Here is a 51615-nt window from a genome sequence, read left to right as displayed (position 1 = left end):
CCCCCGCCGCACGCCCGACCGGCTCCGGGCCCCGTTCCGGGGCGTTCGGGGGTTTCGTGCCTCTTCTGGACCGGACACGGTGGGGCATTGCGGGTGCCCTGGCGGGGTGGGAGCGATCGAGAGTGGTGGTATCGCCACCCAAGTGCACATTGGGTGGCGATACCACCACTCTCGATGCGGCCGGGGCCCCGGGCCCGCTCCCCGGCGCCTGCTCCGCGGGGCCTTGGCATGTGCGCCGGGCAAGCGCCGCGCTTCGTCGTCGCCGCCCTCCCCCTGGTGCTCCGCCGACCCGGCGCCCGGCCAGCAGCCATGAGCGGGGCACCCGCTGCTGCGTTGTTGCCGCCTTGTCCTGGACCGCGAGGAACCAGTCAGCCGGCCGGCGACGCCGGGCAACCGCCCTGCTTCCTCGTCGCCGCTCTTCCCCCGGCGCCCCGCCGGCCCGGCGCCCGGCCGACAGCCCGGAGTGGGGCACCCGCTGCTCCGTCGCCGCCCCTCCGGTGACCATGTACACGCCCGGTAGCCGACAGCGTTGCCGTGGGGGTCGCCTGCCCGTTCTCGTCGCCGCCTCCCGTCCGGTGCTCCGCCGACCCGGCGCCCGGCGAGCAGGCATGAGCGGGGTACCGGCTGTGCCGTCGCCGCTGAAACGCCTGTACCGCAGGGGACCCGCCGCCCGGCCGACAGCCATGAGCGGGGTAACCGCTGTCCCGTCGTTGCCGCCTACTCCTGGACCGCGAGGAACCAGTCGGCCGACCGGCGACGCCGGGCAACCGCCCCGGCCCCTCCTCGCCGCCCCCACCGGTGGGGGCGCCCTCAGAAGAGTTCGGCCTCTTCCCACAGGTGCTCGGTGCGGCGGACGGCCTGGAGCGCCCGGTCGCCGCCGATGCGGGTCAGTTCGGCGAGCACCCCGTGCACGACGGCCATCGCCGCCGTCAGGGACGGGAACATGCCCACGCCCTCGCTCGGGACCACGATCACGTGCTCGGCACCCTCGACCAGCGGCGAGTCGCGCCGGTCGGTGATCACCGCGGTGGGCACGGAGCGCTCCGCCGCGATGCGGGCCGCGGCGCGGATCGCGCGGGGCACCCGCCACAGGTCGCACACCACCACCAGGTCGCCCGCGTCCATCCTGGCCAGGGCGCTGACCAGCGCGGTCCCGCCGACGTCGCGCATCTCCACGTCGTAGCCCATGATCCCGGCGGCGTGCGAGAGCTGCAGGCCCGGCGCCGCGAACGTGCCCGAGCCCAGCACCAGCGTGCGCCGCGCGCCGTGCACCGCGCCCGCCAGCGCGCGGACCCGCTCCGGCTCCAGTGTGCGGTCCAGGGTGCGCAGCGCCTCCCGGTCCGAGCGCACGGCCTCGCGCACCGGGTCGGCGGTGCCCGCGTGCTCGGCCAGCACCTCGCCCGCGCTGAGCGAGGCCAGGTAGCGCGAGCGCAGCTCCACCCGGAGCGCGGGCCACCCGGAGAACCCCAGCTGCTGGGCGGCGCGCACCACGGTCGCCACGTTCACCTCGGCGCGCCCGGCCAGCTCGGCGGTGCTCGCGTAGGAGGCGAACCTCGGGTCGTCGCGCAGCACCCGGACCACCCGCTCGGCGGCGCGTCCCAGGCGGCCGCCGGCCAGCGCCTCCTCGATCCAGTCCGGCATCTCGCTCCTCGCCTCCGCTCTCGCGCGCCCCTCGCCCCGAACGGGCCGACCCCCATTCTCCGGCCCCCGCGCGCGGCCCCGGGACCCGCGAGCGGGGACCGGCATCCGGCGGAGGTAGCCGGGGCCCGCCGAGGGCACCCCGCTCTTCCCCGCACCCTCGTTGCAACATATATTGCGGATGAGGCGCGCGTCACCCCGCGCGCCGCAGGCACCGCAAGCACCGCAGGCATCCGCGACCGGAGGAATCCATGGCCGACCGCCCCCGCACCACCCTGTTCACCGGCGCCGCCCTCCTCGACCCCGAGGCCGGGACCCGCACCCCCGGCTCCTGGCTGCGCGTCGAGGACGGCCGCATCGCCGCGACCGGACAGGGCCCGGCCCCCGACCCCGGCGCGGAGGCGCGCACGGTCGACCTGGCGGGGGCCACGCTCATGCCGGGCCTGATCGACGCCCACGTGCACCCCACCGCCTTCAGCGCCGACCTGGGCGCGGCCATGGACCACTCCCCCTCCTACGCCACCGCCTTCGCCGCCCGCTCCCTCAACGACATGCTGCACCGCGGCTTCACCACCGTGCGCGACGTCGCCGGCGGCGACTGGGGCCTGGCCCAGGCCGTGGCCGAGGGCCTGATCGACGGCCCGCGCCTGATGTTCGGCGGCAAGGCGCTCTCCCAGACCGGCGGGCACGGCGACTTCCGGGGACCGGGGCGCCAGGACACCGGCGACCACGGCTGCTGCCCCAGCACCGGCCTGGTGTGCGACGGGGCCACCGCGTTCCGCCGCGCCGCCCGCGAACAGCTGCGCACCGGCGCCCACCACATCAAGATCATGCTCTCCGGCGGGGTCGCCTCGCCCACCGACCGCATCGACTCCACCCAGTCCGCCGAGGAGGAGATCCGCGCGGTGGTGGAGGAGGCCGAGGCCGCCAACCGGTACGTCACCGGACACGCCTACACCGCCCGCGCGGTCAACCGCGGCCTGCGGCTGGGCGTGCGCTGCATCGAGCACGGCAACCTCATCGACGAGACCAGCCTGGAGCTCTTCCTGGAGCGCGGCGCCTACCTCGTGCCGACCCTGGTGACCTACCGGGAACTGGCCCGCCAGGGCGCCCGCAACGGCCTGCCCCCGGAGAGCCAGGCCAAGGTGTCCACCGTGCTCGACCGCGGGCTGGAGGCGCTGCGCATGGCGCACGAGGCGGGGGTGAACCTGGTCTTCGGCACCGACCTGCTCGGGGGCATGCAAGCCCACCAGAGCGAGGAGTTCGCGATCCGCGCCCGGGTGCAGCCCGCCGCCGACGTCCTGCGCGCGGCCACCACGACCGCCGCCCGGCTGCTGGAGCTGGAGGGCCGCGTGGGGACGGTGCGCCCGGGCGCCGACGCCGACCTGATCGTGGTCGAGGGCGACCCGCTGGAGGACGTCGCGATCCTCGCCGAACCGGAGAAGCACGTGCGCGCGGTGGTGCGCGGCGGCGACGTCCGCGTCGACCGCGGACTCGGGTCCCCGGCGCGCGGCTGAAGCGCCCTCTCTCCCCCTCCCGCCCCCTCCCTCCCAGGTCAGGGGCGGCCCCTGAGGGCCGCCCCTGTGCCCGGACAAAGCACGCTGCTACTCTGAAACCGGTCGACGAACCCGAACGGGAGAGCGTCCGCGCAGCCGGCGCGGACCGCCGAAGGAGCAAACCCTCCCCAGAGAACCTCTCAGGCGCGACGGACCGTCCGGGCGAGACCACTCTGGAAAGCAGGGGCAGCGGCGCCCCTCGCCGAAGGTGCAAGCCGCGCCGAGTGCGCGGTGAAGCTCTCAGGCACCGATGACAGAGGGGGAGGATGGCTACGCCTTTGGATCCACAACGACGACCATCCTCTCGGGAGCGACGATGACATCCGCCGGCGGCGATTCCGCGAACCTCCGCGAAACCGCACTCCGCTCTGCGCACGAGGCGCTGGGCGCCACCCTGGTCGACTTCGCGGGCTGGCTGATGCCCCTGCGGTACTCCGGAGAGAAGGCCGAGCACACGGCCGTCCGGGAGAAGGCGGGCCTGTTCGACCTCTCCCACATGGGCGAGGTCCGCATCACCGGCCCCCAGGCCGCCGACCTCCTCGACTACTCCATGGTCGGGCACCTGTCCAAGGTCAGCGTCGGCCGCGCGCGCTACACGATGATCACCGACGCCGACGGCGGCGTCCTCGACGACCTCATCGTGTACCGCCTGGCCGAGGACGACTACCTGGTCGTCCCCAACGCCGCCAACGTCGGCACCGTCCTGGCGGCGCTCCAGGAGCGCGCCGGGGGCTTCGACGCCGTGGTGGACGACCGCTCCGGCGACACCGCGCTGATCGCGCTCCAGGGTCCCGCCGCGGTAGAGATCCTGGCGCCGCTCACCGACGCCGACCTGTCGGAGATCAAGTACTACGCCGGCTACCGCCACACCGTGGCCGGGCAGCCGGTGCTGCTCGCCCGCACCGGCTACACCGGCGAGGACGGCTTCGAGATCTTCATCGAGCCCGCCGCCGGCGCCCCCGCCGTGTGGGACGCCCTGCTCAAGGCCGGCGAGCCGCACGGCCTGGTGCCGGCCGGGCTCTCGGCCCGCGACACCCTGCGCCTGGAGGCCGGGATGCCGCTGTACGGCCAGGAGCTCTCCCGGGACCTCACCCCCTTCGACGCCGGCCTGGGCCGCGTCGTCAAGTTCGAGAAGGAGGGGGACTTCGTCGGCCGCGCGGCGCTGGAGCGGGCCGCCGAGCGCAGCGCCGACCGCAGCGGCGGGCGCCGCCTCATCGGCCTGGCCGCACGCGGCCGCCGCCCGATCCGCACCGGCATGCCGCTGCTGCGCGACGGCGAGCAGGTGGGCACCCTCAGCAGCGGCGCCCCCTCCCCCACCCTGGGCCGCCCCATCGCCATGGCCTACGTCGACGCCGGCCTGGACGCCTCAACCGGCGAGTTCGCCGTGGACGTGCGCGGCCGCACCGAGCCGGTGGACGTCGTCGAGCTCCCCTTCTACAAGCGGGAACGCTGAGTTCCGGCGGCGCCCACGCGCCGCCGGAAGGTCGCGAGCCGCGTGTGCGGGCAGTCGGCCCACCAGGCAGAATTACCGGCGGGTGGGTGCGATCCGCACGAAGCGCCCGCGGTCCCTCGGCCGCTCGCGGCGGCCGGACCCGGTAACCGGACACCACTGACGAATCCTCCTGGAGAGAAATTGAGCGTTCCCGCGGAGCTGAGCTACACCGAAGAGCACGAGTGGGTCTCCATCAGCGACGGCGTCGCCACGGTCGGCATCACCACCTACGCCGCGGAGGCGCTCGGTGAGATCGTGTTCGTCGAGCCGCCGGAGGCGGGCGCCACCGTGGCCGCGGGGGACACCTGCGGCGAGATCGAGTCGACCAAGTCCGTGAGCGACGTCTACGCCCCTGTCAGCGGCGAGGTGGTCGACGTCAACAGCGCCGCCGTCGAGGACCCTGAGATCATCGGAACCGACCCCTACGGGCAGGGCTGGCTGTTCAAGGTCGAGCTGTCCGAGGAGCCGAAGGACCTTCTCTCCCCGGAGAAGTACACCCAGCTGACCGAAGGCGAAGGCTGATTCCATGACCGATCGCACCCTTCTCGACCAGACCCTCCAGGAGTTCGATCCCGAGGTCGCCGCGGCCGTCGGCCAGGAGCTGTCCCGGCAGCGGGACACCCTGGAGATGATCGCCTCGGAGAACTTCGCTCCGCGCGCCGTCCTGGAGGCCCAGGGCACGGTGCTGACCAACAAGTACGCCGAGGGCTACCCCGGCCGGCGCTACTACGGCGGCTGCGAGCACGTCGACGTCGTCGAGCGGCTCGCGATCGACCGCGCCAAGGCCCTGTTCGGCGCCGAGCACGCCAACGTGCAGCCGCACTCGGGCGCCCAGGCCAACACCGCGGTCTACTTCGCCCTGCTCAAGCCGGGCGACACCATCCTCGGGCTGGACCTGGCGCACGGCGGCCACCTCACCCACGGGATGAAGCTCAACTACTCGGGCAAGATCCTCAACCCCGTGCCCTACCACGTGCGCGACGACGACGGCCTGGTCGACTACGACGAGGTCGAGCGCCTGGCCAAGGAGCACCGCCCGGCGATGATCGTCGCCGGCTGGTCGGCCTACCCGCGCCACCTCGACTTCGCCCGGTTCCGCCGGATCGCCGACGAGGTCGGTGCCTACTTCATGGTGGACATGGCCCACTTCGCGGGCCTGGTCGCCGCCGGCCTGCACCCCAACCCGGTGCCGCACGCCGACGTGGTCACCACCACCACGCACAAGACCCTGGGCGGCCCCCGCGCCGGGCTCATCCTGTGCAAGGAGGAGCTGGCCAAGAAGATCAACTCCGCGGTCTTCCCCGGCATGCAGGGCGGTCCGCTGGAGCACGTCATCGCCGGCAAGGCGGTCGCCCTCAAGGCGGCGGCCTCCGACGACTTCCGCGACCGCCAGGAGCGCACCGTGGCCGGGGCGCGCATCCTCGCCGAGCGGCTGACCCGCCCCGACGCGGCCGAGGCCGGGGTGAAGGTGCTCAGCGGCGGCACGGACGTGCACCTGGTGCTGGTGGACCTGGTCGACTCCGCCCTCAACGGGCAGGAGGCCGAGGACCGCCTGGACGAGATCGGCATCACCGTCAACCGCAACGCGGTCCCCAACGACCCGCGTCCGCCGATGGTGACCTCGGGGCTGCGCGTCGGCACCCCGGCACTGGCCACCCGCGGGTTCGGCGAGGAGGACTTCACCGAGGTCGCCGACGTCATCGCCGAGGCGCTCAAGCCCGGCTACGACGCCGAGGCCCTGCGCGGCCGGGTCCAGGCCCTGGTCCGCAAGCACCCGCTCTACCCCGACCTGTAGGGCCGGGCCCGGCCGCCGTGCCGGGACGTGCGAGGACAGCCGGGCCGGGCGCGGCCCCCGAAGTGCAGCGAGGCCGCGCGCGACCCGGCTATTTTCGTATCCGGACCCTGTTCCCGTATCCGCACCCCGTTGCCCAATCCGCATCCCCTGTGCTCGACGAGGAGGGCAGGACAGATGGCCATCAGCGTCTTCGACCTGTTCAAGATCGGTATCGGACCGTCAAGTTCGCACACCGTCGGTCCGATGAAGGCGGCCGCGACGTTCGTCGACGGCCTGACCGCCTCCGGGGCCGCGGAGCGGGCCGCGTCACTGCGCTGCGACCTGTACGGCTCGCTGGCGCTCACCGGGAAGGGGCACGGCAGCGACACCGCGGTGATCCTGGGGCTGCTCGGGCAGACCCCGGAGGGGGTCGACCCGGACGCGGTGCCCGACCTGCTGGCCGCGGTGGGCGAGAGCGGGCGGCTCCGGCTGGGCGGCACCGGCCCGCGGGTCGCCTTCGACCCGGCGCACGACGTGGAGTTCCGCCGCAAGGAGACCCTGCCGGGGCACCCGAACGGGATGCGGTTCACCGCCTACGACGCCGACGGGGCCGAGCTGCGCTCGCGGGTGTACTACTCGGTCGGCGGGGGCTTCGTGGTGGACGAGGACGCCACGGGGTCGGACCGCATCATCCCCGACACCACCCCGGTGCCCCACCCCTTCACCACCGCACAGGAGCTGCTGGAGGTGTGCCGGGAGACGGGCATGTCGATCAGCGCGGTGATGCTCGCCAACGAGCGGGCCTTCGGCCGCTCCCCCGAGCAGGTGCGCACCGAGCTGCTGGAGATCTGGCGGGTGATGCGGGCGTGCGTGCGCCGGGGGGTGACCACCGAGGGCACGCTGCCGGGCGGGCTGCGGGTGCCGCGGCGGGCGCACCGCCTCTACCGGCAGCTGGGCGGCCGGTGCGACGCCTCGGGCCTGGTGGCGCCGGACAGCCCTGACCTGTCGGACCCGCTGCACGGCAGCGACTGGATCACCCTGTACGCGCTGGCGGTGAACGAGGAGAACGCGGCCGGCGGGCGGGTGGTGACCGCCCCGACCAACGGCGCGGCCGGGATCGTCCCGGCGGTGCTGCACTACTACACCCACTTCTGCCGCGGGGCGAGCGAGGAGGGGGTGGTGCGGTTCCTGCTCACGGCGGGGGCGATCGGCATCCTGTTCAAGGAGAACGCCTCGATCTCCGGCGCCGAGGTGGGCTGCCAGGGCGAGGTGGGGTCGGCGTCGTCGATGGCCGCCGGCGGCCTGGCCGAGGCCCTGGGCGCGACCCCGTCCCAGGTGGAGAACGCCGCGGAGATCGCCATGGAGCACAACCTCGGGCTGACCTGCGACCCGATCGGAGGCCTGGTCCAGGTCCCGTGCATCGAGCGCAACGCGGTCGCCTCGGTCAAAGCGGTGACCGCCACCCGCATGGCGATGCGCGGTGACGGCAGCCACTTCGTGTCCCTGGACAAGGTCATCCGCACGATGCGGGACACCGGCCGCGACATGATGGACAAGTACAAGGAGACCAGCCGGGGCGGACTGGCCGTCAACGTCATCGAGTGCTGAGGCGGCACAGCCGTCAAGGCGCACTGCCACTTACCGCCACTCATCGAGCCAAGCGCTCATTGACCCCGGCAGAATCCTCTAAGACTCGCTTCGCTGCCTTACGCACCGCTCCGTGGACGCCGTCGTCGGCGGGAGCGTCCCTCGGCGCCTTCGTGTCGTCGATCGCATCGTCGGTCAGAGGTACCTCCTCGGCTTCCTCGGTAGACATGGTGATGGCTCCTCTCCCTCATCAGCTCCCAGTACCCAACTGCCCCTGCTGCACGCTCCACCTCCTGAACGGTACATGGGGTAGCATTGGTACATGTCCATGAAGAGAACGAACGTCTACGCCGACCCCGACGACCTCGCACTCATCAAGGAGGCCGCTCAGCGCCGCGGCGTATCGGAGGCGGAGATCATCCGCGAAGGCATCCATCTGGCCGCCATGGCGAACCGCGTATGGGACGAACCTCTTGATTGGCCCATGTTCGACGGCAGCGGCGAAGTGGCCACCACCCCCGAGGTCACGGCCACGGTCGCCGAAGGGGCTGCCGAAACGTGATCGTCATCGCCGACACATCCGGCATCCTCGCCGCCTCAGATCGCAATTCAACGGAGGCAAGCAACTGCCAGGGCATATTGAATGAGGCCGGCACGGTCGTCCTCTCCCCCTTGGTGCTGACCGAGGTCGACCACATGGCGAAGGCCCGCTTCGGCCCTGCCGCCCGAACCAAGATCATCGCTTTCCTCGTGGCACAAGCTCAAAAACTGCGCTTCCAGATCCCCGATGTCAATACCGATCTCCTTCAAACCGCTCAAGCTGTACAACGACGGTATCGCAGCCTCGACTTGGATCTGGCGGACGCCGTCAATGTGGCCTTAGCCGCCGAATACCGAACCAACGCGATCCTGACACTCGACCGTCGCGATTTCCGCGCAGTACTTCCTTTGACGGCGCACAAGGCGTTCAGCCTGCTTCCCGACGACCTCGACCGCTAGGGACAGGACCCCCCGGTGGTGCCAGCTCCCCCAGTGAACCGGGGGCCATGTTCATGTACGTACGTCCAACCTGGACCGTAGCGTCGTCGGCATGTCCACAGCACCATCGGCACCATCGACGACGCCCCCGCCCGCTGAAGCGCGGCGCATCCTCGACATCGACGCTCTGAGGTCCTTCGCGCTCTTCGGGATCCTCGTCGTCAACATCGACTACTTCGCCTCGGGATACCCCTTCCACCAGGTCCACGACCCCGCGTTCTCCTCCGCGGTGGACGGGGCCGCGCGCTGGACCACGGCCGTGTTCTTCGAGATGAAGTTCTCCCTGCTCTTCTCGTTCCTCTTCGGGTACAGCTTCACCCTGCAGGTCGACTCCGCCCGGCGCCGCGGGGCGGACTTCCGGCCGCGGTTCCTCCGGCGGCTGGCGGCCCTCCTGGTCATCGGCCTCCTGCACGCGGTGCTGCTGTTCCAGGGCGACATCCTGAGCACCTACGCCCTGCTCGGCCTCCTGCTGCTCGCCGTACACCGCATCAGGCCGCGCACCGCGCTCGTCGCCGCCGGGGTGATCACCGCCCTGGTCGCGGTCCAGTTCCTGGCCATGGCCGCCACCGGCGTCGCCGACGTGGACACCGGCACCGCCGAGGCCGCCGGGGCGCGCACGGCCGACGCGCTCGCGGGCGGCCCGCTCGACCTCGTCGCCGAGCACGTCCGCTCGCTGCCGCACATGGCGATCGCGCTGGTCGGCATGCAGGGGCCGGTGGCCTTCGCCGCGTTCCTGGCCGGCCTGGCCGCCGGGCGGTACCGGGTGCTGGCCGACCCCGGTGCGCACCAGCGCGCGCTGCGCCTGCTCCCGTGGGTCGGGTTCCCGGTCGGACTGGCGGGGTCGGTGTTCTTCGCCGGAGTGGGCGGCACGGCGAGTGCGGCCGGTGTGGCCGTGGCGGTCCTGACCGCGCCGCTGCTGGCCGGCGCCTACGCCGCGACCCTGCTCCGCTTCTTCCGGACCGGTGCGGGCGGCCGGGTCGCCGCCGCGGTGGCCCCCGCCGGACGGACGGCGCTCACCAACTACCTGCTCCAATCGCTGGTGTGCGTCCTGCTGTTCACCGGTGTCGGGCTCGGCCTGGTCGGCAGCGTTCCCCCCGCCGCGACGCTGCTCATCGCCGCGGGGATCTGCCTGCTCCAGGTCGGGGCCAGTGCGTGGTGGACGGCCCGCCACCCCTACGGCCCCGTCGAATGGGTCCTCAGGGCCGTGACGAACGCGGAGGTCCCCCGGTGGAGCAGGTCGGGGGCCCACCGCCGCTGACCGCACCGCCCCGGCGGCACGGTCGCGGCACCCCGGTAACGGCGCCCCGGCTCCGGCAGGCCCGGGCGCGGACGCCGCGGCCGCGCCGCTAGCCGACCTGGCTCATGTCCATGTACATGAGCTCCCACAGGTGGCCGTCGGGGTCGAGGAAGGCGCTGCCGTACATCGGGCCGTCGGCGGTGGGCTCCCGGGTGACGGTGCCGCCGGCGGTACGGGCGCGCTCGGTCAGGGTGTCGACCTCGGCGGCGCTCTCGGCGGACAGGGCCACGATCACCTCGCGGCTGCGGGAGGTGTCCGTGGCGGGCTCCTTGGTGAACTGCCCGAAGTACTCCGGCAGCAGGACCATCACGTAGATCTCGTCGCTGACCACCACACAGGCGGCGTTGTCGTCGCTGAACTGCGGGTTGACCGCGAAGCCCAGGTCGGTGAAGAAGGTTTTGGCCCGGTCGAGGTCGGCCACGGGCAGGTTCACGAAGACTTTCCTGTTCTCGCTCATGCCCTGAAGCTAGCCCTGGCCACCGACATTGTGGAGGCCGTGTGGCGGACCGAGGGGGAATCTTGCGCCGCGCCTGTCCGCGCTTGGGACGCCCCCGGGCCGGGTCAGCCGTCCGCGGGCTGGAACCCCAGGTCTTTGGCGACCAGGCGGTCCGGACGGATCCGCACCCACCGGCTCCCCGCCTCCTCCGGGTCGGCGAGGAGGTAGTGGCGGAAGCGTGCGTCCCAGTCCTCGGCGCGGGGGCCGAGGTACCGACTGAGCTTGCGCCTCCCCCGCTCGGCGTCGAAGGGCAGGAGTTCGGCACGCCCCTGGGCGATGACCTGCCGCACCTCGCCGGTCCCGAGGTCGCAGGAGTCCACGACCGGGGCCACGGCGGGGTCCTTGCGCAGGTGCGCGGGGAGGCGGGCCCACGGGCCGGTGAGGATCCAGAAGGCGCCCTCCTCCCACAGGTACCAGACCGGGCGCACGGTCGGCCCCTGTGTGGCCAGCCGGGCGGTGAGCGGACGGGCGAGGAAGGCGTCCACGTCGAACGGGGCACCGGAGCCGGGAGCGGCGTTCATGGGGGTGATGCTCGCAGAGCGCCCGCCCCGCGGGGGCTTGGGCCCCTCCCCCGGCCGCTCAGGCCCGCGCCGACTCGGGTTCGAAGCGCTCGCGCAGCAGGCTCTCCCGCTCGTCATCGCCCTTGAGGGGGCAGCCGGCGCAGGTGGAGTCCCCGAACCGGTAGTAGAAGCAGCACCCGCCCTTCACCAGGAACGTGCGCTCCGGCCGGTGGGCGGGGCGGCCCGCCAGCGCGACCGTGAACGGCCGCTGGCGCGGCGCCACACGGTCCCGGTCCCGGTTGAGCAGGTCCACGATGCGCGCGGCCCGGTCCCACGCGGCCGCCTGGTCAGCGCCGACCTCCTCGGCCGCCGCGAGCAGTGCGGCGTGCGGGGCGTCGGCGATGACCCCCCACTGGGCACGGGCCCCGAACCGGGTGGCGGCGCGGACGGCGTCCACGACCGGGTCGAGGACCGCGGCCGCCCCGGCGGTGAACCACTCGTCGAGCGCGCGGTCGCCGGGAAGCCCGACCACCCCGGGGCGGCGGGCCATCGGGTCGCCGGGCAGGACACCCACGGTGCCCTGGCGGACCGCCGCCTCGACGACGCGGCCGTTCTCGTCGGGGCGCACCCACAGGCGCTCGGCTGCGAGCTCGGGGGCGCGCCCGGTCAGGTAGGCGCTGGCCGAGGCGAAGCAGAGGACCTGCCGCCCGACGTCGGTGGCCAGGAACGCCGCCGCCGCGGTCCGGTGCCCTTCGCAGGACCGCCGCATGAGCAGGTCGATGAGGCCGGGCACCTGCTCGGGCAGGCGGTCGGCGCGGATCCACCCCTCGCCGTCCGGCCCCGGGGCTCCGGGGGCGACCAGCCGCACGCTGAAGTAGAGGGTGCGCTCGTTGATCCAGCGCACGACCCCGGCCAGCGGGTGGCAGCTCTTCATGGACACCTCTTGGGCACGCACGGGGGCACACGGCCGTCACAGGGGGAACCACGCGACAGAAAGCTCCGCGCGGTCATAGGTAAGCCTAGCCTCACCGTCGCGTGAAGGAAACCCTGCCGCCTCAGCGGCACTGACCGGCGGCACTGACCGGCAGAGGACGATCAGGGGCCGCCGTGCCCGGAACCGCCCCGGCGCCGCGCGCCCTTGGCAGCACGGCGCCACGGGCCCGCGGGCGCTCCGCCCGCATCGATAGTGGTGACTTCACCACCCGATCGCACATCGGGTGGTGAAGTCACCACTATGGATGTCCTCCCCCGGACCGTGGGCCCCTGTGTCCACTCGTGGGCCCTCGGCCTACGCGGGCGCATCCGCCCGGTGGGGCTATGCCACGCGCGGACGGTTGCGCTTCGGGGCCGCCATGGACAGGCGCACCACCGTCGGCAGACGGTCCTCCTCCAGCGATCCCCGCAGGTCGGTCAGGGCCTCCCCGCGCACCCTGGACCACACGTCGACCACGTCCGCGTCGTCGTCCAGGGTCACGTCAAGGCGCAGCCTCGGCGACCGGTCCGACCCCTGCATCCGCGCCCGGGCCCTGCGCACCCCCGGGTATCCGCCGACGGCGTCCTCGACCGCCCCCTGGGCCGCACCCGAGACCAGTTCCGAACGGCCGCTCCCCTCCTCGGGCTCCAGCATCACGCGGCGCACCCGGTCGCCCCGCAGCTGCACCAGCAGCCACCGCAGCGCCAGCAGGGCCACGACGACCGCCACCGCCGCCACCGCGTACNGCGTCCGCCAGCCAGTCCGGTACCGGCAGCCCGGCGGCCCCGGGCGCCTCGCCCACGGCGGTCCCGGCCCATCCGGCGCCGAACAGCCCTTGGCCGGCGGCCAGCGCGGCGCCGCCGCCGACGGCGAGCACCACGCCCACCACGGCCAGTCCCCAACGGTTCCCGCGCGCCGTCCGGCGCGTCCTGCCCACCCAGCTCATCGCAGCCTCACGCCTTCGCCGTCCGTACCCGGACGCGCACCTTGGGCCGCCGCAGCGGCGCGAGCTCGTCCACTCGGTCCTCCACGGCCGCCCGGACCTCGTCCCTCAGGTCGGGGGCCTCGCGCAGGTCGGTGTCGACCCGCACCCGCACCGCGCGGCGCCGCACCGAGGCGTGCACCCCGCGGACCCCGGCCACGCCCCGTGCGGCCGCCGCGACGGCCCGGCGCAGCGCCGGCCGGGACAGCCCGACCACCAGGTCCGCGTCGTCGGTGCGCAGCGCCGTCCACCGGGCCCGGCCCGGCAGCAGCGCCAGGGCCAGCAGCACCAGCCCGACCAGGACCGCGGCCCCGGCCACGGCCTGAACCGCCAGGTGCCCCCAGTTCAGCTGCGCGACGCGTTCCGCGGCCTCGGCGACCGCGGGCACCCGCACCGGCGAGCCCGCGGCGACCGACACCGCGACGACGGCGGCCAGGACCGCGGCCGCCAGCAGCAGTACGGCGGCGAGCACGGCCGGCCAGGAGCGGCGCGGACGGAACGTCCTGCGCGCGGCCCGACGCGCGCGGCGCACGTCGGCCGTGCCGGTGCGCCCCACCGCGTCCTCAACGGTCGTCATCGTCGCCTCCCCTTGTAGGAACGGATGCGTTCGTGCACGGCGATGCCCCGCGGGCCGTGGCCCGAAGGACGGTCCCCCGCCCGACTCCTGTCGCCTCGACGCTCTGAGCAGCCGTCTGGCCGCACCGGTCGCGCCCCACGGCGGCCCCGAAGGGCCCGGCCTCTGCGGCGGACGCCCGGCGACGCGGCGCAGTCTGGAGCGGCCTGGAGCGGAGCGCCTGGTCCGGCTCCGCTTCGACGAGCCGGGAGCCCGGGCTTGTGCGGGTCGCGCCGCTTCCGGACGCGCGCCCTGGCCGCACGGTCGAACGCAGAGCGCGAGTGCGCTCATGCCGGAACGCCCATCGTCCCGGGCAACGGAGCACGGCACCGGGGCGAACCTCGCCCCTGCCGCCGAGGCCACCGGCAGGAGCTCATCCCGCGGCCGACCTGGTCGACACGGTGACGGGAGCAGCCCCCCGCGCCGAGCGTCCGGCCCCTCGCCGGCCGACAGTCCCGGCCTCACCGCGCTCCCTTGGCGCGCTTCAGTTCGGTGACCTCAATGTCCACCTGGGGCACCGCCAGTCCGGTCAGGGCCGTGACCCGGGCGGTGACGCGTTCGCGCACCGCCGCGCAGGTGCGGCGCAGCGGCGCCGGATAGGCCGCCGCGATGCCGAGCCTGAGCACCGCCGTCCCCTCCCGCACCCGGGCCTGGGCCCGTGCCGAGCAGGCGCCCGGGACCTCCCGCGCGACCCGGGCCGCGATCTTCTCGACCACGTGCGCCGGGATGTGCGTGCGCCCGCGCCCCTCCGCGTCTCCCGGGGCCGCGTGGCGCCCCCGGGCGGCCGGGCGCTGCCCCGGGACCGCCGGCGCCGGAGGCGCGGCCTGCCCGGGATCCGTCGTCCCCGCTTCCATCGTCGGCCCGCTCATGTGCGCCGAGTGAACAGTTCGGCCAGGTCGAGCTCGCCCTCATAGGCCCGTCCGGCCATGAAGCCCGCCGCACCCAGCACCAACACCAGCAGGAACGCCCCGAGCCCGCCGAACGCTCCGGCGAGTGCGAGAACGGTCCCGAAGGACAGTCCCACGATCGCCCACATCCCGATCCCCTCCTCTACGGCTCTGCGCGGCCCCGCCACCGCTCCCCGCGGTCCGGCCGGCCGCCGCCCGCCCCCCGGGACGGACGGCGCTGCCGCGCCTGCACACCGCCCCGCTCCGAGGGACGGCGACGTCGGCCGGGACCGCCGGTCGGCGCCGACGGGCACCGCGCCCCCGGCCCGTCGCGGAGCCGGCCTCCCGGCGCCCGGGGCGGCGTGCGCCCCGGCCCGGTCAGGTCGCTCCGGCGACCACGTCCTCGACCTCGACGTGCACCACGCGGCCGGGGACCTCGGCGCGGACCGCCTCGCGGACCTCGGACGCGATCTCGGGGACCGGGCGGCCGTACCGGACCACCACGCCCACCCGGACCTCGTCCCGCTGCACCGAGACCCCCTTCACGCGCACCCCCGCCCCGAGGGTCGCCGTGGTGCCGTAGGACCCGGCGGACAGCTCCACCACGTCCGGCACCCCCAGCGCCCGCTCGGCCACGCGCCGCGCGGCCGCGATCGTCTCGTCGCCCCTGGGCGGCTGCACGGTCATTGCACCCTCGGCGCCTCGTCGTCGGAGTCGGAGGCCTTGTCGTCGTCGGGCAGGTGGATGTCGTCCACGCTGACGTTCACCTCGGTGACCTCCAGCCCGGTCATCCGCTCCACCGCGCCGACGACGTTGCGCCGCACCGCCGCGGCCAGGTCGGGGATGGACGCCCCGTACTCGACCACCAGGTCGATGTCGACAGCCGCCTGGCGCTCGCCCACCTCGACCGAGACCCCGCGCGAGGCCGACCCCGCGTCGCTGTCGCCGCCCGTGCTGGAGGCGATCCGGTCGCGCACCGCGCCGAAGGCGCGGGCGGCGCCGCCGCCCATCGCGAACACGCCGCGCACCTCGCGGGCGGCCATTCCGGCGATCTTGGCGACCACGTGGTCGGCGATCTCGGTCCGCCCCTGCTCGGTCACCAGGTCACGCCCCTGTCCACGCGTCCGTTCCGGCGCGCGCTGGTCGCCGCGCGCCTCCGGGACCTTGGAGTCGGTCCCCTCGCGATTGTGCACCTCGGTCACTGCGATCCCCCCTGCTCCACGGCCGATGCCCTGCCGCGCGATCAGCGCTTGAAGACGTCCTTGATCTTGTCGGCGGCCTCGCCGGCCTTCTCCTTGACCTCGTCGGCGGCGTTCTCGGCCGCCTCCTTGAAGCCCGCCTTGGCCTGGTCGGCCTTGCCCTCGGCCTCGGTCCCCTCGTCACCGGTGACCTTGCCGATGCCCTCCTTGGCCTTGCCGACGGCGTCGTCCCACTTCTCTTCGGCACCCATGGATGCTCCCCCCGTTCCCTCGGCGCGCGTCCGGCTCCCCCTGAGACCGGACCCCGGAACGCGCCACTACGGGACACGAATCGCACACTACTGCTACGGAGAGTCGCATTGAATTATCGAAAAGTAATAAATGGCAAAACGACTGAAAGCGGGTGGCCCGGTCTCGGCCGTCGATCGTGCGCGCCCCGGACGAGGCCACGGCTCTCGGAGAGCCTCAGGAGGCACGACGGATGCCGGCAGGAAGCCGCCCCACGCTCCGATCGCGTTCTGCCGCACCGCCCCAGAGGCGATGCCCGGGTCGACCCCTCGCTCCGCGTGACGCCTCGCCCGCCCGGAACGCCCGGCCACGTCGACGGGAACCGGAACACGCCTCGCCCGGTTCAGGGAACGACCGGCCGCTCGTCACGTGGTGGGGTGCCGGTGAGTTCGGAGCACACGACGGTGTCCACCGGCGTGGTGGACCCTTCGCCGGCCGACGCCCTGCCGGCCGGCCCCACGGATGGGCCGGTGGCGCACCGGCACGCATCGATAGTGGCGGAATAACCACTATCGACGGCCTGACGTGGCGATATCACCACTATCGATCGCGACGGATCACCGACCCGCCCGGTCACGTCCACTCGGTCAGGTCGGGGCGGCCTCGATGGCCGTCTAGCGGAACACCACGGTCTTCGACCCGTTGAGCAGCACCCGCCGCTGGGCGTGCCAGTTGACCGCGCGGGCCAGGGCCACCGACTCCAGGTCGCGCCCGAGCGCCGTCAGCTGCTCAGGGCTGTGCGTGTGGTCGACCCGCGCGACCTCCTGCTCGATGATCGGCCCCTCGTCCAGGTCGGCCGTCACGTAGTGCGCCGTCGCGCCGACCAGCTTCACCCCGCGCGCGTGCGCCTGGTGGTAGGGCCGCGCCCCCTTGAAGCTCGGCAGGAACGAGTGGTGGATGTTGATGATCCGCCCCGACATCTTGGTGCACAGCTCCTCGGAGAGGACCTGCATGTACCGCGCCAGCACCACCAGGTCGACGTCGTAGGTGTCGACCAGCTCCAGCACCCTGCGCTCCTGCTCCTCCTTGGTCTCGGGCGCCACCGGCAGGTGGTGGAAGTCCACCCCGTAGGAGTCGGCGAGGAAGCCCAGGTCCGGGTGGTTGGAGACCACGGCCGCGATGTCGGCCTCCAGCAGCCCGCTGCGCCCCCGGTAGAGCAGGTCGTTCAGGCAGTGCCCGAACTTGGAGACCATCACCAGCATCCGCGGCCTGCGGGTCCGCTTCCACAGCCGCCACTCCACGGTGGGGTCGGCGTCCCCCGCCGGAGCCGGGAGCCCGGCGGCCATCCGGGCGAAGGCCTCGCGCAGCCGGTCCTCCCCGGTGGGCCCCGCCCCGTCGTGCTCCTCGGCCTCGAACTGGGTGCGCAGGAAGAAGCGGCCGGTGTAGGGGTCGCCGAACTGCTGGCTCTCGGTGATGGTGCACCCGTGACCGGAGAGCAGGTTCGCCACGGCGGCGACGATGCCGCGGCCGTCGGGGCAGGACAGCGTGAGCACGAATTCACGGTCGTTCATGGTCTGCGGCGCGCTCCATCGGGGACGAGGACCTGCTGGTCAGCAGCGATCCTCCAGGGTAGCCGGGACCGGCGCCCGCGGGGGCCGCTCCGTCCGCATCAGGCCGCACGCCACACCCGCGGCGCACCCGGGCGCACCCGGAGGGGGCAGACGTGAACACTTTTCATGAAATATGGCATGCTCCGGTCATGAGAAGCGCTCGCGAAACCTACGACGCGGCCACCGCGGGCCTGACGCCCCCCTTCGCCGCCGTCGACCTGGACGCCTTCCGCGCCAACGCCGCCGACCTGGCCCGCCGCGCCGCGGGCACCCCGATCCGCCTGGCCAGCAAGTCCGTGCGGTCCCGCGCCCTGCTGCGCGAGGCCCTGGCGCTGCCCGGCTTCTCCGGGATCATGGCCTTCACCCTGGCCGAGGCCCTGTGGCTGGTGTCCGGGCCGGACGGGCCCGTCGACGACGACGTCCTGGTCGCCTACCCCACCGCCGACCGCGCCGGGATCGCCGCGCTGGCCGCCGACCCCGGCGCCGCCGAGCGCATCACCCTGATGGTCGACTCCACCGCCCACCTCGACCTGATCACCGCGGCCGCCCCCGACCCCGTCCGCCCGGTCAAGGTCTGCATCGACGTCGACACCAGCTGGCAGCCGCTCGGCCCGCGCCTGCGGGTGGGCGCGCACCGCTCCCCGCTGCGCTCCCCCGCGCACGCCGCCGCGCTGGCCCGCGCCGTGCTGCGCCGCCCCGGACTGCGCCTGGAGGGCATCATGGCCTACGAGGCGCAGATCGCCGGGGTGGGCGACGCCCCGCCCGGCCGCCCGCTCTACGGACGCACTCTGCGCTGGGCACAGGCGCTGTCCCGGCGTGAGCTGGCCGCCCGCCGGGCCGCCATCGCCGAGGCGGTGCGCGCCGTGGCCCCCGTGCGCTTCGTCAACGGCGGCGGCACCGGAAGCCTGTCCACCACCTCCCGGGAGGACGCCGTGACCGAGGTGGCGGCCGGGTCCGGGCTCTACCAGCCGCGCCTGTTCGACCACTACAGCGGGGTGGACCGGCGCCCGGCGGCGCTGTTCGCGCTGCCGGTGGTGCGCCGCCCCGCCCCGGGGGTGGCCACCGCCCTGGGCGGCGGCTACCTGGCCTCGGGCACCGGCGACCGGGACCGTCTGCCCCAGCCCTACCTTCCCGGGGGGCTCTCCTACAGCCCCACGGAGGGCGCCGGGGAGGTGCAGACGCCCCTGCTCGGCCCCGCCGCCGACGGTCTGGAGGTCGGCGACCGGGTCTGGATGCGCCACGCCAAGGCCGGGGAGATGTGCGAGCGCTTCGACGAGCTCCACCTGATCGAGGGCCTGGACGGCCCCGATCCGCATGTCGTGCGCACTGTGCCCACCTACCGGGGCGAGGGCCGCACGTTCCTGTGAGCCGTGGGGAAGGCTCCCCGCCGGTAGACCAGCCCCGGGCAGCGCGGGCGGCGGGCACTCGACAGAGCCCGCACCAGGCCGCCTGCAGAGGCCGCCGCCTCCGTGCTCCGCACCGCGCCGGCCTCCTGGACACCCCGGCACTGAGGTCGCCGCCGGTTCGGTCGGGTGGCCGCAGCCCTGCGATCGGTCCGCCGGGAGTCGGCCACCGTGCGGGGCGTCCTCACGGTTTCCGCAGGAGTCGGGAGCCTCTGAGCGTTGCGGAGGTTCTGAGGGGACGAGGGGAACGGGCCCGGAGCGCCGAGCAGCCGGGGCCAGCGCGACGGGTTTCGGCGGCCTCGGTGAGCGGCTCAGGGACGTCGTGCGGGTGTCCGAGCCGCCTTTAGAGGACTGCAGGCAGAGGACTGCGGACACACGACGCGGCGGGGAGGTGCCTCCCCGCCGCGTCGTCGCGTTCAGATGGGCGGAGCGCTCAGCGGCCGCGGCGCCTGCGGCGCGCCAGCGCCACCACGCCGACCACGACCACCGCGCCGAGACCGACCCCCAGGATCATCGCCTCCGGGGGCAGCTGGCCGCGCGTGGTGTAGGTGGAGACCACCTCGTCCTCGCCCTTGAGCCGGACGCTGCCCTCGGGGGGCTCCTCGGTCCGGCTGTCCAGGCGCACCGTTCCTCCGGACACCAGGGCCCGGGCCTCGTCGGCCAGGCGCCCTCCGGCGTCCCGCAGCCGGTCGGCGCTCCGCCGCGCCACATTGGCGGGCTTGGCCCGGTCGGCGATCTCGTCCATCGCTTCGGCGAGCCGGCGCTGCACCTGTTCGATCTCGGCCTGCACCCCGGCCGGGTCCCGGCGCGCCCCCGCGGGGTCGCGTGCCTCCATACAGTGCTTCCTTCCGCTACCGCAGGGCTGTCTTCCGCTACCGCGGGGTCGACTGGGACGACTCCGCGACCGGCTCGGGAGCCGATCCCTGCCCCGGCTGCCGCGTGAATCCCAGCGCGCCTTCGATGCCGTCCACGACACGGAAGTAGTCCCGCGTGGACAACCACAGTTTATAGATGATGGCGATCTCGAACGCGAGGAGCAAAACGCCCGCGACCACCGTGATCCCGACGATCGAGGCGGGCGCCAGGGCCCCCGCCAGCGGTGCCAGCACGAACACCGCGATCTGGAACTCGATCCCGCTCACCAGGTGCGTGCGCACCCGGCGGGCCTTCAGAGCGTCCCAGATCCGCTGGTACCAGGGGAACCGCGAACGGAACTCGTGGTGCAGGTCGACCGGCGGCAGCGGGCGGATCACGTGCACGTCCGGCTGCTTGCCGGCGACCCGGTCCTGGCGGGTCTCCTTCTCGGTGTGCGTGTGCAGCAGCTGCTCCAGCACCGAGATGCCGTGCCGCAGCACGGCCTGCTCGCCCTGGTCGCTCATCGGCGCCCGGCCGCCGCCGACTCCGCCGTCCGCGCCCCCGTCGTCGAGCATGGACAGCTCGGCGCGGGCCCGCTCCAGCACCCCGGCGATGCGCGAGCGCATCTCCCGCCGCATCTTGTACACCTGCAGCGCGTTCAGATAGCGCAGCATGTCGGTGAAGACCACCGCCAGCGCCATCCAGACGAACACCACCCCGCCGCCGGCCACGTACTGGCCGCCCATCAGCGCGATCGCGCAGACCAGCACCCGGAACCGGTCGAAGACGTAGTCCATCCAGGACCCGAACAGGGTCTCGGAGTCGGTCAGCCGCGCCAGCTTGCCGTCCATGCAGTCCAGCAGGAAGCACAGGTAGTACAGCACCGCCCCGGCGACCAGCAGCGGCGCGGAGCCGATCGCGAAGCACGCGGCGGCGCCCAGCCCCAGGAACAGCGCGCCCACGGTGAGCTGGTCGGGGGTCACCCCGGTGCGGTTGGCGAGCGTCCGCACCAGGCGCACCGCCAGCGGATCGACGAACGCCACCGTCCACCACGAGTCCCGCGTGCGGCAGGTGCGCTCGCGCACATCGTCCAAGGTGTATTCGGCCATCGTCGGTGAGCTCCCGAACGGTTGGGTGGTCGGCGGAGGGGGTGCGTGTGACGGACGAGTCTACGCATGCCGCGCCCCGCCACAAGATGGGGACCGGACTGGGATCCGTCCGACCCTACGCGATGCGCGGCGCCGGACCGTACCGGGCCCTACCGGCCGGTACCCGCGGACGCCCGGCGGAACCCCCTCCCCGGGCCCCTCTACCCTGGGAGGAGTCCCACACGAGCGAGAAGGATTCCGAGGACCGCCGTGACCGACGCGAACACCCGCCTGCAGCCGGGCGACGCCGCCCCCGACTTCGCCCTGCCCGACGCCGACGGCAAGGAGGTGCGGCTGAGCGAGGTGCTGGCCTCCACCGGCAAGCGGGTGGTGCTGTACTTCTACCCCGCCGCGATGACCCCCGGCTGCACCACCGAGGCCTGCGACTTCCGCGACAACCTGCGCGACTTCGACGGCGCCGGTCTGACCGTCCTGGGCATCTCCCCCGACGCCCCCGAGAAGCTGGCGGCCTTCCGCGACAAGGAGGGCCTGACCTTCCCCCTGCTCGGCGACCCCGACAAGGGCGTCCTCAAGGCCTACGGGGCCTTCGGTGAGAAGAAGAACTACGGCCGGGTCGTCCAGGGCGTCATCCGCTCGACCTTCGTCATCGGCACCGACGGGGCCGTGGAGAAGGCCTTCTACAACGTGAAGGCCACCGGCCACGTGGACCGGGTCAAGCGCGAACTGGGGCTGTGAGCGCCCCTGCCGGTGAACTTGCGGCGGGTCGGCGGGTGGTGCCATTCTCGGACGTACGCTTCTGAGACGCACCGCCCTCCCACCGCCCCACCAGGGACGCGGGGGCGGGTGCGCGCAGGGCCCGGGGCCGTAGCCCAATCGGCTAGGAGGCAATGCGTTTAGGTCGCATACAGTGCGGGTTCGAATCCCGCCGGCCCTACCGCGGACGTGAGACGGGGGCGCAGGCCGGTGCCTGCGCCCCCGTTCGGTGTCTCCGGTGCGCCTGGGCCCCTGCCCGGGGGCCGGGGTGCCCGGCGGCACGGCTCAGCGGAACAGCAGCGCCCAGAGCACCACCGCGAGCAGAGCCAGCACGCCCGCGGCCACCGCCACCGCCTTGGGCAGCCGGCTGCCGCCGCGGTGCTTGCCCGAGCTGGTCAGCCCCAGGGTGTCGGTGGACTCGCGGATCGAGGTCAGCAGGTACCCGACCGACTCGGGGCGGTGCCGCTGCAGCCGCTCGTGCAGGTGGGAGACGGACTCGGAGACCGACTCCTGCAGCGAGCTGCGCAGGACGTGCGCGCCCTGCCGGAAGTGCTCGCGGGCCGACTCCGAGGCGTCGTCCTCAGCGTCCCCGCCGTCCTCTCCGTCCCCGCCCTCCAGGGCCTCGTCGTCGGACGCCCGGGCCTGCCGGGGCGCGCGCCCCTGGCCGCCGCTGTCGCCGGGCGCCTCGCCCTGGTGCGGCACCACCGGCTCGGCGCCGGTCTGGGCCGCTGACCGGGCCGCGGTCTCCGGGCTGGTCTCCGGCGCCCAGGGCGCCAGCGCCGCGATGCGCAGCATCTTGGTGGCGCTCTCGGCGGTGAGCCGGTCGGCCGGCTGCACCCGCAGCAGCCCGGCCAGCACCGGGGCCAGCGGCCCGGCGTGCTCGGCCTCCGGCGGCTCCTCCAGCTCCACGCCCTTGAGGATGCGGATGTAGCCCTTGCGGTCGTAGGGCGGGTGGCCCTCGACGGCGGTGTGCAGGGTGGCGCCCAGCGACCACAGGTCGGACTCGGGCCCGACCGGCCCGTCCTTGGCCCGCTCGGGCGGGATGTAGGAGGGCGAGCCGACGATCCGCCCGGAGGTGGTCAGCGCGGACTCCCCGGACCAGGCGGCCAGGCCGAAGTCGGTGAGCACCACCCGGCCGCCCTCGCTGATCATCACGTTGTCCGGCTTGACGTCCCGGTGCACGATGCCCTCGTCGTGGGCGGCCTTGAGGGCGTCGATGAGCTGCAGCCCGATCTCGGCCACCCGCTGGTAGGGCAGCGGCCCCGCCATCCGGATGATCTCGGAGAGGGTGGAGGCGACGACCAGCTCCATGACGATCCAGGGGCGGTCGTCCTCGTCCACCACGTCCAGCACCGTGACCACGCCGGGGTGGCTCAGCCGGGCCGCCACCCGCGCCTCGCGGGTGGTGCGGCGCAGCAGCGACTCGCGCTCCTCGTCGGTGAGGTCGGTGGCCAGCCGCAGCTCTTTGACGGCGACCTCGCGGTCGAGCACCTCGTCGGTGGCGCGCCAGACCGTGCCCACCCCGCCCCGGGCGATCTCCTCGCGCAGCCGGTAGCGCCCCTTGAGCACGCGCTCCTCGGGAGGCGCCTGAAGGGTTCCCGAGCGCGACGACTCGCGCGGCCGCTCCGGCCGCTCTGCTTCTGGGTTCTCGATGGAGGACACGGTCACTCAGCGGGTCTGGTCGAGGGCCATGGCGGCCTCCTGCGGGCACGTGCGGTCGCGGTCGCGGCGATTCCTGCTCGGATCACTCGTTATATCAGCTCATGGGCGCATCCGAACGAGCGGATACCGGATCACGGCCACTTGGGTTCGCTTCTGTTATGTCCCGCCGACCGCGTCCCATGCGGGCGCATACCGTGACATGGGTCATCCGCCACGGCCGCCCGCCCGGGCCCGGCGGCGCGGGTGCGCCGCCGGGCCGGGGCCGGTCCGGCGAGGGTCCTTGCGAGGGGTGGGACGCACCGCGGCGCCGTTCGGTTCCCCTCTGTTCACTTCAGTTCCACAGGTTCTCCGGATCGCGCACATCGACCTCGCCGAACCCGGCCTCGCCGAGCGGGTCCTTGAGCCGGGCGGCGTCACCGACCACGATCAGCGCCATCGCCGCGGGGTCCAGGTACTCGCGCGCGGCGGAGTCCAGGTCGGCGGCGGTGAGCGCGTCGAACCCGGCGCGCAGCCGGTCCACGTGGTCCTCGGGCAGGTCGTGCACGACCATCTCGACCAGCGCGTGCGCCATGCTGCGGGCGTTGGAGTAGGTGACCGGCAGGCCCACGGTGTTGGACTGGCGCACCGCCTCCAGCTCCTCGGCCCGCACGCCGCCCTCCTGCAGCAGCCGGATCTGCTCCAGCGCGGCGGTGACCGACGGCGCGGTGGTGGGGGTGTCCACCTGGGTGCTGATCAGGAACACCCCGCTGTCCCGGCGCAGGTCGAAGCGGCTGCCCACGCCGTAGGTGTAGCCCAGGCGCTCGCGCAGCTCCAGGTTGAGGCGGGAGGTGAACATGCCGCCCAGGACCTCGCTCATGCCGTCGGCGCGCGGCAGGTCGATCTGCGCGCGCGAGGGCGCGCGCTGGGCCAGCACGACCGCCGACTGCACCGAGTCGGGCCGGTCCACCAGCAGCACCCGCGGCAGTTCGTGCGCGGCGGGGGCGGGGGCGCTCTCGGCGGGCCGCCGCGCCGCCTCGGCGCCGCCGAAGACGGTGCGGCCCATCTCCTCCAGGTCCACCCCGTCCAGGTCGCCCACGACCACCAGGGTGCCGGCCGAGGCGGCGACGGTGGAGGCGTGGAAGTCGCGCACCATGTCGGGGGTGACGTCCTGCAGGGCGACCGGGGCGCCGCTGAGCGGGGTGGCGTAGCGGCCGCCGAACAGCTGGCCGCCGATGGCGCGCATGGCCAGGCGGGAGGGGCGGGAGGCCTCCAGCCAGAAGCCCTCCAGCACCTGCTCGCGGCGGCGCAGCACGTCCTCGTCGCGCAGGGCGGGGGTGCGCACCGCCTCGGCGAACAGCCGGGTGGCGTCGCCGATGCGGGTGGTGGGGGCGTCGACCCCGGCCACGAAGCTGTCCCAGGTGGCGTAGCAGACCCAGTCGGCCCCGTGCTGCTCCAGCTCGGGGGCGAGCGAGTTGTCACCGTGGACGCCGTCCTCCAGCGCCTCGCCGGTCAGCAGGGTGACGCCGCGGCGCTCGGCGGGCTCGTAGGCGCCGCCGTTGGGCAGGACGAGGCGGATCGAGGCGTACTTCTGGCCGGGCACGTTCAGGGCGACGATCTCGCCGCCGCCGACGCGCAGCCGGGTGTGGCGCGGAAAGGTGTAGGGGCGGGGGTCACCGAGGACCGGGCGGGGCTGCAGCTGGCTCACGACGTCTCTCTATCTTCGGCTGGTCGGTTCGTCGGCGCTGTTCGGCGGCGGTCAGGCGGGCGCCGGGGAGGCCTCGGGCGCCTCCTCGGGGTCGAACCGGACGGTGAGCCGGTTCTCGGCGGTCAGCAGCCGGGCGGCGGCGTCGGCCACCTCCCGCGGGCCGATGCCGGACCAGCGCTCGGGCCAGGTGAAGGCCAGCTCGGGGTCGCCGAAGAGCTGCGTGCAGCTGCCCAGCTCGTCGGCGAGGCCGGACGGGGTGGACACGGCCTGCAGGTGGTCGCGCTCCAGGATGGCGCGGGCGCGGTCGAGCTCGGCCTCGTCGACGCCCGCGGCCAGCTTCTCGACCTCCTCCAGCATGGCGGCCTCGAGGGTGTCGCCGTCCACGCCCTCGCGGGCGATCATGTTGACCAGCATCAGGCTGGGCGTGTAGCGGAACGGGAGCAGGTCGGCGGCGTCGCCGGGGGCGGCCAGCTCGCGATCGATGACCAGCCGGCGGTAGAGCCGGCTGCCCTGCCCCTGGCCGAGCACGGCCGAGGCGAGGTGCATGGCGTCGAACTCGCGGTCGCCGTAGGGGGCGACCCGGTAGCCCAGGAACACCCCGGCCGCGGGGACGGCCTCGGTGACGGTGTCGCGCACCGGTCCGCCGATGGGCCCGGACAGCGCCGCGTCGGGGGCCTGCGGCACCTGCTCGCGCACGGGGATGGAGCCGAAGTAGCGCTCGGCCCGCTCGCGCACGTCCTCGGGGTCCAGGTCGCTGACGACGGTCAGGACCAGGTTGTCCGGACCGTAGTGGAGCCGGTGGAAGGAGAGCACGTACTCCAGGTCGGCGGCGTCCAGGTCGGCCATGGAGCCGATGGTGGGGTGGTGGTAGGGGTGGCCCTCGGGGTAGCCCAGGCGCAGGATGCGCTCCAGGGCGGTGCCGTAGGGGGCGTTGTCGTAGCGCTGGCGGCGCTCGTTCTTGACCACGTCGCGCTGGTTGTCCAGCACCTCCTGGCTCATCCCCTCGCGCAGGGTGGCCAGCCGGTCCGCCTCCAGCCACAGCGCCAGGTCCAGCGCGTGCTCGGGCACGGTCTCGAAGTAGTTGGTGCGGTCGGTGGAGGTGGAGGCGTTCATCTCGCCCCCCAGCCGCTCGACGGCGTCGAAGTGCTCGCCCTTGGCGACGTTGCGGCTGCCCTGGAACATCAGGTGCTCGAACAGGTGGGCGAAGCCGGTCTTGCCGGGCACCTCGTGGCGCGAGCCCACCCCGTACCAGAGGTTGACCGCGGCCACCTGCCCGGTCGCCGCGGGGGCGGTGACCAGCCGTAGCCCGTTGTCGAGTGTGTACTGACCGACCTGTCCCGCAGCGTTGGTGGTCACGTGTGCCTGCACCCCTCGTTCGCGCCTCGTTCGTCGTCGTTTTCCCGCAACGAAGCCTATGCGTTCGGGGCTCTGCGTGCGCACGCCACACCGGTGCGCATCCACCGGCGGCGCCCGGGTGCGCCGGGCGCCGCCGGGGCGGGCGCGGGCGGCTCAGCCCAGGCGCCGCAGCACCCGCAGCGACCCCTGGGCCGCGACCTCGGTGAAGGCCCCGGAGTCCAGGGCGCGGCGGTAGACGTTGTAGGGCGGGCGCCCGCCGTCGGCCGGGTCGGGGAAGACGTCGTGGATGGCCAGCGCCCCGCCGGGGGCCACGTGCGGGCTCCACCCCTCGTAGTCGGCCTGGGCCGCCTCCTCGGTGTGGCCGCCGTCGATGAAGAGCAGGCCGAGGGGGCGCCCCCACAGCCGGGCCACGTCGGCCGAGCGGCCGAGCACCGCGACGACGGTGTCCTCCACCCCGGCCGCGGCCATGGTGCCGCGGAACTCCCCGACGGTGTCGAGGCGCCCGGTGCGCGGGTCGACCAGGGAGGGGTCGTGGTACTCCCAGCCCTGCTGGTGCTCCTCGGACCCGTGGTGGTGGTCGACGGTGACCACGGTCGCCCCGCGGGCCCGGGCCGCGGCGGCCAGGTAGACGGTGGACTTGCCGCAGTAGGTGCCGATCTCCAGGACGGGGCCGAGGGGGGCGTAGGCGTGGGCGGCCTCGTACAGCGCCAGCCCCTCCTCCTCGGGCATGAAGCCCTTGGCGGCCTCGGCGGCGGCGAGCAGGTCGGCGGGCATGGCGGGGGCGGGCGTGGTCATGGTCGCGTCTTTCGGCATCGGTGGACGGCGGGCGGGAGGCGTGGAGGCGGGAGCCGGGGGTACGGCGGGCGGGAGGCGCGCCTCAGGGGGCGAAGGCGCGCACGAGCCGGCCGGCGGCCTCGTCGAGCACCTCGTCGCGCTTGCAGAAGGCGAACCGGACCAGGTGGCGGCCCTCCTCCACGCGGTCGTAGAGGACCTGGGCCGGAACGCAGGCCACCCCGGCGGTGCCGGGCAGGGCCCGGGCCAGCTCCAGGCCGTCCTTGTACCCGAGCGGGCGCACGTCGGCCATGACGAAGTAGGTGCCCTGCGGCCGCAGGACGCCGAAACCGGCCCGCTCCAGGCCCTCCGACAGGCGGTCCCGCTTGGACTGCAGGGCCTCGCGCTGGGCGCGCACCCATGCGCGCTCGCCGGTCAGGGCGTCGGCGACGGCCAGTTGGAGCGCGCCGTTGGCGGTGAAGGTGAGGAACTGGTTGACCGTCTGCACCGCGCGCACGAGCGGGGCCGGGCCCATCACCCAGCCGGTCTTCCAGGCCGTGACCGAGAAGGTCTTGCCCACCGAGGACACCGACAGGGTGCGCTCGCGCATCCCCGGCAGGCAGGCCAGGGGCACGTGCTCGGCGCCGTCGAAGACCAGGTGCTCGTAGACCTCGTCGGTGAGCGCGATCAGGTCGTGCTCCCGGCACACGGCGGCGATCTCCTCCAGCTCGCCGCGGGTGAACACGGTGCCGGTGGGGTTGTGCGGGGTGTTGACGACGACCATCCGGGTGCGCGGGCCCACGGCGGCGCGCAGCTCGGCCGCGTCGAAGGTGAAGCGCCCGTCGGGGCCGGGGCGCAGCGGCACGGGGCGGCGCACCCCGCCGGCCAGCGAGACCACGGCGGCGTAGGAGTCGTACATCGGCTCGAAGAGCACGACCTCGTCCCCGGGCTCGACGGTGCCCAGGACCGAGGCGGCGATGCCGGCGGTGGCGCCGACGGTGATGTAGATCTCCCCGTCGGGGGCGTACTCCAGGCCGAACCGCTCGGCGCGGTCGGCGGCCACGGCCGTGCGCAGCTCGGGGCGCCCGGGGCCGGGCGGGTACTGGTTGACCCCGCCGCGGATGTGGCCGGCGGCGGCGTCGAGCAGCGAGCGGGGCCCGTCGGTGTCGGGGAAGCCCTGCCCGAGGTTGATCGCTCCGGTCTCGGCGGCCAGGCGGCTCATCTCCGCGAAGACGGTCTCGCCGTAGGCGCGCATGCGTTCCACAAGGGGTTCTTCCACAGGGGGCAGCATAGACGCGCGGCCTCCGCGTGTGGTGGGCCGCCTGCGGGCGCGGCCCCGGACCGGACCGGTACCGGCGGTGTCTCAGCCGCCGTGTCTCAGTGGCCGCGCCTCAGCTCGCGACCTCTTGGTCGGCCGCGCGCGTGCGGCACTCGCTCAGGGCGTCGGCGAGGTGCAGGCGGTCCTCGGCGCTGATCTCCTCCACGAAGTGGAGGATGGTGGCGCGCGGGTCGCCGCACCCGCTGAAGACCTCGCCCATGATGCGGGCCGAGTACTCGGCGCGGCTCTGCGCCGGCCGGTAGAGCCAAGCGCGACCGGCCTTCTCTCGGTACAGGAGTCCCTTGTGGAAAAGGATGGTGGTCACGGTCATCACGGTCGTGTACGCGACGTCGCGCCCGTAGTGCATGCGGGCACGGATCTCCCTCACGGGGAGGGGCCCGTCGGCGCTCCAGAGCGCGTCCATGATCGCTGCTTCTAGCTCCCCGAACTCCCTCACTGGTACGGACCTCCCTGGGTTCGTTCCGCCATGCTAAGAGCGGATGTCTCCCGGCGCCGGGGATTCGCCGAGAACGCACCGATCCGCACTTCCCGGCCCCTTGGGCGTGGGGATTCGGCCGCGCGTGCAGGGCTCTCTGCACGGAGCCCGCATGCGGTCCGGGCACCCCCGCCGGGAGGCGGAACAGTGGCCCCCGTCACAATGGGGCCGGCGAGGGGCGACGGATGAGGGGACGAGGGGCCGCGGAGGAAGCGGCCGAGGAGGAGGCGACGTGGAGGATTCCGGGCGACCGGGCCCCGGCGGCGGGCAGGGCCGCGACCGCAGGGCGCAGATCACCATGACCCCCGAGGAGCGGGAGGCGTTCCTGACCGCCAACCGGAAGGTGCAGGTGGCGACCGTCGGCCCGGACGGGGCGCCGCACCTGTCCACGCTCTTCTACGCCCTGGTCGGCGGCCGCCTCGCCTTCTGGACCTATGCCGCCTCCCAGAAGGCGGTGAACCTGCGCCGCGATCCGCGCGTGACGTGCCTGGTCGAGGACGGCGAGGACTACGGTGAGCTGCGCGGGCTGATGATCCGGGGCACCGCGGAGACCACGGACGACCCCGAGGAGGTCCGCCGGGTGGGCACCGCCGTGACCGCCGCGATGACCGGCACCGCCGAAGAGGACCTGGAGGCGGCGGGCGCGCGCGGGGAGATCGAACGCGCAGGGCGCAAGAGGGTGGCGGTCTTCATCCGCGAGGAGCGGACCGCCAGCTGGGACCACGCCAAGCTCTGAGNGGGCGGGCGCCCGCCCTGAGCGGGGCGGCCGTGGCCGCGCGGCGCCGGGACGGCCACCGCACGGGACGTCCGGAGAAGACGGGGCCCGCCCGCGGGAAGAGGTCGTGCGCGGCCGGACCCGCCCCCTCGTCCGGCGGAACCCCCGTGTCCCGCCGGCCTCGGGAACGGCCGTCCTGCCCGGCCGCGCACACCAGGTGTGACGCCGGGCATCCGTGTCAGGTTCCGAAGAAATTCTTCCGGGCGCCCCGGGTTGGACCGGGGCGCCGCCGGGCATGGTCTCCTGAGCCGCGGCGGAGCGCTCCAACCCCTGGAAGTGCGGGAGGTCGCGACGCCCGCGCCCCTCGCGCCGCGCTCGCACGGCGACCCGAGTTTGTGAATGATTGTTAGGTATCTCCCAGTCCACTGTCGGCCTGGGGGCGGCATCTTCATGCCTGTACAGCTAGCCTGTTACCGAGATTGCTGGCCGGGCGAAGCGTCCACGCCGCCTGCGGATGCTGGCGCGCACCGAGCCCGCCCTGCGTAAGCGGCCATCTCCATATCCATACATTCACAAGCGAGCTGCGGAAGAGGGCGATCTCCGCCGTGTCGTCTGAGGCGTCTCAACCCCTGACAGATTTCGGCCCGAACGAGTGGTTGGTCGAGGAGCTCTATCAGAAGTACCTGAACGACCCGAACTCCGTTGACAAGGCGTGGTGGAACTTCTTCGCCGACTACAAGTCCGGCTCCGCCAAGCCCGGGTCCGCCGCGTCCGGCTCCTCGGGTGCACCGTCGGCCACGGGTGCACCCGCCAAGGGCAACGGAAAGGCGCCCGCCGCCCCGGCCTCCGGCGGCGGCAAGAAGCCCGCGGCGGGCTCCGAGTCCTCCTCCGCCCCCGCCGACGAGGCGCTGAAGGTCACCGAGGAGCGACTGCGCGGCGCACCGGCCCGTACCGCCACCAACATGGAGTCCAGCCTCGCGCTGCCGACCGCCACCTCCGTGCGGGCCGTGCCGGTGAAGCTGCTCTTCGACAACCGCATCGTCATCAACAACCACCTGCGCCGCGCGCGCGGCGGCAAGGTGTCGTTCACCCACATCATCGGCTACGCCATGGTCAAGGCCCTGGAGTCGATGCCGGAGATGAACCACTCCTACGTCGAGGTCGACGGCAAGCCCGGGGTGGCCAAGCCCGAGCACGTCAACTTCGGCCTCGCCATCGACCTGCAGAAGCCGGACGGCTCCCGGCAGCTGGTGGTCCCCTCGGTCAAGGCCGCGGACACCTTGGATTTCAAGGGGTTCTGGAGCGCCTACGAGGAGCTGGTCCGCAAGGCCCGCAACAACAAGCTCGGGGTCCCCGACTTCCAGGGCACCACGATCAGCCTGACCAACCCCGGCGGCATCGGCACCGTGCACTCGGTCCCGCGTCTGATGCCCGGCCAGGGCGCGATCATCGGCGTCGGGTCGATGGAGTACCCGGCCGAGTTCCAGGGCGCCTCCCCTGAGACCCTGAACCGGCTGGCCATCAGCAAGGTCATGACCCTGACCTCGACCTACGACCACCGGATCATCCAGGGCGCGCAGTCGGGCGAGTTCCTCAAGCGGATCCACCAGCTGCTGCTGGGCGAGGAGGGCTTCTACGACGAGATCTTCGCCTCCCTGCGGATCCCCTACGAGCCGGTCCGCTGGACGCAGGACATCTCGGTCGACACCTCCCAGCAGCTGGACAAGACCAGCCGGGTGCAGGAGCTGATCCACGCCTACCGGGTCCGGGGCCACCTGATGGCCGACACCGACCCGCTGGAGTACAAGCAGCGCCGCCACCCGGACCTGGACGTGCTCCAGCACGGGCTGACGCTGTGGGACCTGGAGCGCGAGTTCCCCACCGGCGGGTTCGGCGGCAAGCCGGTCATGAAGCTCCGCGACGTCCTGGGCGTGCTGCGCGACACCTACTGCCGCACGGTGGGCATCGAGTACATGCACATCCAGTCCCCCGAGGAGCGGGAGTGGATCCAGTCGCACGTCGAGCGCGAGCACGAGAAGCTCGACCGCGATGAGCAGCTGCACATCCTGCGCCGCCTGAACAGCGCCGAGGCCTTCGAGACGTTCCTGCAGACCAAGTACGTCGGGCAGAAGCGCTTCTCCCTGGAGGGCGGCGAGTCCCTCATCCCGCTGCTGGACGGCGTCATCTCCCAGGCCGCCTCGTCCGCGATGGACGAGGTCGTCATCGGCATGGCCCACCGCGGCCGCCTGAACGTGCTGGCCAACATCTGCGGCAAGTCCTACGGCCAGATCTTCGGCGAGTTCGAGGGCAACCTGGACCCGCGCTCGGCGCACGGCTCCGGCGACGTCAAGTACCACCTGGGCACCGAGGGCACCTTCACCACGGCGGACGGCGAGAAGATCGCGATCTCGCTGGCGGCCAACCCCAGCCACCTGGAGACGGTCGACCCGGTCCTGGAGGGCATCGTCCGCGCCAAGCAGGACGTGCTCGACAAGGGCCCGCACGGGTTCACCGTGCTGCCGCTGCTCATCCACGGCGACGCCGCGTTCGCCGGCCAGGGCGTGGTGGCCGAGACGCTCAACCTGTCGCAGCTGCGGGGCTACCGCACCGGCGGCACGGTGCACGTCATCGTCAACAACCAGGTCGGCTTCACCACCTCCCCGGCCGACAGCCGCTCCAGCATCTACGCCACCGACGTGGCGCGGATGGTGCAGGCGCCGATCTTCCACGTCAACGGGGACGACCCGGAGGCCGTGGTGCGGGTGGCCCGGCTGGCCTTCGCCTACCGGCAGGCGTTCAACAAGGACGTCGTGGTCGACCTGGTGTGCTACCGCCGCCGCGGGCACAACGAGTCGGACAACCCGCATTTCACCCAGCCGCTGATGTACGAGCTGATCGACGCCAAGCGGTCCACCCGCAAGCTCTACACCGAGGCGCTGGTCGGGCGCGGCGACATCACCATGGAGGAGGCCGAGCAGGCGCTGCGCGAGTACCAGCAGGAGCTGGAGCGCGCCTTCGCCGAGACCCGCGAGGCCGACAAGAAGCCGATCGAGCCGGGCTCGGTGGTCAAGCCCGAGGTCTTCGACGAGGGCCGGCTCGACCACGCCCAGGTCTCCACGGCCATCTCCGAGCAGGCGGTCAAGGAGATCATCTCCACCCAGACCGACCTGCCCGAGGGGTTCACCGCCCACCCGCGCCTGCTGCCGCAGCTGCAGCGCCGCGCCAAGGTGGTCGAGGAGGACACCATCGACTGGGCCACCGGCGAGCTGCTCGCCTTCGGCTCACTGCTGATGGACGACCACCCGGTCCGCCTGGTGGGCCAGGACAGCCGCCGCGGCACCTTCGGCCAGCGGCACGCCTCGCTGGTGGACAAGGCCACCGGCCAGGTGCACACCCCGCTCAAGCGGTTCGACCGGGGCACCTCCAAGTTCTACGTGCACGACTCGCTGCTCAGCGAGTACGCGGCGCTGGGCTTCGAGTACGGCTACTCGGTGGAGCGCCCGGACGCGCTGGTGTGCTGGGAGGCCCAGTTCGGCGACTTCGTCAACGGCGCCCAGAGCATCATCGACGAGTACATCAGCTCCAGCGAGCAGAAGTGGGGCCAGCGCTCCAGCGTCACCCTGCTGCTGCCGCACGGCTACGAGGGCCAGGGCCCGGACCACTCCTCGGCCCGCGTCGAGCGCTTCCTGCAGCAGTGCGCGCAGGAGAACATGACCGTGGCGATGCCGACCACCCCGGCCAGCTACTTCCACCTGCTGCGGTGGCAGGCCAAGTCGGGCTACCGGCGGCCGATGGTGGTGTTCACGCCCAAGTGGATGCTGCGCGCCAAGCAGGCCACCTCGGCGGCGGCGGACTTCACCACCGGGTCGTTCGAGCCGGTCATCGACGACCCCAAGGTGGACCCGCAGAAGGTGCGCCGGGTGGTGCTGTGCTCCGGCAAGGTCTTCTACGACCTGGACGGTGCGCGCGACCGCACCGGCGACGAGCACACCGCCGTCCTGCGCGTGGAGCGGCTCTACCCGCTGCCGGTGGAGGAGATCCGGCGGCGCCTGGCGGCGTTCCCCAACGCCGGCGAGGTGCTGTGGGTGCAGGAGGAGCCGGCGAACATGGGCCCCTGGCCGTTCGTCGCGCTGGTCTTCTCCGAGCAGCTGGACCGGCCCTTCACCCGGGTGTCGCGCCCGGCCTCCTCCTCGCCGGCGGCCGGCTCGGCCAAGCGGCACGAGGCCGAGCAGCAGGCCGTGGTCAACACGGTCTTCCCGCCGGTGGACTAGGCGCGCCATGTACTACACCGACCGCGGGATCGAGGAGCTGGAGCGGCGCCGGGGCGAGGAGGAGGTCTCCTTCGCCTGGCTCTCCGACCAGCTGCGCACGTTCACCGATCTGAATCCGGAGTTCGAGACGGCCGTCGACCGGCTGGCCACCTGGCTGGCCCGGCTCGACGACGACGAGGACGACTGACCCGGGACGGGTCCGCGCTCTGCCGAGGGGACCCCCGACACCGTCGGGGGTCCCCTTCCGTTTCCGCTCCCCCGGCCGGAGCCCCGAGGGCGGGGTCGGGGTCGCCCCCGGCACTCCCCTGATCCTTCGCGACATATCTTGAATTGCCCTCCGACGCGACATATCGTGTTTGCAGAACTGTTCGAGTCGAAAGGTGTCGCGATGGCGCGTTGGACCATCGACCAGCCGACGACGCGGGTCCTCGACGGGATCGTGGCGCTGCGCGTCCGTGTCATCGGCGGTCACGTCAACATCCTGCCCACCGACGATCCGGCGACCTTCGAGGTCTCCGACATCAAGGGCGAGCCCGTGCTGGCCACGCACGAGGCCGGCATCCTCACCCTGACCTACGAGGACCTGACCGGCGGCGGCCTGCTGGACCGCCTCAAGCCCGTGCAGCTGTCCGGGTACAAGGACGTGGGGCGGCGCACGGCCGCGATCGACCTGCGGGTCCCCCGCGACTGCCCGGTGGAGGTGACCACCCTCTCGGCGCCCATCGTCGCGGCCGGGCTGGCGGGGCGGGTGCAGCTGCGGACCGCCTCGGGCGACGTCACCCTGGACGAGCTGTCCGGGGACGTGGAGGTCTCCACGGTCAGCGGCGACCTGGCCGCCCGCGGGCTGCAGGGCGGCCTGTCCTTCAACAGCGTCGGCGGCCAGGCCGCGGTGGCCGGGGGGCGGCTGTCCTCCTTCGCCGCCAAGACCGCCTCCGGCAAGGTGCTGGCCGACGTCGAGCCGGCCTCCTCGGCGCGGTTCCGGCTGGCCTCGATCTCCGGCGGGGTGGCGCTGCGGGTTCCCGCCGACACCTCCGCCGACGTGGACCTGCGCTCGGCCACCGGCGCCCTGGACGCGGAGTTCGGGCTGGAGCGGCGGACCCTGCGCGGGCGCACCCGCCTGAGCGGGACCATCGGCAGCGGCCCCGACCCGGCCGCGATCAGCACGACCACGGTGTCGGGGGCGGTCTCCCTGCTGCGCCGCGCCCCCGACGCCCCGGCCGCGATTCCGAGGGGGAACGCATGAGCACCATCTTCGGCCACGGTCGGCTCCGGCTCTACCTGCTCAAACTGCTGGACGAGAGCCCGAAGCACGGCTACGAGATCATCAGCCTGCTGCGCGACCGGTTCATGGGGGTGTACTCGCCCTCGCCGGGCACCATCTACCCGCGCCTGGCCCGCCTGGAGGAGGAGGGCCTGGTCACCCACGAGGAGGTCAACGGGCGCAAGGTCTACCGGCTGACCGACAAGGGGCGCGAGGAGCTGCGCAGCCGCAGCTCGGACCTGAACGACCTGGAGCGCGAGCTCACCGAGTCGGTGCGGGACGTGGCCCGCGCGGTCAAGGAGGACGTGCGCGACACCATCAGCTCGCTGCGCGAGGAGCTGAAGTACGCCGCCTCCGGCGGTCGGCGCTCCAAGGACTCCGCCCCCGGCGAGGGGGCGGCCGCCGAGGGCGGGACGGGCCCGGAGGGCTCCGGCGAGGGCGCGGGCCGGGAGCGCTCCGCCACGGAGGACGCGGACCGCGGCCCGTGGTGGGGCCGCGACTGGGAGCGCCTGGCCAAGGACGTCGGAGGCTCCTGGAAGGGGGCCTGGGGAAGCGCCTGGGGCGGCTGGGGCTCCTGGGGGGAGCGCCGCTCCGAAGGCGGCGAGGGCCGCGAGGGCTCCGAAGACGCCGGGAGCGCGGCCTCGGACCGGGACGGTGCCGGCGGGCGCGAGTTCGACCAGGCGCTGCACGACTTCGCCGACCGCGTCCGCGACATGGTCCGGGAGGCGGGCACCGTGGGCGAGACGGCGGTGCGCGACTTCCGGCGGATCCTGGACGACACCCTGGACGTGCTCCAGCGCGACATGGCCGGATGGGGTCCGGGGGGCAAGGAGCGCACCGCCGAGGAGGAAGAGGAGGAGGGCGGCGGCACGACCGCCCGCGAGGCCTCTGACACAGCCGACACTGCCGGCGCCTCCGGCGGTGAGGGGCCGCGGTCCGGCCAGGAGCCGCCGAAGACCGAGGAGAAGGGGCCTTTCGCCCAGCCCCCGGCGGCCGAGGACGCCTCCGACCCGTGGTCCACCGCGATCCGCGAACAGGACCGCCCCGAGCAGAAGGCCCCCGAGGCGGAGGCCGAAGCCGGGGGGAGGGCCGACCCGACGGAGGACGGCAAGGGAGACGCCAAGCCCGGCACGTCCTGACGCCGCTGTCCACAAGTACGCGATCGCCCCGCATCACCAGGGGCGATCGCGTACTGTTCCCGTATCCGGGTTCTTCGCGGAGGGGACCGCTGAATGGGTCGTACTGTGCATCTTCCTTATGTCCTAGAGCAGGAGCGGGACGGAACGTGGTGCGGTGAAGCCGCCCTCCGCCCCGGCTCCAGTGCCTTCGGATACGGCGACGATCCCGAAAGCGCACTCGCCGACCTGAAGGAGAAGGCCACCGCGCTCATCGAGCAGTCCGGCCCGCCTCAACAGCTCACCATGACCGTCACGGTCACCTGCGCTCCGGACGACCACACCCACTGAGCTCGCCGTCGGTCGCGCGGGGGCTGCCGCCGAGCGCGTTCCCGACCTCTCCGAACATCGCACCTAGGGCTCAGACCGTGAAGACGATCTTGCCGAACTGGTCGCCCGCCGCCATGGCCTCGAAGCCCTCCTTGGCCTGGGTCAGCGGCAGCACGCGGTCGATGGTGGGGCGCACGCCGGTGCGGGCCAGCATCTCGGTCAGGTGGGACAGCTCCTCGCGGCTGCCCATGGTGGAGCCGACCACCTGCAGCTGCAGGAAGAACATCCGGGTCAGCTCGGCCGATGGGGCGTCGCCGCTGGTGGCGCCGCAGGTGACGATCGTGCCGCCGGGCTTGAGCGCGCGCACCGAGTGGCCCCAGGTGGCCTGGCCGACCGAGTCGAAGACGACGTCGGCCTTCTCCGGCAGCNGCCCTCCCCCGCCAGCCGCTCCCCCGTCGGAACGGCGGCGTAGGCGCCCAGCGCCAGGGCGCGGTCCCGCTTGGCCTCGCTGCGGCTGGTGGCGTAGACGCGGTGCCCCGCCCGGGCGGCCAGGGCAATGAGCGCCCCGGCCACGCCGCCTCCGGCGCCCTGGACCAGCAGGGTCGAGCCGGGGGCCGGGGCGGCCTTGCTGAAGAGCATGGAGTAGGCGGTCAGCCAGGCCGTGGGCAGGCAGGCCGCCTCCTCGAAGCTCAGCTCCGGCGGCTTGGGCACCAGGTTGCGGCGCGGAACCGCCACCTTCTCGGCCAGCGTGCCGTCGTGGACCTCCGACAGCAGCGAGCGGCGCGGGTCGAAGGTCTCCCCGCCGGGCACCGACGGGTCGCCGACGACGGCGTGCACGATCACCTCGTTGCCGTCCTCGTCGAGCCCGGCCGCGTCACAGCCCAGCACCATGGGCAGGCGGTCGGCGCTCAGGCCGACGCCGCGCAGGCTCCACAGGTCGTGGTGGTTGAGGGAGGCGGCCTTGACGTCGACGACGGTCCAGCCGTCGCGGGGGGCGGGGTCGGGCCGCTCTGCGGCCTCCAGGCCGGAGACGGGGTCGTCAGGGGCGATGCGCGCGGCGGTGATAGCGAACATGCCCGCACCCTAGCGATCGGCGGAGGCGAAGGCGGGCGGGGCCCCGGGGTCGAAGGAGAAGGCGACCACGCGCCCCTCGGGCATCGGTTCGGTGTGCCAGTCGCCGGCCAGCGCCTCCACCATCGCCAGTCCGCGGCCGCTCTCCTGGTCGGGGGAGAACCCGCCCACGGCCGGGCGGCCGCCGGGGGCGTCGGGGCGCGGCCCCTCGTCGTGCACGGCGACGGTGACCGCGCCGGGGCGGTGCACCACCTCGACGCCGAACCGCCCTCCGGGCTCACCGCTGCGGGTGTGCCGCACCGCGTTCGAGGCCACCTCGCTGACCAGCAGCGTCGCCGCCTCCACCAGGTCCTCCTCCAGGGCGGGGCACAGCGCGAGCGTGGAGCGCACGAAGCCGCGCGCCTCGCGCACGTACCGCTCCTCGCCGGGGAACCCGCACCGGGCCATGACCACGGCTCCGGCGCCCCGGGCCCGGGGGACCGCGGGGAACTCCCCGGCAGGCCGTCCCTGAAGTGTCGCGCTCATGGCTGGCTCCCCCCTGGGCGTGGTGGCGCTCCGGACCGGTCCGGATGCGCGCCCGGATGAGACATCCTCCTCTCACGCCCCGCCCGCTGCAATTGCTTCCCTGATTTTTCCCTACCCGCGTTGGCCCCCTCTGATGTCCAGTAGCCTCGTTCCGTTCTCCTTTCGGCACTCCCCTCAGCCAGGAGGTCACCTTGCCCGCTTCCAACAGCCCCACGGCCCGGCGGCGCCGGCTGGGCGTTGAATTGCGCCGTCTGCGCGAGAACTCCGGAATGACCGGAGAAGAGGCGGCGGAACGCATGGCCTGGTCGGGCAGCAAGCTCTCCCGGATCGAGCGGGGGCAGGTCGCCACCAACTCCGACGACGTGCGCGACCTGCTCGACCTCTACAAGGTCGAGGACTCGGCCCTGCGCACCACGCTGGTCACGCTGGCCCGGGAGTCGCGGCGGCGCGGCTGGTGGCACGTGTACGGCGACGTCATGCCCGAGCGCTTCGAGGTCTACCTGGGCCTGGAGCCGGAGGCGGCGGTGCTGCGCTTCTACCAGGCGCAGATCGTCCCGGGACTGTTCCAGACCGAGGACTACGCCCGCGCCCTGCTGGAGGCCCACCCCGCCTCGGTCGCCCCCGACGAGGTCGAACGCCGGGTGGAGCTGCGGATCCGGCGCCGGGAGCTGCTCTTCTCCGAGCACGCGGCACTGCCCCACGTGTGGGTGGTGCTGGACGAATCGGTGCTGCACCGCCCGGTCGGCGGGCCCGCGGTCATGGCCGACCAGATCGGCCATCTCCTGGAGGCCGGGCGCAGGAACCGGGTCACCGTTCAGGTCGTCCCCTTCGGAATAGGGGTGCATTCCGGACTCGACGGGGCATTCGACATCCTCGAGTTCCCCGAATCCGATATCCACACCCCCAAACTCGTCCATTTGGAGAACCTGACGAGCAGCCTCTATATAGAAAAGGCCAAGGAGGTGCACTTCTACACGGTGGCCTTCGAGCACCTGCGCACCGCCGCGCTGAACCCGGAAAGGACCCGCCGGGTCCTGGCGGAGATGGAGCGCACCATGCGGGCGCGGGCGCAGGACGACGAGTGAACCGCAAGACGAGGAGGCGCGGCATGCCCGCGATCGATCCACAGCTCCCCCCGCACGCCCGCTGGCGGACCAGCAGCCACAGCAGTACCGGCGGCGGCCAGTGCGTCGAGGTGGCGGACGCGCCGGCGGGTACGTGGCTGCGGGACTCCCGCGACCCGCAGGGGGCGGTGCTGGCCTTCGGCCACGCCGCCTGGGCGGCCTTCGTGGAGGCCGCGTCCGGAGGACGGCTGTAGCACGGGACTCCCCTGGAGTCCGCCCCGAGGGCCCGACAGGCCGGGGGCGCACCGCGCGGCCGCCCGCGGGCGGCACACGCCGCGGGGGCGGCGGGCACGGATCCGGGGCGGACGACCCCGCCCCGGATCCGTCACGCACGATGACGGGGCGACTACACCGGCCCCGGGCGCCGGCCTCAGGCGCCGGCCACCCCGTCCTTGCGGGCCTGGGCCGCCACCGCGGCCGAGACCGCGGGCACGACCCGCTCGTCGAAGGTGCTGGGGATGATGTAGTCGGCGCTCAGGTCGTCGCCGACCAGGTCCGCCAGGGCGTCGGCGGCCGCGAGCTTCATGCCCTCGGTGATGTCGGAGGCGCCCGCGTCCAGCGCGCCCCGGAAGACGCCCGGGAACGCCAGGACGTTGTTGATCTGGTTGGGGAAGTCGCTGCGCCCGGTGGCCACGACAGCGGCGTACTTGCGCGCCACGTCCGGGTGGACCTCCGGGTTGGGGTTGGCCATGGCGCAGATGATCGCCTGGGGCGCCATCGTGGCCACGACGTCCTCGGGCACCTCGCCCGCCGAGAGCCCGATGAACACGTCCGCGCCGGAGAGCGCGTTCTCGATGGACCCCTCGAGCCCGGCGCGGTTGCTGACCGCCGCCAGCTCCTCCTTGACCGGGGTCAGGCCCTCGCGGCCGGCGTAGATCATGCCCTTGCTGTCGGCCACGGCGATGTCGCCGATCCCGCCCTCCACGAGCATCTTGGTGACCGCCACGCCGGCCGCCCCCGCGCCGGAGACCACGGCGCGCAGGTCGCCCAGGGTGCGCCCGGTCAGCCGGGCCGCATTGCGCAGCGCGGCCACCGTGACGATGGCGGTGCCGTGCTGGTCGTCGTGGAAGACCGGGATGTCCAGCCGCTCCCGCAGCCGCCGCTCGACCTCGAAGCAGCGCGGGGCGGAGATGTCCTCCAGGTTGATCCCGCCGAAGGACGGCGCCATCCGGGCCACCGTCTCCACCAGGTCGTCGACGTCGGTGCAGTTGAGCGCGATCGGCACCGAGTCGACCCCGCCGAACTGCTTGAACAGCAGCGACTTGCCCTCCATGACCGGGAGCGAGGCCTCGGGGCCGATGTCGCCCAGGCCCAGCACGGCCGAGCCGTCGGTGACGACCGCGACGAGGTTGCTCTTCCAGGTGTAGGAATCGACGAGCTCGGGGGATTCGGCGATGCCGCTGCACACACGCGCCACGCCGGGGGTGTAGGCCAGGGACAGCCCGGCGTGGTCGCTCACGTCGACCGTGGACCGGACCTCCAGCTTGCCGCCCCGGTGCAGGGCGAAGGCCGGATCGGAATCGAACTCGCTATGCCGCTCGCGCGGCGAATCGGTGGTCAACTCTCAAACCCCTCAGTACATCGGAGCCCGCCGGTCGGCCATGACACGGGCGGGCGGGTGAGCAGGTGGACGGCGCGCGGAGGCCATGGGTGCTAGGGGACGGCTCCGCCTCCGGCCGGCCAGGACCGGGGCGTTCGAGCCGGCCTCCGCTCGGCCGGTATGCAGGCCAAGCGCCGCCTCGTCCACGGGGGTGACCCGTTACCCAATCATCTCACAACGGTGACCGGAGCAACATGCCGGGTGGCGACGATGGTACGCCCCGCGCCCTCGGCCGGAGGCCGGAGGACCCCGGCCGACGCCGCCAGGGCGCGGCCGGTAGCGCAGCCAAGTCCGGGCGCCCCGCGCCCCCGGCCCTAAGGAGACCCACGTGGCCTCGCCGACGAGCTCCCCCATGACCCCCTTCCGCGCCAGAGGCCTGCTCGCCGCGGGAGCCGCGGCCGCGACCCTGGCCGCCTCCGCCTGCGGGGGCGGCGCCCCGGAGGAGGAGGGCGACGCCGGCGGCGGCGCCCCCGAGGTCGAGGCGGACCAGGACGTGGCCGACCTCGTCCCCGACGACGTCCGGGAGGAGGGCTCGCTGACCATCGGCGTCGACGCCAGCTACGCCCCGGGCGAGTTCCTGGACGCCGACGGCTCCACCGTGGTCGGCTTCAACGTCGACCTGTTCGACGCGGTCGCGGCCAAGATGGACCTGGACACCGCCTGGGAGTCCTCCACCTTCGGCACCATCGTCGAGGGTGTTGACAGCGGCAAGTACGACGTGGGCGTGTCCTCGTTCACCATCAACGCCGAGCGCCTCAAGCAGGTGAACATGGTGAGCTACTACACCGTGGGCACCCAGTGGTTCACCGCCGCGGGCAACCCGGAGGGCGTCGACCCCGACGACGCGTGCGGGCTGACCGTGGCCGTGCAGGCCAACACCGTCCAGGTCGAGGACATCCAGGAGCGCAGCGACGCCTGCGAGGAGGCCGGCGACCCGGCGATCCAGATCGACCAGTACGAGCGCCAGGACCAGGCCACCCAGTCGATCGTGTCCGGCAAGAGCGACGCCGGGCTGGCCGACATGCCGGTGGCGGTCTACGCCGTGGAGCAGACCGACGGCCAGCTGGAGACGCTGGGCGAGCAGTACGAGGCGGCCCCCTACGGCGCGGTCGTCGACAAGGAGAACGAGGAGCTGGCCGAGGCGATCCGGGCCGGCTACCAGGCGATCATCGACGACGGCACCTACGAGCAGGTGCTGGCCGACTGGGACCTGGACACCCAGGGCATGGTCGAGTCCGCAGAGGTCAACCCCGACGTCGACGACGAATAAGGCGCCGCGTGAACACACCGACCCCATCCGACCCGACCGAGGAGCGGACGGCGCCCGAGCCGATCAAGGCCGTGCCCGTCCGCCACCCCGGCCGCTGGATCGCCTCGGGCGTGCTCCTGGTCCTGGCGGCCATGTTCGTCCACATGCTGGTGACGAACGACAAGTTCAACTGGCCGTTCCTGGTGGAGAACATGTTCTCCCCGCCGGTGCTCTACGGCGTGTGGACCACGCTGAAGCTCACCGTGCTGGCCATGGCGGTGGGCATCTCCATCGGCATCGCGGTGGCGGTGATGCGGCTGTCGGGCAACCCCGTCCTCGCGGGACTGGCCTGGCTGTACACGTGGTTCTTCCGCGCCGTGCCGCGCCTGGTGCTGTGCGTGCTCTTCGGCAACATGGGCATCCTGTACCAGAACCTGGAGCTGGGGCTGCCCTTCGACACCTACTGGATGCCGCTGCTGGGCCTGGACGGGGACGCCCGCTTCTACAGCGTCCCGATGAACGAGGTCCTGACCCCGTTCATGGCGGCGCTGCTGGCGCTGGCCCTGTCGCAGGGCGCCTACATGGCCGAGATCGTCCGGGCCGGGCTGCTGTCGGTGGACAAGGGCCAGACCGAGGCCGCCCAGGCGCTGGGCATGGGCCGCGGGCTGATCCTGCGGCGCGTCACCCTGCCCCAGGCGCTGCGGGTGATCGTGCCGCCCACCGGCAACGAGGTCACCGCGATGCTGAAGGACACCTCGCTGGTGTCGGCGATCCCGCTGACGACCGAGCTGTTCTTCCAGCTCCAGGCCATCGGCAACCGCACCTTCGACCTGTTCCCGATGCTGGTGGCCGCCTGCCTGTGGTACCTGGCCATCACCAGCCTGCTGATGGTGGGGCAGTACTACCTGGAGCGCTCCTTCAACCGGGGCGACCGGACCGCGCAGGCCGAAGTGACGACCATGCAGAGCAAGGCGGGACATTNCCGGGGGCGCCGGGGCCCTGCCGCAGGCCCCCGGCGAGGACGTGATGGTCCTGGCCGAGGACGTGCACAAGAGCTTCGGGCGGCTGGAGGTACTGCGCGGCATCGACCTGCAGGTGCGCCGCGGCGAGGTGATGTGCGTGGTCGGCCCCTCGGGTTCGGGCAAGTCGACCTTCCTGCGGTGCATCAACCACCTGGAGAAGATCAACGCCGGACGGCTGTGGGTGAACGGGCGCCTGATGGGCTACCGCCAGCACCGCGGCCGGCTGCACGAGCTGCGCGACTCCCAGGTGGCCGCGCAGCGCCGGGACATCGGCATGGTGTTCCAGGCCTTCAACCTGTTCCCGCACATGTCGGTGCTGGGCAACGTGGTCGAGGCCCCGCTCCGGGTCAAGCGCGAGCCGCGCGGGCGGGCCCGGGAGACGGCCATGGAGCTGCTGGACAAGGTGGGGCTGGCGGACAAGGCCGCCGCCTTCCCGCGCCAGCTCTCCGGCGGCCAGCAGCAGCGGGTGGCGATCGCCCGGGCCCTGGCCATGCGCCCGCGGCTGATGCTGTTCGACGAGCCGACCAGCGCCCTGGACCCGGAGCTGGTGGGCGAGGTGCTGGACGTGATGAAGGACCTCGCCCGCGAGGGCATGACCATGGTCGTGGTGACCCACGAGATGGGCTTCGCCCGCGAGGTCGGCGACAGCCTGGTGTTCATGGACGGCGGCGTGGTGGTGGAGTCGGGGGACCCCAGGGCGGTGCTCTCCGACCCGCAGCACGAGCGCACCCAGGCGTTCCTGTCCAAGGTGCTCTGACGCGCCTGGGCCCGGGCGCTCGGAACCGGGCGCCCGGGTACGGCGCGTTCAGGGGCGAGCGTCCGGGACGGCCCCTGCAGGGGCCGTCCCCTCCTGTCCGGCGGCGGTGGGCGGCCTCCGGCCCTCTGCCGACGGCCAGGGCGCCGGCCAGGGCGCCGAAGGCGGCCCGGGCCCGGGTCACGGCCGCGGCTCTGGGGCGGATCCGGTCGGCCGCCCGGGTACCGGGCGGTAGCGTGGGTCCCCCTGCCTGCGACGAGGAGTGCCATTGATCCGCCCCGCGCGCCCGGACGACGTCCCGGTGATCCTGAAGCTGATCCGCGAGCTCGCCGAGTACGAGCGCGAGCCGGACGCCGTCGAGGCCACCGAGGCCGACATCGAGCGCGCGCTCTTCGGCGAGGGCGCGGCCGCCCACGCGCACATCGCCGAGGCGGACGGCGAGGCCGTCGGCTTCGCCCTGTGGTTCCTGAACTTCTCCACGTGGACCGGCAGGCACGGCATCTACCTGGAGGACCTGTACGTCCGCCCGGAGATGCGCGGCCGCGGCCTGGGCAAGGCGCTGCTGACCGAGCTGGCGCGGCTGTGCGTCGAGCGCGGTTACCGGCGCCTGGAGTGGTCGGTGCTGGACTGGAACACGCCCTCCATCGAGTTCTACCGCTCGCTGGGCGCCGAGCCCATGGACGGGTGGACGGTCCACCGGCTCGACGGCGAGGCGCTGGGGCGCCTGGGCGGCGGGGACTAGGACCGGCAGGGGTGCTCCCGTCCCCCGGGGCGGGCGGCGGGGCTCCAGGGGCGCGCGGGGCGTCCCCGAGAGCATTCCCGATTCCCCGTACCCGTCCGAATACGCAGCCGACCACCGCGTTCTCCGGGTCGAGCGGGATCCGGGCGCGCGGACACACCGCCGATCCGTCCGGTTCGCCCCGTTTCGACCTGCCCGCCCGGCGGACACGGCACCGGCCGTGTGCCGCCACCCCGGCGGGAAACACGATAGATTGCACTCAAGCGGCACACTCGCTTCCCGGAGGAGGGACGTGACCGAAGAAACCGCCGCGCCCGTCTCGGGCGCCATGGACGTACGCGACGCCGTCACGGTGAAGATGCCGGCCGACAGCGCCTACCTGTCCGTGCTGCGCACCGCGACGGCCGGCCTGGCCGCCCGCCTGGACTTCACCCTCGACGAGATCGAGGACCTGCGCATCGGGGTCGACGAGGCCTGCGCGATGCTGCTCGCCCAGGCCCTCCCCGGCACCGATCTGACCTGCGAATTCGAACTCACCGGCGACGGCATGCGGATCAGCGTCTCGGTGCTGACCGCGGACGGCCGGCTCCCGGCCCGCGACACCTTCGCCTGGACGGTGCTCTCCGCCCTGGCCGGGGAGGTCGACACCGTGGCCGGGCCCGACGACCGCGTCTCCATCGTCCTGCACAAACGCCGCGGCGCGGTGGAGACGGCGTGAGCGAGAGGGGGCCCGCTCTGACGGCGAAGACGGAGCACGCGGTGCCGGACCGGGCCCGCGCACGAGAGTTGTTCGAGCGCCTGAGCGAGCTTCCCGAGGACTCCCCGGAGCGCCAGCGCATCCGCGACGAACTCGTGGAGCTGCACCTGCCGCTCGTCGAGTACCTCGCCCGGCGCTTCCGCAACCGCGGGGAATGGCTCGACGACCTGACCCAGGTCGCCACCATCGGGCTGATCAAGTCGATCGACCGGTTCGACCTGGACCGCGGGGTGGAGTTCTCCACCTACGCCACCCCGACCATCGTCGGCGAGATCAAGCGCCACTTCCGTGACAAGGGCTGGGCCGTGCGCGTGCCCCGGCGCCTGCAGGAGCTCAAGCTCTCCCTGACCAAGGCGGTCAGCGACCTGTCGCAGCGGGAGGGCCGCGCGCCCACCGTGCACGAGCTGGCCGAGCACCTGGGGATGAGCGAGGAGGAGGTCCTGGAGGGCCTGGAGTCGGCCAACGCCTACTCCACGGTCTCCCTCGACGCGCCCGACAGCGGGGACGAGGACGCCCCGGCGGTCGCCGACTCGCTCGGCATCGTGGACGACTCCCTGGAGGGCGTGGAGTACCGCGAGTCGCTCAAGCCCCTGCTGGAGCAGCTGCCGCCGAGGGAGAAGCGCATCCTGCTGCTGCGGTTCTTCGGCAACATGACGCAGTCGCAGATCGCCCAGGAGCTGGGCATCTCCCAGATGCACGTCTCGCGCCTGCTGGCCCGCACGCTGGCCCAGCTGCGCCAGGCGCTGACCACCGACGAGTAGGGCCCCGCCCGCCGGACGGACCGGCGGGAGCGTTGAAACGATGAGGAGCCCCGCGCCGCACGGCGCGGGGCTCCTCGCCTCCCGTCGCGCCCACCGGAGCGGTGGGGCCCTTCACGCCCAGGGGTGCCTCCGACCGGGGCACCCGGGGGCGTCGGCGCCCGACTCCAGGATCGGCACCGCCGCCGGCTCGGGAGGACGGAGGACGCACCACTCGTCGGCAGCACCGTTGCGTTCGGCTTCCGGTCCCGGTGTCACCCCATCCGCCCTCGATCAGTAGACCACCGTGCGCGCGGGCAGCGGGCGCCGCCTCTTCTCCCGCGGGCGCCGGTGTCCTGGAGCACCGCATCGACCGGGTCGGGGTCGATGATCCGGGTCGGCTCGCCCAGGTGGCCGGGGGCGTAGACGTCGGGGGCGGAGTGGGGCCGGTGGTGGCGGACCCGATCGGCAACGGGGCCTCCGGAGTGCCCGTCCCATGGGGCGACACCACAGGGACTACCCGGGGCCCCGCCCTCGCGACAGGACCTGCACGGCCCCAACGCAACGGTGTTGCACTCGGCGGCACCCCCCCCCCCCCCCGCCGCGCCCCGTGAACGTCGGCTCGGCCGCCGCGAGTTCTCCGGCTCGGCCGCTCTACGCGCTCCGGCCGAACTATCCGCTCCGGCCGCTCCGACCGCTCTGCGCGCCGTGCCCGTCCGTGTTCTCCCCGGGGAAGAGGACCGCGGTGGTCGCGGGTGCCAGCACCAGTCCGATGGCGGCGACCGCGACGGCCACCATGCCCACGCTGACGGACATCCGGTCGGCCTCGTACATGGAGTAGGCGACGATCAGCATGAAGATCTGGGTGAGGACCACCGGCGTGCGCGCCCACGGGCGCAGCATCACCAGCCCCCAGGCCACGAACCCGAGCACGCCTGCGACGACGAGTCCGAAGACGGCCAGCGGGTAGGCGAACGAGGGGTCGGCGACCTCGCCGGCGACCGTGCGCAGGACCAGGGTGCCGCTCTCGAAGACCACGAGCAGGGCGACGACGGCCTGCAGGGCGGCGGCGAGCAGAAGGGTGACCGGGCGGTTGTACACGTTCCACACTATCGGCCGCCCGGCGCACCCCGCCTCGGGGCGGCCTCGGGGGCGACCTCGGGGCACCGCCGCGCGGCCCTCCCCCGAAGCCCCCGCACCCGCAGGTGCCCCGAGTGCGTCCCCGGACCCCCGGAGTCGCAGGGCCTCGCTACACTGGCCGCGTGCGAGCGCTCTTCATCGTCAACCCGCAGGCGACCACCACCACGCCGCGCTCGCGCGACGTCATCGTCGGGGCCATCGCCCGCCACGTCGAGCTGCACGTGGCCCAGACCGAGTACCGCGACCACGCCGGCGAGATGGCGCGCGACGCCGCCGGCGAGGGCTTCGACCTGGTGGTGAGCCTGGGCGGGGACGGAACCGTCAACGAGGTGGTCAACGGGCTGCTGCGCACCCCCGCCGACCTGCCCCGCCCGAGCTACGCCGCGCTGCCCGGCGGCAGCGCCAACGTCTTCATCCGCGCCCTGGGCATACCCAACGACCCGGTGGAGGCCACCGGCGCGGTGCTGGAGGCGCTGCGCTCGGGCTCCTCCCGCGAGGTGGGGCTGGGCCGGATCTCCTCCGGGCGCGACGACCGCTACTTCACCTTCTGCGCCGGGTTCGGCTGGGACGCCGACGTGGTCCAGGAGGTCGAGCGGCGGCGCCGCCGCGGACGCCGCGCCTCGCCGGCGCTCTACGGCGGGGTGGCGCTGAACAAGTTCCTGCGGGGCGAGACCCGCGACCCCTCCCTGCGGGTGCGCGCGCCGGGCCGCCCGACGGTCTCCGGGCTGCACTTCGCGCTGGTCACCAATACCACACCGTGGACGTTCGCGGGCGCGGTGCCGGTGCAGCCCACCCCGCGGTCACGCTTCCGGCTGGGGCTGGACGCCTTCGGGATGAGCGCGCTGAACCCGGCGGTCACGGCGCGGGTCCTGGGGCGGATGCTGTCCCCCTCGGGGGTGCCGGCCACGGGGCGCGGCTATACCACGTGGCACGACCTCGAATCGCTCACGATCTCCTCGGAGCACCCGCGCCCGTTCCAGATCGACGGGGAGTATCTCGGCACGCGGGATCGGATCGATTTCCACTCCGTACCGAAGGCATTACGAATCATCGTGTGAGGTCATTCGCGGTCATTCTGTGACGCACGCGACACCGCGGCCTGTGCCGATCGCCCTCGAGCACTCTTGCGCGGGTCCGACAACCCTGACAGGCTCAACATGTCGCCGCACGTTACGGGCGAGTAAAACGGACGGTTCCGTGGTCGGAACGGGCAGTAGTCCCACCCCCGGCCGAGGGCCGTACCGGTGCACTGTCCCGTCGGGCGCGTGCCCTAAGGACCGGGGCGACAAGGGTGTGCCCCGCGCCCATCGCCGACATCGTGAACGCGTTCACGAACCGCACGCCCCCGCACGCCTCGCTGTGAGGAGTTGATCCGCATGGACTGGCGCCACCACGCCGCCTGCCGTGACGAAGATCCCGAACTGTTCTTCCCCATCGGTGACTCCGGCCCCGCGCTCATCCAGATCGAAGAGGCCAAGTCCGTGTGCGCCGCCTGCCCGGTGTCGAGCGCCTGCCTGCAGTGGGCGCTGGAGACCGGCCAGGACGGCGGCGTGTGGGGCGGGATGAGCGAGGAGGAGCGCCGTTCGCTCCGCCGTCGCCGGGTCCGCCCCGCCGTCCGCGCCGGGGTCTAGCCTCTCCTTCCGCCGCCGAGGCGCTCCCCCGGGCGCGCCCACGGCCCTGTCTCCGCTCCCCCGTACCTCCCCGGATCCGCCGCCCGTCCACCGGGCCGTTCGGACGCCGCGGGAATGCGCCGGGCCCTGCCGCCCGCCCGTGCGCCGGGGACGCGGACACCCGCCGCCACCGCGGCCGCCGCCGACGGCCGCGACCGCTTGGAGCCATCCTGGCACCCCGCCCCGCGCGCCCGCACGCGGGGTCCCCCCTACCGCCGGAGAACGCTCAGGACGCCTGTTCGGCGGTGGGGTCGATGGGCAGCTCGATGACCACGGCGGTGCCCCCGTCGTCGCGCGGCTTGATCTCCAGGTGCCCGCCGAGCTCGGCCACCACCAGCGTGCGCACGATCTGCAGCCCCAGGCTGTTGCTGCCCGCGATGTCGAAGTCGATCGGCAGCCCGCCGCCGTCGTCGGTGACCTCGATGATCAGCCGGCCGACCGCCTCCTCGGCCCCGGGCAGGGCGTCCTCGCGGCGCACCCGCACCTCTATCGCGCCGGGGCCGTAGCTCAGCCCGTGCTCCACCGCGTTCTGCACCAGCTCGGTGAGGACCATCGACAGCGGGGTGGCCACCAGCGCCGAGAGCAGCCCGAAGTGGCCCACCCGGCGCGGCGTCACGTGCGCCTCGGTGGAGGAGACCTCCGCCGCCATCTCGATCACCCGGTCGGCGATGTCGTCGAAGTCGACGATCTCGTCGGGGGTGTGCGAGAGCATCTCGTGCACGATCGCGATCGAGCCGACCCGGCGCACCGCCTCGTCCAGGGCGGCCTGCCCCTCGGTGCTGTCCAGGCGGCGGGACTGCAGCCGCAGCAGCGCCGCCACCGTCTGCAGGTTGTTCTTCACCCGGTGGTGGATCTCCCGGATGGTGGCGTCCTTGGTCATCAGCTCGCGCTCGCGGCGGCGCAGCTCGGTGACGTCGCGCACCATCACCAGGGCGCCGATCCGCACGCCCTCGGTGATCAGCGGGATGGAGCGCAGCTGCACGGTGGAGCCGCGCGCCTCCACCTCCGACTCCTGGGGCACGCGGCCGCCCGCGGTCCAGGTCAGCGACTCGTCCCGGGCGTCCCCGGCGGCGGCCAGGTCCAGGGTGGTGCGGGCCAGCCGGGCGCCCACCAGGTCGGCGGTCAGGCCCAGGCGGCGGTAGGCCGACAGCGCGTTGGGGCTGGCGTAGACGACCTCCCCGTCGCGGTCCAGGCGCAGCAGCCCGTCACCGACCCGCGGGGAGCGCACCATCAGCGGCCCCTGGTCGCTGAAGGGGAAGGCGCCCTCGGCGATCATCTGCGCCAGGTCGCTGGCGCTCTGCAGGTAGGTCAGCTCCAGTCGGCTGGGCGTGCGGGCCGAGCTGAGGTTGGTGCTGCGCTGGATCACCCCGATGAGCTTGCCCTGCCGGCGGACCGGGATGGTCTCCTCGCGCACCGGCACCCCGCCCGACCAGTCCGGGTCGCCCTCGCGGCAGATCCGCTCCTCGTTCCAGGCGCGGTCGATCAGCGCCAGGCGCGCGGCCGTGCGGGTGCGCTCGCCCTCGTCGGCGCCGTCGTCCGCGGGGTCCGGGAGCACCGCCTCCACCAGGTCGTCCTGGAAGGCGGTGGGGCCGGTGGTGGGGCGCATCTGGGAGACGGCGACCCAGCCGGTGCCGTCCCGCAGGCGCACCCACAGCACCAGGTCGGCGAAGGACAGGTCGGCCAGCAGCTGCCAGTCCGAGACCAGGGAGTGCAGCCACTCCAGGTCCGCGGTCTTGAGCGACGTATAGCGTCGGATGAGGTCGCTGAGGTGAGGCACACACAGATCATCCCACGAGTACGGGCATACTCGATGGACGTACTCGACCAGTGGTCCACACCAGTAGGGCCAGGTGCACCGCGACGGCGGGTGGAGGAGAGCAGGCGTGACGGGTCAGCGAACGGTCCGGGAGGACCCCCGGGTCCCCAAGTACTACCAGGTCAAGAAACAGCTCCTGGAGCTGATCGAGACCATGCCGGCGGGCAACCCGGTGCCTCCCGAGCGCGCCCTGGCCGCGCAGTTCGGCACCTCCCGCACCACGGTGCGCCAGGCGCTGACCGAGATGGTGGTCGAGGGGCGGCTGCTGCGCATCCAGGGCAAGGGGACCTTCGTGGCCAAGCCCAAGGTCGCCCAGATGCTCCAGCTGCAGAGCTACACCCAGGAGATGCGCGCCCACGGCCTGCACCCGGCCACCCGCATCCTGGACGTGAGCTACATCAACGCCGACGAGCAGCTGGCCGAGCTGCTGGCGATCCGCTCC

The 51615-nt window shown here is 73.3% G+C and carries 51 protein-coding genes, 1 tRNA gene, 2 pseudogenes and 1 riboswitch; of the genes and pseudogenes, 28 read left to right on the top strand and 26 right to left on the bottom strand.

Features of this window, described 5'->3' with window-relative positions; translation table 11 throughout:
• Positions 1-810: 810 nt before the first annotated feature.
• The gene (locus D450_RS0117640) at positions 811-1641 is read right to left on the bottom strand and encodes a MurR/RpiR family transcriptional regulator (protein WP_017539976.1); all 831 of its coding nucleotides are present in this window, start codon (positions 1639-1641) and stop codon (positions 811-813) included.
• Between the two features lie 248 nt (positions 1642-1889).
• Here D450_RS0117640 and D450_RS0117635 point away from each other — a divergent pair, with 248 nt between their 5' ends.
• The 5 genes from D450_RS0117635 to D450_RS0117615 all read left to right on the top strand — a co-directional run bounded on the left by D450_RS0117635 (position 1890) and on the right by D450_RS0117615 (position 8068).
• Entirely contained in the window at positions 1890-3155 is a 1266-nt protein-coding gene (locus D450_RS0117635) for a metal-dependent hydrolase family protein (protein ID WP_017539975.1), read from the top strand.
• A 202-nt stretch (positions 3156-3357) separates the two neighbouring features.
• Positions 3358-3461: riboswitch (glycine riboswitch) on the top strand.
• Positions 3462-3510: 49 nt separating this feature from the next.
• On the top strand, positions 3511-4647 hold the full coding sequence (gene gcvT / locus D450_RS0117630) for a glycine cleavage system aminomethyltransferase GcvT (protein ID WP_017539974.1): 1137 nt from the start codon (positions 3511-3513) through the stop codon (positions 4645-4647).
• A gap of 180 nt (positions 4648-4827) precedes the next feature.
• Complete coding sequence (gene gcvH / locus D450_RS0117625; RefSeq protein WP_017539973.1) at positions 4828-5208, top strand: glycine cleavage system protein GcvH; 381 nt, start codon at positions 4828-4830, stop codon at positions 5206-5208.
• Between the two features lie 4 nt (positions 5209-5212).
• Complete coding sequence (locus D450_RS0117620; RefSeq protein ID WP_017539972.1) at positions 5213-6481, top strand: serine hydroxymethyltransferase; 1269 nt, start codon at positions 5213-5215, stop codon at positions 6479-6481.
• Between the two features lie 174 nt (positions 6482-6655).
• Positions 6656-8068 (top strand): L-serine ammonia-lyase, encoded by a 1413-nt coding sequence (locus D450_RS0117615; RefSeq protein ID WP_017539971.1) that lies wholly within the window; start codon positions 6656-6658, stop codon positions 8066-8068.
• A 40-nt stretch (positions 8069-8108) separates the two neighbouring features.
• Here D450_RS0117615 and D450_RS33710 read toward each other — a convergent pair whose 3' ends face one another.
• Positions 8109-8276: a hypothetical protein gene (locus D450_RS33710; protein ID WP_017539970.1), complete on the bottom strand. Its 168-nt coding sequence runs from the start codon at positions 8274-8276 to the stop codon at positions 8109-8111.
• 93 nt (positions 8277-8369) lie between these two features.
• On the opposite strand from D450_RS33710, the gene D450_RS0117610 reads away from it, so the two are divergent.
• The 3 genes from D450_RS0117610 to D450_RS0117600 all read left to right on the top strand — a co-directional run bounded on the left by D450_RS0117610 (position 8370) and on the right by D450_RS0117600 (position 10343).
• Entirely contained in the window at positions 8370-8609 is a 240-nt protein-coding gene (locus D450_RS0117610; RefSeq protein WP_017539969.1) for a ribbon-helix-helix domain-containing protein, read from the top strand.
• Positions 8606-9046, top strand: coding sequence for a type II toxin-antitoxin system VapC family toxin (locus tag D450_RS0117605; protein WP_017539968.1), 441 nt, complete (start codon positions 8606-8608; stop codon positions 9044-9046). The genes D450_RS0117610 and D450_RS0117605 overlap by 4 nt, the downstream gene beginning before the upstream one ends.
• Positions 9047-9137: 91 nt before the next feature.
• Positions 9138-10343: a DUF418 domain-containing protein gene (locus D450_RS0117600; RefSeq protein WP_017539967.1), complete on the top strand. Its 1206-nt coding sequence runs from the start codon at positions 9138-9140 to the stop codon at positions 10341-10343.
• Positions 10344-10431: 88 nt separating this feature from the next.
• Here D450_RS0117600 and D450_RS0117595 read toward each other — a convergent pair whose 3' ends face one another.
• From D450_RS0117595 to purU, 11 genes are all read right to left on the bottom strand, one after another.
• Entirely contained in the window at positions 10432-10839 is a 408-nt protein-coding gene (locus D450_RS0117595) for a VOC family protein (RefSeq protein WP_241483198.1), read from the bottom strand.
• A 104-nt stretch (positions 10840-10943) separates the two neighbouring features.
• A complete protein-coding gene (locus D450_RS0117590) occupies positions 10944-11399 on the bottom strand; it encodes a pyridoxamine 5'-phosphate oxidase family protein (protein ID WP_017539965.1) in 456 nt (151 codons plus the stop codon).
• Between the two features lie 58 nt (positions 11400-11457).
• On the bottom strand, positions 11458-12312 hold the full coding sequence (locus D450_RS0117585; RefSeq protein WP_017539964.1) for a hypothetical protein: 855 nt from the start codon (positions 12310-12312) through the stop codon (positions 11458-11460).
• 381 nt (positions 12313-12693) lie between these two features.
• Complete coding sequence (locus D450_RS30490) at positions 12694-13089, bottom strand: hypothetical protein (protein WP_017539963.1); 396 nt, start codon at positions 13087-13089, stop codon at positions 12694-12696.
• 215 nt (positions 13090-13304) lie between these two features.
• Complete coding sequence (locus D450_RS0117575; RefSeq protein WP_017539962.1) at positions 13305-13910, bottom strand: DUF6286 domain-containing protein; 606 nt, start codon at positions 13908-13910, stop codon at positions 13305-13307.
• Positions 13911-14407: 497 nt separating this feature from the next.
• On the bottom strand, positions 14408-14815 hold the full coding sequence (locus D450_RS0117570) for an Asp23/Gls24 family envelope stress response protein (protein ID WP_241483197.1): 408 nt from the start codon (positions 14813-14815) through the stop codon (positions 14408-14410).
• Positions 14812-14982, bottom strand: a complete 171-nt coding sequence (locus D450_RS34025; RefSeq protein WP_017539960.1) for a hypothetical protein — start codon at positions 14980-14982, stop codon at positions 14812-14814. Before D450_RS34025 ends, D450_RS0117570 begins: the two co-directional genes overlap by 4 nt.
• A 229-nt stretch (positions 14983-15211) precedes the next feature.
• Entirely contained in the window at positions 15212-15520 is a 309-nt protein-coding gene (locus D450_RS0117560) for an Asp23/Gls24 family envelope stress response protein (protein ID WP_017539959.1), read from the bottom strand.
• A complete protein-coding gene (locus tag D450_RS0117555; RefSeq protein ID WP_017539958.1) occupies positions 15517-16035 on the bottom strand; it encodes an Asp23/Gls24 family envelope stress response protein in 519 nt (172 codons plus the stop codon). Before D450_RS0117555 ends, D450_RS0117560 begins: the two co-directional genes overlap by 4 nt.
• 41 nt (positions 16036-16076) lie before the next feature.
• The gene (locus D450_RS0117550; protein ID WP_017539957.1) at positions 16077-16283 is read right to left on the bottom strand and encodes a CsbD family protein; all 207 of its coding nucleotides are present in this window, start codon (positions 16281-16283) and stop codon (positions 16077-16079) included.
• A 651-nt stretch (positions 16284-16934) separates the two neighbouring features.
• Positions 16935-17831, bottom strand: coding sequence for a formyltetrahydrofolate deformylase (purU, locus tag D450_RS0117545; protein WP_017539956.1), 897 nt, complete (start codon positions 17829-17831; stop codon positions 16935-16937).
• A 188-nt stretch (positions 17832-18019) separates the two neighbouring features.
• Here purU and D450_RS0117540 point away from each other — a divergent pair, with 188 nt between their 5' ends.
• Complete coding sequence (locus tag D450_RS0117540) at positions 18020-19237, top strand: alanine racemase (protein WP_017539955.1); 1218 nt, start codon at positions 18020-18022, stop codon at positions 19235-19237.
• Between the two features lie 469 nt (positions 19238-19706).
• Here the strand turns inward: D450_RS0117540 and D450_RS0117535 are convergent, their stop codons facing one another.
• A complete protein-coding gene (locus D450_RS0117535) occupies positions 19707-20108 on the bottom strand; it encodes a DUF3618 domain-containing protein (RefSeq protein ID WP_017539954.1) in 402 nt (133 codons plus the stop codon).
• Between the two features lie 37 nt (positions 20109-20145).
• Entirely contained in the window at positions 20146-21237 is a 1092-nt protein-coding gene (locus D450_RS0117530; RefSeq protein WP_017539953.1) for a CDP-alcohol phosphatidyltransferase family protein, read from the bottom strand.
• A gap of 249 nt (positions 21238-21486) precedes the next feature.
• On the opposite strand from D450_RS0117530, the gene bcp reads away from it, so the two are divergent.
• Together bcp and D450_RS0117520 are read left to right on the top strand one after the other, a co-directional pair.
• Entirely contained in the window at positions 21487-21972 is a 486-nt protein-coding gene (bcp, locus tag D450_RS0117525) for a thioredoxin-dependent thiol peroxidase (RefSeq protein ID WP_017539952.1), read from the top strand.
• Positions 21973-22095: 123 nt separating this feature from the next.
• Positions 22096-22171 (top strand) — tRNA-Leu (locus D450_RS0117520).
• Positions 22172-22275: 104 nt separating this feature from the next.
• On the opposite strand, the gene D450_RS31875 is transcribed toward D450_RS0117520, so the two are convergent.
• The 6 genes from D450_RS31875 to D450_RS0117490 all read right to left on the bottom strand — a co-directional run bounded on the left by D450_RS31875 (position 22276) and on the right by D450_RS0117490 (position 29238).
• Entirely contained in the window at positions 22276-23658 is a 1383-nt protein-coding gene (locus D450_RS31875; RefSeq protein ID WP_193789673.1) for a serine/threonine-protein kinase, read from the bottom strand.
• Between the two features lie 325 nt (positions 23659-23983).
• Positions 23984-25336 (bottom strand): M16 family metallopeptidase, encoded by a 1353-nt coding sequence (locus D450_RS0117510; protein ID WP_017539951.1) that lies wholly within the window; start codon positions 25334-25336, stop codon positions 23984-23986.
• Positions 25337-25387: 51 nt separating this feature from the next.
• Positions 25388-26692 carry a M16 family metallopeptidase gene (locus tag D450_RS0117505; protein ID WP_017539950.1) on the bottom strand — a complete coding sequence of 435 codons (1305 nt, stop codon included), beginning with the start codon at positions 26690-26692 and terminating at the stop codon, positions 25388-25390.
• Positions 26693-26845: 153 nt separating this feature from the next.
• The gene (locus tag D450_RS0117500) at positions 26846-27487 is read right to left on the bottom strand and encodes a class I SAM-dependent methyltransferase (RefSeq protein ID WP_017539949.1); all 642 of its coding nucleotides are present in this window, start codon (positions 27485-27487) and stop codon (positions 26846-26848) included.
• Positions 27488-27569: 82 nt separating this feature from the next.
• The gene (locus tag D450_RS0117495) at positions 27570-28742 is read right to left on the bottom strand and encodes a pyridoxal phosphate-dependent aminotransferase (protein WP_026128617.1); all 1173 of its coding nucleotides are present in this window, start codon (positions 28740-28742) and stop codon (positions 27570-27572) included.
• A gap of 112 nt (positions 28743-28854) precedes the next feature.
• Positions 28855-29238, bottom strand: coding sequence for a BlaI/MecI/CopY family transcriptional regulator (locus tag D450_RS0117490; protein WP_017539947.1), 384 nt, complete (start codon positions 29236-29238; stop codon positions 28855-28857).
• A gap of 271 nt (positions 29239-29509) precedes the next feature.
• Between D450_RS0117490 and D450_RS0117485 the strand changes: the two genes are divergently transcribed.
• The 6 genes from D450_RS0117485 (at position 29510) to D450_RS0117460 (ending at position 36990) form a co-directional block, all read left to right on the top strand.
• Positions 29510-30013 carry a TIGR03618 family F420-dependent PPOX class oxidoreductase gene (locus D450_RS0117485; RefSeq protein ID WP_017539946.1) on the top strand — a complete coding sequence of 168 codons (504 nt, stop codon included), beginning with the start codon at positions 29510-29512 and terminating at the stop codon, positions 30011-30013.
• Positions 30014-30597: 584 nt separating this feature from the next.
• The gene (locus tag D450_RS0117480; protein ID WP_039820616.1) at positions 30598-34263 is read left to right on the top strand and encodes a multifunctional oxoglutarate decarboxylase/oxoglutarate dehydrogenase thiamine pyrophosphate-binding subunit/dihydrolipoyllysine-residue succinyltransferase subunit; all 3666 of its coding nucleotides are present in this window, start codon (positions 30598-30600) and stop codon (positions 34261-34263) included.
• 7 nt (positions 34264-34270) lie between these two features.
• On the top strand, positions 34271-34450 hold the full coding sequence (locus D450_RS0117475; RefSeq protein WP_017539944.1) for a DUF6104 family protein: 180 nt from the start codon (positions 34271-34273) through the stop codon (positions 34448-34450).
• Positions 34451-34651: 201 nt separating this feature from the next.
• On the top strand, positions 34652-35506 hold the full coding sequence (locus tag D450_RS0117470; RefSeq protein WP_017539943.1) for a DUF4097 family beta strand repeat-containing protein: 855 nt from the start codon (positions 34652-34654) through the stop codon (positions 35504-35506).
• On the top strand, positions 35503-36663 hold the full coding sequence (locus D450_RS0117465) for a PadR family transcriptional regulator (RefSeq protein WP_017539942.1): 1161 nt from the start codon (positions 35503-35505) through the stop codon (positions 36661-36663). Before D450_RS0117470 ends, D450_RS0117465 begins: the two co-directional genes overlap by 4 nt.
• A 93-nt stretch (positions 36664-36756) precedes the next feature.
• The gene (locus tag D450_RS0117460) at positions 36757-36990 is read left to right on the top strand and encodes a hypothetical protein (RefSeq protein ID WP_039820615.1); all 234 of its coding nucleotides are present in this window, start codon (positions 36757-36759) and stop codon (positions 36988-36990) included.
• A 70-nt stretch (positions 36991-37060) separates the two neighbouring features.
• Here the strand turns inward: D450_RS0117460 and D450_RS30480 are convergent.
• Positions 37061-38043, bottom strand: a pseudogene (locus D450_RS30480) (zinc-binding dehydrogenase).
• Between the two features lie 9 nt (positions 38044-38052).
• Positions 38053-38565 (bottom strand): ATP-binding protein, encoded by a 513-nt coding sequence (locus D450_RS0117450; protein ID WP_241483196.1) that lies wholly within the window; start codon positions 38563-38565, stop codon positions 38053-38055.
• Between the two features lie 191 nt (positions 38566-38756).
• Here D450_RS0117450 and D450_RS0117445 point away from each other — a divergent pair, with 191 nt between their 5' ends.
• On the top strand, positions 38757-39650 hold the full coding sequence (locus tag D450_RS0117445) for a helix-turn-helix domain-containing protein (protein WP_083932686.1): 894 nt from the start codon (positions 38757-38759) through the stop codon (positions 39648-39650).
• Positions 39651-39673: 23 nt separating this feature from the next.
• Complete coding sequence (locus D450_RS0117440) at positions 39674-39883, top strand: DUF397 domain-containing protein (RefSeq protein ID WP_017539937.1); 210 nt, start codon at positions 39674-39676, stop codon at positions 39881-39883.
• 176 nt (positions 39884-40059) lie between these two features.
• On the opposite strand, the gene D450_RS0117435 is transcribed toward D450_RS0117440, so the two are convergent.
• Positions 40060-41250: an NAD(P)-dependent malic enzyme gene (locus D450_RS0117435; protein ID WP_017539936.1), complete on the bottom strand. Its 1191-nt coding sequence runs from the start codon at positions 41248-41250 to the stop codon at positions 40060-40062.
• 391 nt (positions 41251-41641) lie between these two features.
• Here D450_RS0117435 and D450_RS0117430 point away from each other — a divergent pair, with 391 nt between their 5' ends.
• The 6 genes and pseudogenes from D450_RS0117430 to D450_RS0117400 all read left to right on the top strand — a co-directional run bounded on the left by D450_RS0117430 (position 41642) and on the right by D450_RS0117400 (position 46571).
• A complete protein-coding gene (locus D450_RS0117430) occupies positions 41642-42559 on the top strand; it encodes an ABC transporter substrate-binding protein (protein WP_017539935.1) in 918 nt (305 codons plus the stop codon).
• Between the two features lie 8 nt (positions 42560-42567).
• A pseudogene (locus D450_RS32585) lies at positions 42568-43473 on the top strand (amino acid ABC transporter permease); the annotation flags it as partial.
• A gap of 91 nt (positions 43474-43564) precedes the next feature.
• Positions 43565-44317: an amino acid ABC transporter ATP-binding protein gene (locus D450_RS0117415; protein ID WP_017539932.1), complete on the top strand. Its 753-nt coding sequence runs from the start codon at positions 43565-43567 to the stop codon at positions 44315-44317.
• A gap of 265 nt (positions 44318-44582) precedes the next feature.
• The gene (locus tag D450_RS0117410) at positions 44583-45056 is read left to right on the top strand and encodes a GNAT family N-acetyltransferase (protein WP_017539931.1); all 474 of its coding nucleotides are present in this window, start codon (positions 44583-44585) and stop codon (positions 45054-45056) included.
• 289 nt (positions 45057-45345) lie between these two features.
• Positions 45346-45771, top strand: coding sequence for an ATP-binding protein (locus D450_RS0117405; RefSeq protein WP_017539930.1), 426 nt, complete (start codon positions 45346-45348; stop codon positions 45769-45771).
• Between the two features lie 41 nt (positions 45772-45812).
• A complete protein-coding gene (locus tag D450_RS0117400; protein ID WP_192826431.1) occupies positions 45813-46571 on the top strand; it encodes an RNA polymerase sigma factor SigF in 759 nt (252 codons plus the stop codon).
• A gap of 648 nt (positions 46572-47219) precedes the next feature.
• Here the strand turns inward: D450_RS0117400 and D450_RS0117395 are convergent.
• On the bottom strand, positions 47220-47648 hold the full coding sequence (locus D450_RS0117395; protein ID WP_017539928.1) for a hypothetical protein: 429 nt from the start codon (positions 47646-47648) through the stop codon (positions 47220-47222).
• 161 nt (positions 47649-47809) lie between these two features.
• Here D450_RS0117395 and D450_RS0117390 point away from each other — a divergent pair, with 161 nt between their 5' ends.
• Positions 47810-48745, top strand: coding sequence for a diacylglycerol/lipid kinase family protein (locus tag D450_RS0117390; protein ID WP_017539927.1), 936 nt, complete (start codon positions 47810-47812; stop codon positions 48743-48745).
• A 318-nt stretch (positions 48746-49063) separates the two neighbouring features.
• On the top strand, positions 49064-49318 hold the full coding sequence (locus tag D450_RS0117385) for a WhiB family transcriptional regulator (RefSeq protein ID WP_017539926.1): 255 nt from the start codon (positions 49064-49066) through the stop codon (positions 49316-49318).
• Positions 49319-49583: 265 nt separating this feature from the next.
• Here the strand turns inward: D450_RS0117385 and D450_RS0117380 are convergent, their stop codons facing one another.
• Positions 49584-51134: a sensor histidine kinase gene (locus D450_RS0117380; protein WP_017539925.1), complete on the bottom strand. Its 1551-nt coding sequence runs from the start codon at positions 51132-51134 to the stop codon at positions 49584-49586.
• Positions 51135-51240: 106 nt separating this feature from the next.
• Between D450_RS0117380 and D450_RS0117375 the strand changes: the two genes are divergently transcribed.
• Positions 51241-51615: GntR family transcriptional regulator (locus D450_RS0117375; RefSeq protein WP_017539924.1), on the top strand; the 375-nt coding region annotated here is incomplete at its 3' end.

This window comes from Nocardiopsis halophila DSM 44494, from assembly GCF_000341245.1.
Taxonomy (GTDB): Bacteria; Actinomycetota; Actinomycetes; order Streptosporangiales; family Streptosporangiaceae; genus Nocardiopsis_A; species Nocardiopsis_A halophila.
Note: the sequence above shows the minus strand (reverse complement) of the source record. Positions and strands in the feature narration are given on the sequence as shown.

What these genes read in the sequence shown, in the direction of transcription:
- D450_RS0117620 (WP_017539972.1), top strand. Translation starts at nt 5,213, where the DNA reads ATGACCGATCGCACCCTTCTCGACCAGACCCTCCAGGAGTTCGATCCC.
- D450_RS0117550 (WP_017539957.1), bottom strand. Translation starts at nt 16,283, where the DNA reads ATGGGTGCCGAAGAGAAGTGGGACGACGCCGTCGGCAAGGCCAAGGAG.
- D450_RS0117450 (WP_241483196.1), bottom strand. Translation starts at nt 38,565, where the DNA reads ATGAGCGCGACACTTCAGGGACGGCCTGCCGGGGAGTTCCCCGCGGTC.
- D450_RS0117440 (WP_017539937.1), top strand. Translation starts at nt 39,674, where the DNA reads ATGCCCGCGATCGATCCACAGCTCCCCCCGCACGCCCGCTGGCGGACC.
- D450_RS0117535 (WP_017539954.1), bottom strand. Translation starts at nt 20,108, where the DNA reads ATGGAGGCACGCGACCCCGCGGGGGCGCGCCGGGACCCGGCCGGGGTG.
- D450_RS0117590 (WP_017539965.1), bottom strand. Translation starts at nt 11,399, where the DNA reads ATGAACGCCGCTCCCGGCTCCGGTGCCCCGTTCGACGTGGACGCCTTC.
- D450_RS0117470 (WP_017539943.1), top strand. Translation starts at nt 34,652, where the DNA reads ATGGCGCGTTGGACCATCGACCAGCCGACGACGCGGGTCCTCGACGGG.
- D450_RS0117615 (WP_017539971.1), top strand. Translation starts at nt 6,656, where the DNA reads ATGGCCATCAGCGTCTTCGACCTGTTCAAGATCGGTATCGGACCGTCA.
- D450_RS0117540 (WP_017539955.1), top strand. Translation starts at nt 18,020, where the DNA reads ATGAGAAGCGCTCGCGAAACCTACGACGCGGCCACCGCGGGCCTGACG.
- D450_RS33710 (WP_017539970.1), bottom strand. Translation starts at nt 8,276, where the DNA reads ATGTCTACCGAGGAAGCCGAGGAGGTACCTCTGACCGACGATGCGATC.
- D450_RS0117635 (WP_017539975.1), top strand. Translation starts at nt 1,890, where the DNA reads ATGGCCGACCGCCCCCGCACCACCCTGTTCACCGGCGCCGCCCTCCTC.
- D450_RS0117595 (WP_241483198.1), bottom strand. Translation starts at nt 10,839, where the DNA reads ATGAGCGAGAACAGGAAAGTCTTCGTGAACCTGCCCGTGGCCGACCTC.
- D450_RS0117415 (WP_017539932.1), top strand. Translation starts at nt 43,565, where the DNA reads ATGGTCCTGGCCGAGGACGTGCACAAGAGCTTCGGGCGGCTGGAGGTA.
- D450_RS0117530 (WP_017539953.1), bottom strand. Translation starts at nt 21,237, where the DNA reads ATGGCCGAATACACCTTGGACGATGTGCGCGAGCGCACCTGCCGCACG.
- D450_RS0117475 (WP_017539944.1), top strand. Translation starts at nt 34,271, where the DNA reads ATGTACTACACCGACCGCGGGATCGAGGAGCTGGAGCGGCGCCGGGGC.
- D450_RS0117575 (WP_017539962.1), bottom strand. Translation starts at nt 13,910, where the DNA reads ATGACGACCGTTGAGGACGCGGTGGGGCGCACCGGCACGGCCGACGTG.
- purU (WP_017539956.1), bottom strand. Translation starts at nt 17,831, where the DNA reads ATGAACGACCGTGAATTCGTGCTCACGCTGTCCTGCCCCGACGGCCGC.
- D450_RS0117560 (WP_017539959.1), bottom strand. Translation starts at nt 15,520, where the DNA reads ATGACCGTGCAGCCGCCCAGGGGCGACGAGACGATCGCGGCCGCGCGG.
- D450_RS0117500 (WP_017539949.1), bottom strand. Translation starts at nt 27,487, where the DNA reads ATGACCACGCCCGCCCCCGCCATGCCCGCCGACCTGCTCGCCGCCGCC.
- D450_RS0117600 (WP_017539967.1), top strand. Translation starts at nt 9,138, where the DNA reads ATGTCCACAGCACCATCGGCACCATCGACGACGCCCCCGCCCGCTGAA.
- D450_RS0117430 (WP_017539935.1), top strand. Translation starts at nt 41,642, where the DNA reads ATGACCCCCTTCCGCGCCAGAGGCCTGCTCGCCGCGGGAGCCGCGGCC.
- gcvT (WP_017539974.1), top strand. Translation starts at nt 3,511, where the DNA reads ATGACATCCGCCGGCGGCGATTCCGCGAACCTCCGCGAAACCGCACTC.
- D450_RS0117385 (WP_017539926.1), top strand. Translation starts at nt 49,064, where the DNA reads ATGGACTGGCGCCACCACGCCGCCTGCCGTGACGAAGATCCCGAACTG.
- D450_RS0117570 (WP_241483197.1), bottom strand. Translation starts at nt 14,815, where the DNA reads ATGAGCGGGCCGACGATGGAAGCGGGGACGACGGATCCCGGGCAGGCC.
- D450_RS34025 (WP_017539960.1), bottom strand. Translation starts at nt 14,982, where the DNA reads ATGTGGGCGATCGTGGGACTGTCCTTCGGGACCGTTCTCGCACTCGCC.
- D450_RS0117640 (WP_017539976.1), bottom strand. Translation starts at nt 1,641, where the DNA reads ATGCCGGACTGGATCGAGGAGGCGCTGGCCGGCGGCCGCCTGGGACGC.
- D450_RS0117610 (WP_017539969.1), top strand. Translation starts at nt 8,370, where the DNA reads ATGTCCATGAAGAGAACGAACGTCTACGCCGACCCCGACGACCTCGCA.
- D450_RS0117460 (WP_039820615.1), top strand. Translation starts at nt 36,757, where the DNA reads ATGGGTCGTACTGTGCATCTTCCTTATGTCCTAGAGCAGGAGCGGGAC.
- D450_RS0117465 (WP_017539942.1), top strand. Translation starts at nt 35,503, where the DNA reads ATGAGCACCATCTTCGGCCACGGTCGGCTCCGGCTCTACCTGCTCAAA.
- D450_RS0117585 (WP_017539964.1), bottom strand. Translation starts at nt 12,312, where the DNA reads ATGAAGAGCTGCCACCCGCTGGCCGGGGTCGTGCGCTGGATCAACGAG.